General features: G+C 73.4%; 52 protein-coding genes and 1 pseudogene (1 of these 53 cut by a window edge). 30 read left to right on the top strand and 23 right to left on the bottom strand.

Annotation, left to right across the window (positions count from 1 at the left end):
• The first annotated feature begins 615 nt into the window (after positions 1–615).
• Positions 616–1587 (top strand): pirin family protein, encoded by a 972-nt coding sequence (locus FXF52_RS21285; protein ID WP_148799258.1) that lies wholly within the window; start codon positions 616–618, stop codon positions 1585–1587.
• Positions 1588–1618: 31 nt separating this feature from the next.
• On the top strand, positions 1619–2284 hold the full coding sequence (locus FXF52_RS21290; protein WP_148799260.1) for a hypothetical protein: 666 nt from the start codon (positions 1619–1621) through the stop codon (positions 2282–2284).
• 213 nt (positions 2285–2497) lie between these two features.
• Here the strand turns inward: FXF52_RS21290 and FXF52_RS21295 are convergent, their stop codons facing one another.
• Both FXF52_RS21295 and FXF52_RS21300 read right to left on the bottom strand, forming a co-directional pair.
• The gene (locus tag FXF52_RS21295) at positions 2498–3109 is read right to left on the bottom strand and encodes a DUF1345 domain-containing protein (protein ID WP_222870600.1); all 612 of its coding nucleotides are present in this window, start codon (positions 3107–3109) and stop codon (positions 2498–2500) included.
• A 56-nt stretch (positions 3110–3165) separates the two neighbouring features.
• Positions 3166–3435, bottom strand: coding sequence for a DUF2795 domain-containing protein (locus FXF52_RS21300; protein WP_148799262.1), 270 nt, complete (start codon positions 3433–3435; stop codon positions 3166–3168).
• A gap of 150 nt (positions 3436–3585) precedes the next feature.
• Here FXF52_RS21300 and FXF52_RS21305 point away from each other — a divergent pair, with 150 nt between their 5' ends.
• Entirely contained in the window at positions 3586–3993 is a 408-nt protein-coding gene (locus FXF52_RS21305) for a DUF2267 domain-containing protein (RefSeq protein ID WP_148799264.1), read from the top strand.
• 17 nt (positions 3994–4010) lie between these two features.
• Here FXF52_RS21305 and FXF52_RS21310 read toward each other — a convergent pair whose 3' ends face one another.
• Positions 4011–5192, bottom strand: a complete 1182-nt coding sequence (locus tag FXF52_RS21310) for a CaiB/BaiF CoA-transferase family protein (protein ID WP_148799266.1) — start codon at positions 5190–5192, stop codon at positions 4011–4013.
• A gap of 212 nt (positions 5193–5404) precedes the next feature.
• Between FXF52_RS21310 and FXF52_RS21315 the strand changes: the two genes are divergently transcribed.
• The 4 genes from FXF52_RS21315 (at position 5405) to FXF52_RS21330 (ending at position 8188) form a co-directional block, all read left to right on the top strand.
• The gene (locus tag FXF52_RS21315; protein ID WP_148799268.1) at positions 5405–6424 is read left to right on the top strand and encodes a TerC family protein; all 1020 of its coding nucleotides are present in this window, start codon (positions 5405–5407) and stop codon (positions 6422–6424) included.
• A 103-nt stretch (positions 6425–6527) separates the two neighbouring features.
• Entirely contained in the window at positions 6528–7118 is a 591-nt protein-coding gene (locus tag FXF52_RS21320; RefSeq protein WP_222870601.1) for a sulfite oxidase-like oxidoreductase, read from the top strand.
• Position 7119: 1 nt separating this feature from the next.
• A complete protein-coding gene (locus tag FXF52_RS21325; RefSeq protein ID WP_148799272.1) occupies positions 7120–7881 on the top strand; it encodes a ferredoxin reductase in 762 nt (253 codons plus the stop codon).
• 13 nt (positions 7882–7894) lie between these two features.
• Positions 7895–8188: a DUF6510 family protein gene (locus FXF52_RS21330; RefSeq protein WP_148799274.1), complete on the top strand. Its 294-nt coding sequence runs from the start codon at positions 7895–7897 to the stop codon at positions 8186–8188.
• Positions 8189–8298: 110 nt separating this feature from the next.
• Here the strand turns inward: FXF52_RS21330 and FXF52_RS21335 are convergent, their stop codons facing one another.
• Positions 8299–9522, bottom strand: a complete 1224-nt coding sequence (locus tag FXF52_RS21335) for an MFS transporter (protein WP_148799276.1) — start codon at positions 9520–9522, stop codon at positions 8299–8301.
• A gap of 359 nt (positions 9523–9881) precedes the next feature.
• On the opposite strand from FXF52_RS21335, the gene FXF52_RS21340 reads away from it, so the two are divergent.
• A complete protein-coding gene (locus tag FXF52_RS21340; protein ID WP_255472192.1) occupies positions 9882–10415 on the top strand; it encodes a GNAT family N-acetyltransferase in 534 nt (177 codons plus the stop codon).
• A gap of 150 nt (positions 10416–10565) precedes the next feature.
• Here the strand turns inward: FXF52_RS21340 and FXF52_RS41755 are convergent, their stop codons facing one another.
• The 4 genes from FXF52_RS41755 to FXF52_RS21355 form a co-directional block, all read right to left on the bottom strand.
• Entirely contained in the window at positions 10566–10724 is a 159-nt protein-coding gene (locus tag FXF52_RS41755; protein WP_187413614.1) for a hypothetical protein, read from the bottom strand.
• Positions 10721–11332, bottom strand: a complete 612-nt coding sequence (gene rpsD, locus FXF52_RS21345) for a 30S ribosomal protein S4 (protein WP_148799280.1) — start codon at positions 11330–11332, stop codon at positions 10721–10723. The genes FXF52_RS41755 and rpsD overlap by 4 nt, the downstream gene beginning before the upstream one ends.
• 82 nt (positions 11333–11414) lie before the next feature.
• Positions 11415–12866: a M20/M25/M40 family metallo-hydrolase gene (locus FXF52_RS21350; RefSeq protein ID WP_148799282.1), complete on the bottom strand. Its 1452-nt coding sequence runs from the start codon at positions 12864–12866 to the stop codon at positions 11415–11417.
• A 33-nt stretch (positions 12867–12899) separates the two neighbouring features.
• The gene (locus FXF52_RS21355; RefSeq protein ID WP_148799284.1) at positions 12900–14516 is read right to left on the bottom strand and encodes a hypothetical protein; all 1617 of its coding nucleotides are present in this window, start codon (positions 14514–14516) and stop codon (positions 12900–12902) included.
• A gap of 215 nt (positions 14517–14731) precedes the next feature.
• On the opposite strand from FXF52_RS21355, the gene FXF52_RS21360 reads away from it, so the two are divergent.
• Positions 14732–16030, top strand: a complete 1299-nt coding sequence (locus FXF52_RS21360; protein ID WP_148799286.1) for an NAD(P)/FAD-dependent oxidoreductase — start codon at positions 14732–14734, stop codon at positions 16028–16030.
• Positions 16031–16083: 53 nt separating this feature from the next.
• Here the strand turns inward: FXF52_RS21360 and FXF52_RS21365 are convergent, their stop codons facing one another.
• The 3 genes from FXF52_RS21365 to FXF52_RS21375 all read right to left on the bottom strand — a co-directional run bounded on the left by FXF52_RS21365 (position 16084) and on the right by FXF52_RS21375 (position 19137).
• Positions 16084–17259: an AI-2E family transporter gene (locus tag FXF52_RS21365; protein WP_148799288.1), complete on the bottom strand. Its 1176-nt coding sequence runs from the start codon at positions 17257–17259 to the stop codon at positions 16084–16086.
• 43 nt (positions 17260–17302) lie between these two features.
• On the bottom strand, positions 17303–18094 hold the full coding sequence (locus tag FXF52_RS21370; RefSeq protein ID WP_148799290.1) for a spermidine synthase: 792 nt from the start codon (positions 18092–18094) through the stop codon (positions 17303–17305).
• A gap of 65 nt (positions 18095–18159) precedes the next feature.
• A complete protein-coding gene (locus FXF52_RS21375; protein ID WP_148799292.1) occupies positions 18160–19137 on the bottom strand; it encodes a DUF2267 domain-containing protein in 978 nt (325 codons plus the stop codon).
• A gap of 203 nt (positions 19138–19340) precedes the next feature.
• Here FXF52_RS21375 and FXF52_RS21380 point away from each other — a divergent pair, with 203 nt between their 5' ends.
• The 4 genes from FXF52_RS21380 to FXF52_RS21395 all read left to right on the top strand — a co-directional run bounded on the left by FXF52_RS21380 (position 19341) and on the right by FXF52_RS21395 (position 21487).
• Positions 19341–19655 (top strand): hypothetical protein, encoded by a 315-nt coding sequence (locus tag FXF52_RS21380; RefSeq protein ID WP_148799293.1) that lies wholly within the window; start codon positions 19341–19343, stop codon positions 19653–19655.
• A gap of 341 nt (positions 19656–19996) precedes the next feature.
• Positions 19997–20344: an STAS domain-containing protein gene (locus tag FXF52_RS21385; protein ID WP_148799295.1), complete on the top strand. Its 348-nt coding sequence runs from the start codon at positions 19997–19999 to the stop codon at positions 20342–20344.
• Between the two features lie 70 nt (positions 20345–20414).
• The gene (locus tag FXF52_RS21390) at positions 20415–20861 is read left to right on the top strand and encodes a response regulator (RefSeq protein ID WP_148799297.1); all 447 of its coding nucleotides are present in this window, start codon (positions 20415–20417) and stop codon (positions 20859–20861) included.
• A gap of 104 nt (positions 20862–20965) precedes the next feature.
• Complete coding sequence (locus FXF52_RS21395) at positions 20966–21487, top strand: ATPase (protein ID WP_148799299.1); 522 nt, start codon at positions 20966–20968, stop codon at positions 21485–21487.
• Positions 21488–21494: 7 nt separating this feature from the next.
• On the opposite strand, the gene FXF52_RS21400 is transcribed toward FXF52_RS21395, so the two are convergent.
• Positions 21495–22328 carry a hypothetical protein gene (locus tag FXF52_RS21400; protein ID WP_255472194.1) on the bottom strand — a complete coding sequence of 278 codons (834 nt, stop codon included), beginning with the start codon at positions 22326–22328 and terminating at the stop codon, positions 21495–21497.
• Positions 22329–22659: 331 nt separating this feature from the next.
• Here FXF52_RS21400 and FXF52_RS21410 point away from each other — a divergent pair, with 331 nt between their 5' ends.
• Positions 22660–23610: an endonuclease/exonuclease/phosphatase family protein gene (locus tag FXF52_RS21410; protein ID WP_255472195.1), complete on the top strand. Its 951-nt coding sequence runs from the start codon at positions 22660–22662 to the stop codon at positions 23608–23610.
• 6 nt (positions 23611–23616) lie between these two features.
• On the opposite strand, the gene FXF52_RS21415 is transcribed toward FXF52_RS21410, so the two are convergent.
• Both FXF52_RS21415 and FXF52_RS21420 read right to left on the bottom strand, forming a co-directional pair.
• A complete protein-coding gene (locus FXF52_RS21415; protein ID WP_148799301.1) occupies positions 23617–24045 on the bottom strand; it encodes an OsmC family protein in 429 nt (142 codons plus the stop codon).
• An 84-nt stretch (positions 24046–24129) separates the two neighbouring features.
• Entirely contained in the window at positions 24130–25086 is a 957-nt protein-coding gene (locus FXF52_RS21420; protein ID WP_148799303.1) for a serine/threonine-protein kinase, read from the bottom strand.
• 165 nt (positions 25087–25251) lie between these two features.
• On the opposite strand from FXF52_RS21420, the gene FXF52_RS21425 reads away from it, so the two are divergent.
• Positions 25252–25485 (top strand): hypothetical protein, encoded by a 234-nt coding sequence (locus FXF52_RS21425; protein WP_148799305.1) that lies wholly within the window; start codon positions 25252–25254, stop codon positions 25483–25485.
• Positions 25486–25506: 21 nt separating this feature from the next.
• On the opposite strand, the gene FXF52_RS21430 is transcribed toward FXF52_RS21425, so the two are convergent.
• Entirely contained in the window at positions 25507–25701 is a 195-nt protein-coding gene (locus tag FXF52_RS21430; protein WP_148799307.1) for a hypothetical protein, read from the bottom strand.
• 166 nt (positions 25702–25867) lie between these two features.
• Here FXF52_RS21430 and FXF52_RS21435 point away from each other — a divergent pair, with 166 nt between their 5' ends.
• The 5 genes and pseudogenes from FXF52_RS21435 to FXF52_RS21455 all read left to right on the top strand — a co-directional run bounded on the left by FXF52_RS21435 (position 25868) and on the right by FXF52_RS21455 (position 31294).
• Complete coding sequence (locus FXF52_RS21435; RefSeq protein WP_370518007.1) at positions 25868–26614, top strand: response regulator transcription factor; 747 nt, start codon at positions 25868–25870, stop codon at positions 26612–26614.
• Positions 26592–28094: a HAMP domain-containing sensor histidine kinase gene (locus FXF52_RS21440; protein WP_148799309.1), complete on the top strand. Its 1503-nt coding sequence runs from the start codon at positions 26592–26594 to the stop codon at positions 28092–28094. The genes FXF52_RS21435 and FXF52_RS21440 overlap by 23 nt, the downstream gene beginning before the upstream one ends.
• A 460-nt stretch (positions 28095–28554) precedes the next feature.
• Positions 28555–29772: an RNA-guided endonuclease TnpB family protein gene (locus tag FXF52_RS21445; RefSeq protein ID WP_148799311.1), complete on the top strand. Its 1218-nt coding sequence runs from the start codon at positions 28555–28557 to the stop codon at positions 29770–29772.
• A 175-nt stretch (positions 29773–29947) separates the two neighbouring features.
• Positions 29948–30344, top strand: a pseudogene (locus FXF52_RS21450) (hypothetical protein); the annotation flags it as partial.
• Between the two features lie 98 nt (positions 30345–30442).
• Positions 30443–31294 (top strand): helix-turn-helix transcriptional regulator, encoded by an 852-nt coding sequence (locus FXF52_RS21455; RefSeq protein WP_148799313.1) that lies wholly within the window; start codon positions 30443–30445, stop codon positions 31292–31294.
• Between the two features lie 76 nt (positions 31295–31370).
• Here FXF52_RS21455 and FXF52_RS21460 read toward each other — a convergent pair whose 3' ends face one another.
• Positions 31371–31760 (bottom strand): VOC family protein, encoded by a 390-nt coding sequence (locus FXF52_RS21460; protein ID WP_148799315.1) that lies wholly within the window; start codon positions 31758–31760, stop codon positions 31371–31373.
• 180 nt (positions 31761–31940) lie between these two features.
• On the opposite strand from FXF52_RS21460, the gene FXF52_RS41760 reads away from it, so the two are divergent.
• The 4 genes from FXF52_RS41760 to FXF52_RS21475 all read left to right on the top strand — a co-directional run bounded on the left by FXF52_RS41760 (position 31941) and on the right by FXF52_RS21475 (position 37031).
• A complete protein-coding gene (locus FXF52_RS41760) occupies positions 31941–32090 on the top strand; it encodes a hypothetical protein (RefSeq protein ID WP_167402629.1) in 150 nt (49 codons plus the stop codon).
• A 5-nt stretch (positions 32091–32095) separates the two neighbouring features.
• Positions 32096–33511: a bifunctional 2-polyprenyl-6-hydroxyphenol methylase/3-demethylubiquinol 3-O-methyltransferase UbiG gene (locus FXF52_RS21465; RefSeq protein ID WP_148799317.1), complete on the top strand. Its 1416-nt coding sequence runs from the start codon at positions 32096–32098 to the stop codon at positions 33509–33511.
• On the top strand, positions 33504–35549 hold the full coding sequence (locus FXF52_RS21470; RefSeq protein ID WP_148799319.1) for a sulfatase-like hydrolase/transferase: 2046 nt from the start codon (positions 33504–33506) through the stop codon (positions 35547–35549). The genes FXF52_RS21465 and FXF52_RS21470 overlap by 8 nt, the downstream gene beginning before the upstream one ends.
• A 198-nt stretch (positions 35550–35747) precedes the next feature.
• On the top strand, positions 35748–37031 hold the full coding sequence (locus tag FXF52_RS21475) for a citrate synthase (RefSeq protein ID WP_148799321.1): 1284 nt from the start codon (positions 35748–35750) through the stop codon (positions 37029–37031).
• A gap of 69 nt (positions 37032–37100) precedes the next feature.
• Here the strand turns inward: FXF52_RS21475 and FXF52_RS21480 are convergent, their stop codons facing one another.
• From FXF52_RS21480 to FXF52_RS21500, 5 genes are all read right to left on the bottom strand, one after another.
• A complete protein-coding gene (locus FXF52_RS21480) occupies positions 37101–39923 on the bottom strand; it encodes a M14 family zinc carboxypeptidase (protein ID WP_148799323.1) in 2823 nt (940 codons plus the stop codon).
• Between the two features lie 95 nt (positions 39924–40018).
• Positions 40019–40726 carry a fasciclin domain-containing protein gene (locus tag FXF52_RS21485; protein ID WP_148799325.1) on the bottom strand — a complete coding sequence of 236 codons (708 nt, stop codon included), beginning with the start codon at positions 40724–40726 and terminating at the stop codon, positions 40019–40021.
• Between the two features lie 72 nt (positions 40727–40798).
• Positions 40799–42895, bottom strand: a complete 2097-nt coding sequence (locus FXF52_RS21490) for a M14 family zinc carboxypeptidase (RefSeq protein ID WP_148799327.1) — start codon at positions 42893–42895, stop codon at positions 40799–40801.
• A gap of 109 nt (positions 42896–43004) precedes the next feature.
• Entirely contained in the window at positions 43005–43661 is a 657-nt protein-coding gene (locus tag FXF52_RS21495) for a response regulator transcription factor (RefSeq protein ID WP_148799329.1), read from the bottom strand.
• Between the two features lie 171 nt (positions 43662–43832).
• Complete coding sequence (locus tag FXF52_RS21500) at positions 43833–45230, bottom strand: glycosyltransferase family 4 protein (protein WP_148799331.1); 1398 nt, start codon at positions 45228–45230, stop codon at positions 43833–43835.
• A gap of 319 nt (positions 45231–45549) precedes the next feature.
• Here FXF52_RS21500 and glgX point away from each other — a divergent pair, with 319 nt between their 5' ends.
• The 3 genes from glgX (at position 45550) to FXF52_RS21520 (ending at position 50398) form a co-directional block, all read left to right on the top strand.
• Positions 45550–47670, top strand: a complete 2121-nt coding sequence (gene glgX, locus FXF52_RS21505; RefSeq protein WP_148799333.1) for a glycogen debranching protein GlgX — start codon at positions 45550–45552, stop codon at positions 47668–47670.
• Between the two features lie 279 nt (positions 47671–47949).
• Complete coding sequence (gene treZ / locus FXF52_RS21515; protein WP_148799335.1) at positions 47950–49683, top strand: malto-oligosyltrehalose trehalohydrolase; 1734 nt, start codon at positions 47950–47952, stop codon at positions 49681–49683.
• 139 nt (positions 49684–49822) lie between these two features.
• Positions 49823–50398, top strand: coding sequence for a GNAT family N-acetyltransferase (locus FXF52_RS21520; RefSeq protein WP_148799337.1), 576 nt, complete (start codon positions 49823–49825; stop codon positions 50396–50398).
• A 266-nt stretch (positions 50399–50664) separates the two neighbouring features.
• Here FXF52_RS21520 and FXF52_RS21525 read toward each other — a convergent pair whose 3' ends face one another.
• Positions 50665–52143, bottom strand: a complete 1479-nt coding sequence (locus tag FXF52_RS21525; protein WP_148799339.1) for a glutamate--cysteine ligase — start codon at positions 52141–52143, stop codon at positions 50665–50667.
• A gap of 182 nt (positions 52144–52325) precedes the next feature.
• Between FXF52_RS21525 and FXF52_RS21530 the strand changes: the two genes are divergently transcribed.
• Positions 52326–52664 (top strand): DUF3817 domain-containing protein, encoded by a 339-nt coding sequence (locus FXF52_RS21530; protein ID WP_148799341.1) that lies wholly within the window; start codon positions 52326–52328, stop codon positions 52662–52664.
• Positions 52665–52732: 68 nt separating this feature from the next.
• On the opposite strand, the gene FXF52_RS21535 is transcribed toward FXF52_RS21530, so the two are convergent.
• A complete protein-coding gene (locus FXF52_RS21535; RefSeq protein WP_187413617.1) occupies positions 52733–53281 on the bottom strand; it encodes a hypothetical protein in 549 nt (182 codons plus the stop codon).
• Positions 53282–53423: 142 nt separating this feature from the next.
• Here FXF52_RS21535 and FXF52_RS21540 point away from each other — a divergent pair, with 142 nt between their 5' ends.
• Both FXF52_RS21540 and FXF52_RS21545 read left to right on the top strand, forming a co-directional pair.
• On the top strand, positions 53424–54548 hold the full coding sequence (locus FXF52_RS21540; RefSeq protein ID WP_148799345.1) for a Vms1/Ankzf1 family peptidyl-tRNA hydrolase: 1125 nt from the start codon (positions 53424–53426) through the stop codon (positions 54546–54548).
• Positions 54549–54842: 294 nt separating this feature from the next.
• A protein-coding gene (locus FXF52_RS21545) for a hypothetical protein (RefSeq protein ID WP_187413618.1) crosses the window boundary here: on the top strand, positions 54843–56164 show its 5' portion. It continues 31 nt past the right edge of the window; only the first 1322 of its 1353 coding nucleotides appear in the window; the start codon lies at positions 54843–54845; its stop codon lies beyond the right edge, outside the window.

The raw sequence follows: 56164 nt of genomic DNA on the forward strand, positions 1-56164 counted from the left end.
CACCCTGGCGTTCGAGAAGGGTCTGAAGCAGGTCGACGGCTGGCAGGACATGCCCCTGACCCAGGCGGCGCAGACGGTGCAGGTGTCGGCCTACCCGGACGCCTACGCCCAGTGGGAACAGCAGGCCGCCGACCTCGTCGCCCAGCACTGGAACAGCTGACCCAACAGCTGAGCACAGCACAACCGAGCACGCTGCTGGCCGGCACCCCAACCAAGGGTGCCGGCCAGCGCCGTCTCCAGAGAACGCCGTCTCCAGAGAGCGCCGTCTCCAGAGAGCGCCGTCTCCAGAGACCTTGGGCAAACCCGTCCGCCGTGAACGGCAACTGTCCAAGATCGGAAAACGGCACAGGTTGCACCAGAGGAAGAACCGTGACCGGCGGGCGGGCAAGGAGCACGACGGGGCTGGGGGCGAGGGTGACCGGCGCAGGGATCAAGCCTGACCGCCCGGAGCCGGTCACCCTCGCCCCCAGCCCCAAGCGCAACCACTGACCCACCGAGACGCAGTCCACAAGCGCAGCCAGAGACCGGGGCCAAGCCCACGAGCGCAACCCCCCCAGCGGCGACCCGGCCGTGAACCCGGCAACCGTCGCGGAGAGCTGAGCGTAGAGTCGGGCGGTGGACCGTACCGAATCACTGCCGGCGCAGACCGTCCCACCTGGCGCGGCGCCCGTCGACCCGGGCAGCGTGCTGCTGCCGGGCCACGACGTGCCGCTGGGCCGTTACACCACGGTGCGGCGGCTGTTGCCGCAGCGGCAGCGGCGGATGGTGGGCGCCTGGTGCTTCGTCGACCACTTCGGACCGGACGACGTCGCCGAGCGCCCCGGTATGGAGGTGCCACCGCACCCGCACACCGGGTTGCAGACCGTCACCTGGCTGCTCGATGGGGAGATCCTGCACCGGGACAGCCTGGGCAACGTGCAGCCGATCCGCCCGGGGCAGCTCAACGTGATGACCTCGGGGCACGGCATCGCCCACTCGGAGCGGTCGCCGGCGGCGCACCCGCCGGTCATGCACGGCGTCCAGCTCTGGGTGGCGCTGCCGGACCCGGCCCGGGCGGGCGGGGCGGACTTCGCCCACCACGCGGAGCTGCCGCGCTGGCGCGACGGCGACCTGGACGTGACGCTGCTGGTCGGCGAGGTGGGCGGCGAGCGTTCGCCGGCCGTGGTGCACACTCCGCTGGTGGGCGCGCAGCTCGAGGTCCGCGGTCCGGCGCCGGCCACCCTGCCGCTGCGCCGCGACTTCGAGTACGGCCTGCTGGCGATGTCCGGCTCCGCCGAGGTGGACGGGGTGCCGTTCGCGCCGGGAGCCCTGCTCTACCTGGGTTCCGGTCGGGCCACGCTGACCCTGCGCGCCGCCCCGGGCAGCCGGCTGCTGCTGCTCGGCGGTACGCCGTTCGAGGAGCCGCTGGTCATGTGGTGGAACTTCGTGGGCCGCTCGCACGAGGAGGTCGCCGCCGCTCGCGAGGACTGGATGGCGGGCCGACGGTTCGGCACGGTCGCCGACGATCCGGCGCCCCCGCTGCCCGCCCCGGCGCTGCCCACCACCCGGCTGAAGGCGCGGGACCGCAGCGGCGGTGTCCTCGGCTGAATGTCCGGCCCCGGCGCGGGTAGACGCGGGCATGCCGACCAGTGCGATTTCCAACATCGAGGACAAGAAGCGGCTGGTCCGCCGGCTCGCCGGGGACGGGCGGGGGTTCGCCGAACGGTATGGGTTCCGGGTCACCAACAACCCGGCCCAGCTGTTCCAGGTGCTCTACCTGTCCGTTCTGCTGGCCCGTCGGGGGGACTACCGCAAGGCCGTCGACAGCGCGGTGGCGCTGCGGGACAGCGGGTGGGAAAGCGCGGCCCGGCTGGCCCGGTCGCTGCACACCGACCGGGTACGCGTGCTGCGCGAGGCGGGGCAGCGCGGCGACGTGGACCAGTTGGCCACCGTGCTCGGTGACCTGGCCCGTGCCGTGGTGGACCGGTACCGGGGCGACCTGCGCCGGTTGCGGACGGCGGCGCAGCAGGATCCGGCCCGGGAACGGCGGCTGCTCGGCGACCTGCCCGGAGTGGACGACCAGGTGATCGACCTGTTTCTGCGCGAGGTCCAGGCGGTGTGGCAGGAGGTGGCGCCGGTGGCCGACAAGCGGGCGCTCGTCGCGGCGCGCCGGCTGGGGCTGGGCCGCTCCGCCGACGACCTGGCCGGGCTGGCCGGCGGCCGCGAGTCGGAGCGGCTGGCCTGGCTCGTGGGTGCACTGGCCCGGGTGGACCTGGAGAAGCGGTACGCCGAGCTGACCGGCTGACCGGCCCGTGTGGCGGGACACAATTCTGCGATAGTCACCCGTTCGGCTGACGTCGCGTTGTATGGTGATCGTGGCAGCGATGCCCGCCCGGTTCGGGCGAACATCCACCGCTTGGCGGTCGCGACCCGGTTCGGGCGTGGACCACCAGGGACAGGTGTTGCGTGGCGCCCCAGGTCGCGGTTCGTGACCCGGGGCGCCCGCCTGTCTTTCGCTTCACTTCGCCAGGCTGCCCACCAGGTTGACGGTCGCCGCGATGATGATCGCTCCGAAGAGGTACGCCAGTAGTGCGTGCCGCAGCACGCTGCGCCGCATCTCGGAGCTGGTCAGGTCGGTGTCGGAGACCTGGAACGTGGCCCCCACGGTGAACGCCAGGTAGGCGAAGTCCGCATAGCACGGCGGTTCCGTCTGGTGGAAGTTCACCCCGCCCGGCGTACCCGTGTAGAAGAGCCGGGCGTACCGGATGGTGAACACGGTGTGCACCACGAACCAGGAGACCACCACGCTGAGCACGGCCAGCCCGGCATACGCCTCCAGCCCGGGCTGCCGCTGGGCGTGCGCGCTGATCAGCACCACCCCCACGGCGAGCAGGCTGACCACGCAGGCGCCGAGCAGCAGCACGTCCCGCATGGCCCGGTTCGGGTCCTCGAACACCGCCAGCCGCGCGGTCTGGTCGGCATCCAGCCGCCCGAGGCGAGCCCACACCAGAGCCAGCCAGCTCAGCGCGGCGGCGTCCCAGCCCACCAGCGGGGCGAGCGCCGGGGTGAAGAGCGCCGCGCACAGTCCACCGCACACCACCCCGACCACTCCCATGAGGACGAGCTGCACGGAAGCCGGAATGTGCCCGTGCAGATGGGGGTGTGCGCTGCGCACCGCGGCGGGGGTCAGATGCCGCGTACGTGCTGCGAGACCCGCTGGTGCTTGTCCCGGGCCTGCGCCGCGCGCTGCGACCGGTCGACCTCGGGGGCGGCTTCGATGCCCGCCGAGCGGGCCACCTCGTTGCCGTTGGCGTAGTCCACCGGGGGCAGCGCCCGCAGCGCCTTCAACACGTCCGGCGGCGCGCCCTCCCGTTCGGCCTCCCGGATGACGTCGTCCTTCCCGGCCGGATAGTCCAGCGCCGACAGGTAGTCAAGGACGTCGGTGTAACTCGCCATGAGTCGGGCTCCTCGCGCCTCGGTTGCGGTCACGACCGGCGGCGGTTACCCACCGGGCCGCCGGTCACGCACGGGGCGGCGGAAAATCCGCGTCGTTTCCGCCGCCCGTTGGCGGGTAGGCGGGTTCGCGCACCGAAAGGGGTACCACCGATGCAATACCTCACCTTCGTCGACCGCGTGGCACGGCGTACCGGGGCGTCCGAGGAGCGGGCGGCGGAGCTGACCGGTGCCACGTTGGAGACCCTGGCCGAACGGTTGACCGGCGGCGAGGTGCTGGATCTCGCCGCGCAACTGCCGAAGGCGCTCCAGCGGATGCTCAAGCCTCACCCGCGTACCGAGGCGGCGGAACGGTTCGGGGCGGCCGAGTTCGTCGCCCGGGTCGCCCGCCGGGCCGACGTCGACGAGAACGCCGCGCGGGACACCATCCGGGCCGTGTTCACCACGCTGCGCGAGGCGATCAGCGGCGGGGAGTTCCAGGACGTGGCGGTGCAGTTGCCGCGCGACTACCGGGACATCGTGGAGCCGGCGCTCGCCCCGGCCCCGGCGCGGCGCGGCTGAGCCGGGCCGCGTGGCCGTCAGGCGACCGTGCCCTCGGCACGCAGGGCCGCGATCCGGTCGGGGTCGAAGCCGGCCTCCGTGAGCACTTCGTCCGTGTGCTCGCCGGGGTGTGGGGGCCTCCGGCGTACGGAGGTGGGGGTGGCGGAGAAGCGTGGCGCGGGCGCCGGCTGGGTGACCCCGTCGTGGTCGACGAAGACGCCCCGGGCCGCCAGGTGGGGGTGTTCCGGCGCCTCCGCCCAGTCCAGCACCGGCGCGACGCAGGCGTCCGACCCGGCGAGCAGCTCCGCCCACTCGTCCCGGGTCCGGGTGCGGAACAGCCGCGCCCACGCGGTACGCAACGCCGGCCAGTTCGCCGGGTCGATCCGGTCCGGGGCCTCGTCGCCGTCCAACGGGAAACCGGTGAGCCGGACCAGCTCGTCGTAGAACTGCGGTTCCAGCGCACCCACCGCGAGGTACCGCCCGTCGGCGCACTCGTACGTGTCGTAGAAGGGCGCGCCGCCGTCGAGCAGGTTCACCCCGCGTGGGTCCTGCCACCTGCCGGACCGCCGGAGGGCGTGGATCTGGGTGGCCAGCACCGACACGCCGTCCACGATGGCCGCGTCGACGACCTGGCCGGGCGCGCCGGCGCGGATCGCGTACAGGGCGGCGACGACGCCGAGGGCCAGCATCATCCCGCCGCCACCGAAGTCGCCGAGCAGGTTCATCGGCGGCACGGGGCGTTCGCCGGCGCGGCCGACGCCGTGCAGTGCGCCGGTCAGCGCCAGGTAGTCGATGTCGTGGCCGGCGGTGTGGGCGAGCGGCCCGTCCTGCCCCCAGCCGGTCATCCGCCCGTACACCAGTCGGGGGTTGACGGCGAGGCAGTCGTCGGGGCCGAGGCCGAGCCGCTCGGTGACGCCGGGCCGGAAGCCTTCCAGCAGCGCGTCCGCCCCGGCCACCAGGGCCAGCACCACCTCCCGCCCCGCCGCGGATTTGAGGTCGACGGCGAGCGAGCGGCGGTTGCGGGTGAGCAGGTCGCCGGGGATGCCGAGGCCGGCCGGGGTGGTGCGGTCGACGCGGACCACGTCCGCGCCGAGGTCGGCCAGCATCATCGCGGCGAACGGGCCGGGGCCGATGCCGGCCAGCTCGATCACCCGGACGCCGGTGAGCGGGCCCTCGTTGGTCACCGCGTCACCATAGGGCGCGGGCTCGCCGGACACCATGCCTCGCCGGCACACTCAGCGGTTGACCAGGGCAATCATCCGATTCCGGACTTGGCGGTCGAGCTGAGGTTGCCCTAACCTGGAGCGCGCGAGGGGAGTACTTCCCACGAACCATTCCGGTCAGTACGGCGTGCCCGGCGCGCCTCGGGTGGTTGCCCACGGAGGGTGGGTGAAGGAGACCTCGAACATGACAGGGTGTTCGAGGAGACTCCATGACCGAATTGTCGTACCTGTCCGCGGCCGAACTGTCGACGGTCGGCACCCCCGCCCTGTGGGCGGTGACCATCGCCGGCGTGCTCGCCCTGCTGGTGCTCGACTTCCTGGTCACCCGCCGCCCACACGAGGTGTCGCTCAAGGAGGCCCTGGGCTGGTCGGCCTTCTACGTCGCCCTGCCGCTGGCCTTCGGCGTCTGGGTCTGGTCCCGGTACGGCTCCGAACTGGGCGTCCAGTACCTGACCGGCTACCTGGTGGAGAAGTCGCTCTCGGTCGACAACCTGTTCGTCTTCATGTTGTTGCTGGCGGCGTTCGCGGTGCCCGCGGTGCTGGCCCAGCGCGTCCTGCTCTACGGCATCGCCGGCGCGCTGGTGCTGCGCGCGGTCTTCATCGCGCTCGGCGCCGCCGCCCTGCAGACCCTCGACTTCGCCTTCCTGCTCTTCGCGATCATCCTGATCGTCACCGCGGTCAAGCTGCTCCGCGACGCCCTCTCCGGGCACGAGCAGGAGGTCGACATCAACAAGATGCGGTCGGTGAAGGTGCTCCGCCGGGTCATGCCGGTGGTCGACGAGTACCAGGGCACCAGGATGACCGTGCGGCAGAACGGCCGCCGCGCGCTCACCCCGCTCGCCCTCGTGGTGGTCGCGGTGTTCGCCACCGACGTGGTCTTCGCCGTCGACTCGGTGCCGGCCGTCTACGGCATCACCGAGGACCCGTACCTGGTCTTCGCCACCAACGCGTTCGCCCTGCTCGGCCTGCGCGCGCTCTACTTCGTGCTGCATGCCGCGCTGAGCCGGCTGGTGCACCTCAGCTACGGCCTGGCCGTCATCCTCGCCTTCATCGGCGTCAAGCTCGGCCTGCACTGGGCACACGGCATCTGGCCGGGCGTGCCGCAGATCCCCACCCTCGCCTCGCTCGGCGTGATCATCGGCATCCTCGTGGTGGTCACCCTGACCAGCCTGCGCGCCACCCGCGACCGCGAACCGGGCGACACGGGGGTCGTCGCCGAGCGCCACTGAGCCCACCGGCCGGGCCGGCTGCGGTGGTCACCCACCGCGGCCCGTCCGGCCGAACCCCACGCCCGGTCCACCCCTCGGGTGGTACGACTGACGGGTGGGAATCGTGTCGCCGGGCTTCCAGGGCCGGCCCCGCTCGGCCGAGCCGGCCCTGCCGCCCGGGCAGTACCTCACCGAGGACTGGCCGGTGCTCTCCGCCGGCCCGACCCCGAAGGTGTCGCTGGACACCTGGGAGTTCGTGGTCACCACCGAGACCGGCGCCGAGTTCCGCTGGTCCTGGACCGAGCTGATGGGCCTACCGCAGGAGACGCCCACGGTGGACATCCACTGCGTCACCCGCTGGTCCAAGCTCGGCACCAACTGGCAGGCCGTCTCGCTGGACACTTTGCTCGAAGGCATCGACACCGACGCGCGGTACGCGCTGGCCCACTCGTACGGCGGGTACACCACGAACCTGCCGCTGGAGGACCTGCGCGGCGGGCGGGCCTGGGTGGCGCACGCGTACGAGGGCGGCCCGCTACCCGCCGAGCACGGCGGTCCGGCCCGGCTGCTCGTGCCGCACCTCTACTTCTGGAAGTCGGCGAAGTGGGTGCGGGGCATCCGGCTGCTCGTCGACGACCAGCCGGGCTTCTGGGAGACCGCGGGCTACCACGACTACGGCGACCCGTGGCGCGAGCAGCGCTACCAGGGCGACTGAGGTGTCCGCGCCCCCGGCCGGCAACCGGGTCGCCGTGCCGTTGACCTGGCGGGTGGCCCGTCTCGCCGAGCGCCGGACCGAGACGCCGACCGCGCAGACCCTGGTCCTGGACGTGCCCGACTGGCCGGGGCACCTGCCGGGGCAGCACGTCGACGTCCGGCTCACCGCCGCCGACGGCTACCAGGCGGCCCGGTCGTACTCGCTGGCGGAGCCCGCCGACGCCGGCCGGATCGCGCTGACCGTGCAGCGGGTGCCGGACGGGGAGGTGTCGCCGTACCTGATCGACGTGTGGGCCGAGGGCGACCCGGTGGAGGTGCGCGGGCCGGTCGGCGGCTGGTTCGTCTGGCGTACCGCGGAGACCGCGCCGGTGCTGCTGGTGGCCGGCGGGTCCGGGGTGGTGCCGCTGATGGCGATGGTCCGGGCCCGCCGGGCCGCCGGCAGCCGGACACCGTTCCGGCTGATCTACTCGGTCCGCACCCCCGACGACGTCTTCTACGCCGAGGAGTTGCGCCGGCGCGCCCGCGACGACCAGGGCCTGGACGTGGCGTACCTGTACACCCGCCAGGCGCCGGCGGACTGGCGGGGTGAACCGCACCGGATCAACCTGGCCGACGTCAACACCCACGGCTGGCCGCCCGACCTGGATCCGCTCTGCTACGTCTGCGGCCCGACCGGCTTCGTGGAGACCGTGGCGGACCTGCTGGTGGGGCTCGGCCACCCGACCCGGCGGGTGAAGACCGAACGCTTCGGCCCGACCGGGTGACCGAGGAGGACGCATGACCGACATGTCCTACCTGGACGGCAACATGCTGGACGGGCCGCTGCGGGAGATCTTCGCGGTGGACCTCAGCACGGCCACCGGGCGCTGCGCGTCCTGCGGCACGGCCGGCCCGATGGCCGGGCTGCACGTCTTCTCCCACGCCCCCGGCCTGGTGGGTCGCTGCCCGGTCTGTGGGCAGGTGATGCTGCGGCTGGTCCGGGCGCCCGAGCGCGCCTGGCTGGACCTGCGCGGGGCCACCGTCCTCGAGTTGCCGATGCCGCTCGACCAGCCCCACCCGGGCCCGCTGTAGCCCGGGACACGGCCGGATCGCCGAGGTGGCGCGATCACCTGGGGCTCGACCGGCCCACCTCGGCGACATGGCGTCCGGTTGTCGAGCCGGTCCGCGGACGGAGACGGGGCTCAGCCGGCCGTGTCCGACAGGCGCCGCCAGGCCAGCGCGGTGAGTGCCGCCAGCGCGGCCGCGGCCAGCCAGAACGGCGCCAGGATGCTTCCGGTCACCTGGGCGACGAGGCCGCCGGTCACCGTGCCCACGGCCGCCCCGCCCAGATCGGCGAGGGAGTAGACGCTGTTCACCCGGCCGCGCAGCCGGTCCGGCACGAGGCGCTGCCGTAGCGACACCACGAGCACCCCCCACACCATCGCGTGCACCCCCCACACCGCGAGGGCGGTCCCGGCCACCCAGGGCTGCCGGGTGGTGGCCAGCACGACCTGGAGCCCGATCTCGACCAGCAGTCCGGCCCGCAGCAGCGTCGGGGTGCCGAACCGGGCCCGCAGCCGGGTCGCCAGGGTGCTCCCGGCGAGCCCGCCGAGCGCGGCGGCGGTCAGCAGCACCCCGTAGCCGACCTCGGCGAGGCCGAGCCGCTGGCGGGCGTACAGCACGAACGCGGCGAACGCCGCGCAGAACGCCACGTTCATCACCGCGATGCAGCCGGCGAGGGCCCGCAGCACCGGCACGCCCCACAGGGCGCGTACCCCGGCGGCGATGTCCGCCCGCAGCGAGCGTCTCGGGCCGGCGTCCGGGGCGGCCGCGGGTGGGACCGGTCGCCAGCGCAGCAGGGCCAGCAGCAGCCCGGCCAGTCCGAAGGTGGCCGCGTCGAAGCCGAACGGCAGCGCCGCCGCGACCACGAAGAGGTACGCCCCGAACGGCTTCGCGGCGAACTGGTTGCCGATCACGAAGGTGGCGAAGAGGCGGCTGTTGGCCTGCTCCAGCCTCTCCGGCGGGACCACCGAGGGCAGCAGCGCCCCGGCGGCCGTGTCGGCCAGGGTCTCCCCGACGCCGGCGAGGAAGAACGCCAGGCAGATCAGCGGCACGGTGGCCACCCCGGCGAGCACCGCCCCGGCCAGGGCGGCGAGGACCAGGCCCCGGCCGAGGTTGACCCCGATGATCAGTCGGCGCCGGTCCAGCCGGTCCACGAGCGCCCCGCTGACCAGGGCGAACAGCAGCCAGGGCAGCTGCGGGGCGAGGGCCGCGGCGGCCACCGCGGCCGGGTCCGGGGTGAGCGAGGCGACCAGCAGCGGGCCGGCGACCAGGGTGACGCCGTCACCAAGGTTGGAGACCGCGGTGGCGGTCCAGAGGCGGCGGAAGTCCCGGCCGAGCCGGCCGGTGGGAACGGTGGCCGTCATGCCGGCCACCGGGCAGGGATACGCGGTCCGGGCACGACGGGGCACCCGGACGGGCCGTCCGGAAACACGAGGAATCTCCCTCGGAAGCGATGTGTGGCGTACGCACGCCAGGACGGGGGACCCGCGCAAGGGTCACCTGATCGCTTCGCGGCGAGAGGGTGGTGTCGAGGGGGCGGCCCGGGGAACCCGGGCTCGGGTCAGGACACGGTCCCCAGCGGCGAAGCGGAAACCAGCACCGTGCCGACCAGAACCTTCGCCATGACCGACCTCCCGTCGTCGGGCCCCACGCTAGGCGATCTCGATCCGCCGCGCGACCCCTGTTGGACAGCGGGTCGGCCGGTGGCCGAGAGTGGGGCACCGTGAGATACCTGCGTACCGACGGCCGGGTGGGCATCCGGCGACCCCGGCCGGCCGACGAGGCCGAGTTCATCGCGGCGGCCCGGCGCAGCCGCGAGCTGCACCACCCGTGGCTGTCCGCCGCCGACGACCCCGAGGGGTACGCCGCGTACCTGCGCAAGATCCGGGGGCGGGACAGCTCGGGTTACCTGTTCTGCGACGTGGCCACCGGGGAGATCGCCGGGTACGCCACCATCAGCGGCATCGTCATGGGCGCGCTGCGCGGCGGCTACCTGGGCTACGCCGCCTTCCTGCCGTACGCCGGCACCGGGCACGCCTCGGCCGGGATCCGCCTGGTCATCGGGCACGCCTTCACCGCGCTCGGGCTGCACCGGCTGGAGGCGAACATCCAGCCCGGCAACGAGCCGTCGAAGCGGCTGGCCCGCCGCCTCGGCTTCCGGTTGGAGGGCTTCTCCCCGGACTACCTCTTCATCGACGGAGCCTGGCGGGACCACGAGCGGTGGGCGATCACCGCACCGGAGCCTGGGCACGCCTGACGGCCCGGCGCGGGCTGGCGGCCGGCCCGGACTGGACCAGCTCCCGCGGCAGCGTGAGGCCGTGGGCTCTAGCCCGGGCAGCAACCACCTGAGCCCGCCAGCCACGAGGGGCGGCCGCCGTCCCGGCGACCGCCACCGTTGTTGCTCGACTCAGCGCCCCGGGCCCCGCGCCTGGGGGCGCTGCCCGGTCAACCGCTCCAACTTCGCCTGCTTGTGGTCCACGCGCCGGCGCTGCCGCGCCGTGAGCCGCGGGCGGCCACTCTGCCGCTGGTAGTTGGACACGCGCCGGTCGGTCGGCAGGATACTCACAGCGGGCTCCCTCCGATGGACTTGACGGCGAGGGGGACGTCCCGCAGCGCCGGCACCTCCTGGCGCTGCGGCTCCCGGGTCAGGGTCGCGGTGCCCCGGTCCGCCCGTACGTCCAGGTAGGGCGGGCTGTCGCCCGCGGCTTGGCCGGCCACCGCGACGGCGACCGGGGCACGGCACTGCCGGTCCGGCCGGACCTGGATGGTCTGCCCGGGGCGGAGCAGGTACGAGGCCCGGTTGACCTTGCCGCCGTCGACGGTGAACGTGTTGTGTGCGACCAGGTCGCGGGCCTCGTTGATGGAGCGGGCGAAGCCCGCGCGGTGCACCAGCGCGTCCATCCGCTGCTCCAGCTCGCCGACCAGGTTCTCCGCCGAGTCACCGGGTTGGCTGACGGCCGCCACCAGGGCCCGGGCGAGTTGCCGGTCCCGCAGTTCGTAGCGGGCGCGTACCTGGTGGCGCGCGATGTCGTCCAACCAGGGTCCCCCGGGTGCGGGCCGCGGCCCGCCGCGTACGCCCACCGGATGCCGTTGCCGCCGCATCCGGTAGCCGTACGCGGGGTGGATCGGGAACACGTCCTCGGGCGAGGGACGTACCGTGGTCCGGACCGCCATGTCGTTTCCTCCCTCGGCTCTCGCGGTCCGTCCACCCTCCGTCGCCACCGGGTGAGGCCGCCCCACCCGATCCGGGTGACCCTCAGCTGCCCGGCTTCGGGAAGGCGACCGGGCTGCGGTGCCCGTCCCGGTCCACCGCCCGGACACCGAAGAAGACGTTGTCCTTGGACAGGTCGACGGTCACCTCGGTGACGTCACCGACCGGGAGCACCTTCTGCCACTCGGCCGCGGTGGTCTCCCGCCACACCACCTCGTAGCCGGCGAGGTCCGGCTCGGCGCCCCGCTGCCAGCGCAGGGTGGTGTCGTTGGTCAGGTTGGTGGTGACGATGGTGACCCCCTTCGGGGTGCCCGGCGCCTGGGCCAGCGACCAGAGCGTGGCGCCGTTCACCCGGGCCACCCGGGTGATGTAGTCGAAGTCGCAGAACTCCGGCAGGTCCCCGTACTGGACCCCGTCCACGACCCGGACGTCCTGGTGCTGGTGGGCGAAGTCCTCGTTCGGCTCGGTGAACCGGCCGGCCGGCCAGCCCTCGCGCAGGAACGAGATGTGGTCGCTGCCGCGCAGGTAGCGGTCCCGCCGATAGACCACCCGGACCTGCATCCCGGTGGCCCCGTTCTCCGCCACGTCGCTGACGAACCGGGCGAGCTGCCGGGACGGGGAGTCGTTCTCGCCGCCGACGGACTGCCGGGTGCTCGCCTCGGCCGGGGTCTCCGCGGTCGGCACCCCCTCGGCGAAGAGCCGGACAACTCGCGGGTCGCGGGTGCCGTCGTCGGCGGTGCTGCTGCCGACGATGTCGTTGCTGAACATGCCCTGGCAGTCCACGCCCGCCGCCTTGAGCTGCTTCGCCAGGTAGGTCGAGCCGTACAGGTTCTGCTCCTCGCCGGCGACCGCGGCGAACACGATGGTCGCCTCGGTGCGCCGGGTGGCCATCACCCGGGCCAGCTCCATCACCACCGCCACGCCGGAGGCGTCGTCGTCGGCGCCCGGCGCGTCGCTCACCGCGTCCATCACGTCGGTGCAGCGGGAGTCGTAGTGGCCGGTGATCACGTAGACCCGGTTCGGCGTGACGTCGCCGCGTAGGGTGGCCACCACGTTGGTGATCCGGGTGGGGGTGGGGATCCGGGAGGCGGGCTGCTGGACGTACGACTGCAGCTCGACGGTCATCCGGCCGTCCGACGCGGCGGCGTATCCGGAGAGCTGCTGGTGGATCCAGTCCCGGGCCGCGCCGATGCCCCGGACCGGGTCGTCCTGGCTGGAGAGGGTGTGCCGGGTGCCGAAGGCGGCGAGCCGGCGTACGGTGGCCTCGATCCGGTCCCGGTCGACCTCGCGCAGCAGCGCGGACAGCTCCCGGCCCGGCGGCTGGGGCAGGACCGGGTGGCCGGGGCCGGGCGGCGCGACCGCCTCCCCGGCGGCGGCCGGCGTGGCGGCGGCGAACGGTGCGGCGACGGTGGCGGCGGTGGCCGCGGCGGATGCGGTCAGGAAGGTGCGCCGGGTCGACCTCCTGGGCCGGTCGTCGGCGGTCTCGTGCGATCCCATCCGCGCATCCTCGCCGTTGACCGCGAGGTTTGTCTATATCGTCTGGAGTGGATGCGCTGCGGTGCGGATCCCCTCCGGGTCGCCGCTTGCCGGCCCGCCGTCGGCACCGACGGGCTGTCGGTCGCCGTCCCCGGGGAGCGGTCCGCTGCCCGTCGGCGCGTCGCCCGCCTCGCCCGGATCGCCGTCCGTGGGGGGCCGGTCCGTGGTGGCGGGTGCGGCGGTCGCCGTGGCATGGCCTCGGCGGCGGAGCGCGGCGACCCGGTCGGCGAGCCAGGCCAGCACGGCCTCGACCGTGGCGGCCGCCAGGATGACCAGACCGACCCGCAGCAGGACGGCCTCCTGGATCCCGAAGCGGGTGTACTCGCCGGCGGAGTACATCATGCCGGCCACCGCGCTCGCCGTGCTCGCCAACGCGACAACCGCACCGGCCGCCGCCAGCCAGCGGGCCCGCTTGAACGCCCTGGCCAGCAGGCCGACGCCGAGCGCCATCAGGAAGACCAGGCTCGCCTGGGGCAGCACCCGGTGCCGGTCCGGGAAGAAGAGCTTCTCCGGGACGGCGGGTACGCCCGGCACGGCGGCGGCGTACCGTCCCTCGGTGCCGGCCAGCGAGATCGGCAGTACGGAGAGCACCTGCTCGGTGTATTCGCTCGGGTGGGCCCGCGCGTACCGGTAGCCGACGGACCCCTGCTCCCGCGCCGCCCACGCCCTGAGCGCCGGGCAGTCCCGGTAGGCCTCGATGAACGGGCCCATCGACCAGGTCGAGCCCGCTGCCACCTGCTCCGCCCCGGCGCACCCGGGCATCCCGAACTCCTCCTGGTACGCCGCCTTGACCTGCGGGTTGTTCAACACCTGGAACCGCAGGCGGTAGACGAACGTCGCCTCGGAGAGGCTCAGGCCGCTGCCCCAGGAGCGGTAGCTGTGGTCGACGACCGGCACGATGGCGGCCTGCCAGCCGAGCGCGCCGAGCAGCACCACGGTGGCGAGCAGCGCGTGCCACCGGTACCGCCGCAGCACCGCATGGCCGGCCAGCACGACGACGAGCAGCAGAAGGTACGGCAGCACGTCCTGCCGGGTGAACGTCCACCAGAACGCGACCAGCGCCAGCGCGCCGAGCGCCACCCGGGAGCGGGTCGTGACCCAGATGGTGAGCAGCGCCAGCGCGGCGATGCCGAGGCTGATGGACAGCGACTCGGAGAGCAGGGCGTGGTCCCATGAGTAGACCGACCGGCTCAGGGCCAGGCAGAGCAGCGCGGTGACGGCCAGGATCCGCGCCGGCAGTGACCGCAGCCGCGCCCAGCAGGCACCGGCCAGCAGGCACCAGGCCAGGGTGCTGATCGTCCACTGCAGGGCCACCCGGGCCGAGTCGCTGCCGACCAGCGCGTAGAGCAGCGGCACCCCCCACGGGCGCGGTGCGTGGCCGGTGAACGACAACGTGTCGATCGGCACCTCGCCGGGGCGGGGGGCGTACGAGCGGGTGTCGGGCGCGGTGAAGAGGGTGTAACCGGTCAGGATCCGCACCCGGGCGGACAGGTAGCCGGCGAGCAGGACCACGAGCGGCAGATGCCGCCAGGGCAGGCGCCGCGACGACCAGCGGGGCGCCCGGGCCCAGCTACCCCGATCGTCCGCGGCTTCGGGCGCCTCGATGGCCATGCGAAGTTCCTCACGTCCGTCGCATTGATCATCGGAACCGTAGCGACGGGGCCTCGATCCTGGGTACCCCGGAGCGCCCCGGCGACCGAGAATGAGTCGCTTGGGCCGCCCTGACACGCCGTACGGGCGAGTGCGCCACTCCTCCGTACGGTGTTCGGCCTTCGCGGACCGGATGCCCACGTTTGTCGGGCGTGTCGACGGGAACGGCAATGGGCATGACGAAACCTCGTGTGGTGATCGTGGGGGCCGGTTTCGCCGGTTACCACGCGGCGAAGACGTTGAGCCGGCTGGCCAGCAAGCGGGCGGAGATCGTCCTGCTGAACACGACCGATTACTTCCTCTATCTGCCGCTGCTGCCCGAGGTCGCCGCCGGGGTGGTCGAACCGACCCGGATCTCCGTGCCGCTCGCCGGGACCCTCGACGGCGTCCGGGTGGTGATCGGCGAGGCGAACCGGGTCGACCTGCACAACCGGTGGGTCGGCTACCGGTCGCCGGAGGGCGACGAGGGCCAGCTGGCGTACGACCGGCTGGTGCTCTCCGTGGGCAGCGTTAACAAGCTGCTGCCGATCCCGGGGGTGACCGAGTACGCGCACGGCTTCCGCGGCCTGCCCGAGGCGCTCTACCTGCACGACCACGTGGTCCGGCAGATCGAGCTGGCCGAGGTGACCGACGACCCCGCCGAGCAGCGGGCCCGGACCACCTTCGTGGTGGTGGGCGCCGGCTACACCGGCACCGAGGTCGCGGCGCACGGGCAGCTCTTCACCGACCGGCTCATCGCCCAGCGACCGCACCTGAAGGTACGTCCGCGCTGGATGCTGCTCGACGTGGCGCCCAAGGTGCTGCCCGAGCTGGACCAGCGGATGTCGATCACCGCCGACCGGGTGCTGCGCCGCCGCGGCGTTGACGTCCGGATGGGCACCTCGGTCTCCGAGGCCACCCCGGACGGCGTCATGCTCACCGACGGCGAGTACGTCCCGACCTGCAGCCTGGTCTGGTGCGTCGGGGTACGCCCCGACCCGTTCGTCGCCGAGCTGGGCCTGCGTACCGAGCGGGGGCGCCTGGTGGTGGACGAGTACCTCAACGTCCCCGGCTATCCGGAGGTGTTCGCCTGCGGTGACGCGGCCGCGGTGCCCGACCCCAGCCGCCCCGGGCAGATCTGCGCCATGACCGCGCAGCACGCGCAGCGGCAGGGCAAGCTGGCGGCGCGCAACATCGCCGCCTCGTACGGCCAGGGCACCCGCAAGCCGTACAAGCACCACGAACTGGGCTGGGTGGTGGACCTGGGCGGCAAGGACGCCGCGGCGAACCCGCTGAACGTGTCGATGTCCGGCCTGCCGGCGAAGGCGGTCACCCGCGGCTACCACCTGTTCGCCATGCCGGGCAACCGGGCCCGGGTCGGCGCGGACTGGCTGCTCGACGCCACGCTGCCCCGGCCGGCGGTGCAGCTCGGGTTGGTCCCGGCGAACGCCGTACCGCTGGAGAGCGAGTCGCCCGAGGTGGTCCGCCGCCGGTGACACTCACTGGGCGGGCCGGGCGGCCGGCGACCTCAGCCCGCGTGGCGGGTGGGTCAATCCGGTCGGTCCTTGCCCGCGTCCTGCCCGCCGGGCGGCCGCCCGGTTGTGCCGTCCGTTCCGGCGGTTCGGCGGCCCGCCGACCCCGAGGCCCCGGGCGGGGCCGAGTCGGTGCCGTTGGCCGGCGCGGGCAGCGTACGCCGGCCGGCGGGAACGAACTCGCGGAGCAGGATCTGCACGATCCCGGCCACCGGGATGGCCAGCAGGGCGCCCAGCAGGCCGGCCAGTTCGGCGGCGAGCAGTCCGCTGACCAGCACGGTGAGCGGGTTGAGCCGGACCGCGCGGGCCATGATCACCGGTGCCAGGAAATGGTTCTCCGCCTGCTGATAGAGGATGAAGAAGACCAGCACCACCACGCCGGTGGTGGGCGATTTCAGGAACCCGGCGCCGATGGCGAGAATGGCGCCGATCGTCGCCCCGACCAGCGGGATCAGGTCCGCGAGGGCGACCAGTAGGGCGATCACCGCGGCGAACGGCACCCCGGTGAGCAGGAGCAGCACGAACGTCATCCCGCCGAGGAGCACGCTGATCAGCAGATTCCCGCTGATGTAGCCGGTGATGGTGCGGGAGGACTCGCGGCCGATCCGGCGCAGCCGCTCCGCGTGGCGGTCGCCGGCGAGGGCCAGTGTCGCCCTGATGATCTTCGGAGCCTCCAGCACCATCAGGTACGCGAGCACCACCACGAGGGCGACCCCGGCGAAGGTCTCGACCACCCCCCGGAGCACCCCGAGGACCGGTTGGCCCAGCCGGGAGGCGTACTGCTCGAGCTGCCCGGCGTGGGAGGTGACGTACTGGAGGACGTGGAACCGGTTCAGCAGCTTGCCGACCGGTCCCTGGCCGGCCTTGGTCTCCCGCAGCAGCTCGGGCGCCCGTTCGGCGAACCGGCTCACCTCCTGCACGAGCGGCAGCACGATTGCCGCGAGCAGCGCGGCGAGCAGCACGAAGGCGGCCACGAAGACCAGCAGGGTGGCCAGTGCGCGGCGCCGGACGAACCGGCGTTCCAGCCGGTCGACCAGGGGCTTCAGGGCCACCGCGAAGAACGCCGCGACGGCGATCAGGATCAGCACCTGCCGGGTCGCCCGAATCAGCGCCAGCGCGGCCAGGGTGGCGAGCACCAGCCCGATGACGATCAGTGTGCGCCGGGCCGTCGACCGATCGTCGGCGTTGCTCATCCGGCGCGCCTACCCGGCCTGGTCGCGGCGAAACCCCGGCGCGTCAGTCCTCGGTGAGGTCGGCGTCGGTGGCCGGGCGGGCGCCGGCGACGAACGCGTCGAGCGCCGCCCGGTGCAGCACGCTGCCGGGCACCGGGTCCCCCGCGGCGCGGGCCACGAGCCGGCGTACCGGCAGCCCGTCGGGGCGCGGGGCGGCGGCGAGCACCAGGTTGCCGTACCGCCGGCCGCGCAGCATCCGCCGGTCGGCGATCAGGCACACGTCGGCGAAGACGGCGCGCAGATTGGCCACCTGCGTGCGGGAGAAGACCAGCGGCGGCAGGTCGGTGACGTTCACCAGGTAGATGCCGCCCGGGCGCAGCACCCGAGCCACCTCGGCGACGAACTCGACGCTGGTCACGTGCCGGGGCATCCGGGCCGCCCGGTAGACGTCGGCGAGCACCAGGTCGTACGCCTCGGCCGGCGCGGCGGCCACCGCCTCCCGGGCGTCCCCGATCTCCACGACGACCTCGGGCGGCACCGGGGGCAGCTCTCGGCGGACCAGTTCGATCACGGCCGGCTCCCGCTCGACGACCCGCTGCGCGGAGCCGGGGCGGGTGGCGGCCAGCCAGCGCGGCAGGGTGAGCGCGCCCCCGCCCAGGTGCAGGGCGGTCAACGGACGTCTGGCCGGGGCGGCCAGGTCGACCACCGCGGCCATCCGCCGGACGTACTCGAAATGCAGGTGACGCGGGTCGGCGACGTCGACGTAGGACTGCTCGACTCCGGCCGCGAGCAGGGTACGCCCGCTCGGCCGGGTCCGGTCCACGACGATCTCCAGGCCCTCCGCGCCGCTGCCCACGGCGGGCAACGGTACCCGTACGGAGTGGGGCCGGCGGGCGCGGTGCCCGCCGGCCCTGCGGCGGCTCAACCGGCGTTCATGCCGGCGCCCGCCTCGTCGATCGCGGCGTCGACCCGCCGGGCCAGGTCCACGTCCTGCGCCGTCACCCCGTCGACCGGTCGGCTCCGTACGGTGATCATGGCGCTGTCCGGTTCCGGTCGGCCGATCTGCGGGCCGCGCCCGGTCTCGACGCGGAGCTGGTCGAGCTGGTCGAGCACCCGGTCCAGGTTGCCGGCCGGCAGCTCGATGGTGCGCACCAGCGACTGTCGGTCGCTGGACCAGTACGGCAGGCTGGCGAGCGCGTCGCGCAGCTCCTGCTCGTTCAGCGGCGCGGTGGCGGACGTCGGGCCCACCAGGCCGCCGCCGGGCTCCGGCGGTGCGAGCAGATCCCGCAACCCGTCCGGTACGCGCAGCGACTCGACCAGGTCGCCGTCGGCGTCGGCCAACGCGGCCAGGGTCGCCTCGGCCTGGTAGCGCGCCTGCTCCGGGCTGAGCCGGCTGCGCCGGCCCACCTCGGCCAGGAAGCCGGGCAGGTCCCGGTGTCGGCCGATGCCGTCCACCGGCACCACGTCGTGCAGCTTCACCGGCACCGCCGCGAGCAGCCGTTCCCGCTCGGCCTCGTCGAGCGCCCAGGCCAGCGCGAGCACGGTCGCCTCCGCCGCGACCTTGGCGGTGGAGAAGTCCACCCCCGCGCGCCGGCTGACGTTGTCGACCAGATCCCGGTAGCCCACCGTGGTGACCCCCGGGGCCTCCGGGGTCCGCTCGGGCAGGGGCCGGGGACGCTCCGGCACGCCGCCCGGCGGGGGCGCGGGGCCGCCCCGCGTGGTGTCCGGCTTGTGGCGCCCGGCCGGCGCCGGCCCGGACCGTTCGCGCTGGTCCAGCGAGGTGATCTGCTTGGACGCGCTCAGGCTGGCGCCGGTCTGGCTCGGCCGCCGGCCGCGTTCCCGGGCCTCCCGGGCCAGGGTCCGGCGGCGCTGGTTGTCGCCCTCCATCTGCTTGCGCATCGTCGCACCTCGTTCCTCTTCGGGTTGCGCCTTCCGCCGCCCGCCTTCCCGGTGCTCCCAGGAAGGAAACGGGGGGCGTTCCGGCGGCCGGCCGGGCTGGCCGACGAGCTTCATTCGCTGGGGGTGAGGGTCGCTCACCCGGTGCGGTTCCACGATCGGGATGGACCGAAAGACTTCCGACGCACGCGGAAGGGAAGGTCGCCATGAAGAGGATCGCCGAGATCGTTCCCGCCCGACCCGGCTGGTACGCCCGGTGGCAGGTCAGCCCGGAAACCACCCGCTGTTACCCGGTCACCCTGTGGGCGCTCCTTGAGGAGGCCGACGGCACCGGCCGCGAGGTCGTCGGCGTCGACTGTGTGGGGCAGTGGCCCGGTGCGGACGACAACGACGCGGCTGGGACATTCGTCCGCTATCTCTTCCAGACGCCCGACACCGGCGCACCCGAGGACGCCGAGTCCCCCACGCTCGGCGAGCTGCGGGAAGCCGGTCCGCGGCTGCAACCGGTCACCGCGGCCTGAGCCACCCTCCCCGGCCCCCGGCCCCTGGTCCCAGGGTCGGGGGCCACCCCTGTCTCCGGGCGGCCACTCAACCCGCGTCGCGGGTCTCGGGTCACCGGGGCCGCCGCCGCCCGACCCAGCTCGCCCGAGCCGGCCGGTGCGGTCGGCCGCACCCTCGGCCACTATGGACGGCGGCGCCGCGACGGTCCCCGGACGGCGCGCTGCCTCGACCGGCCCCGGGTGGTCGACGAGCTGGCGGCGCGGCCGAAGCGGTGACCGGTCGGATGCGGGCGCCGGCGGGGAACCTGCGTACACTTGCTGCACTGCAAACGTCCGCCGTTGGTTGAGCGAGAGGGGCCCCGGTGACGTTCACCGTCACGTACGCCCAGCGGGACGGGGGTGCGGCCCACCTCCGGCTCGCCGGCGAGCTCGACCTGAGCACCGCTCCGGAGCTCAACGCCGCCATCGACCGGCTGGCCGCCGACGGGCAGCGGGAGCTGCTGGTGGACCTCAGCGAGCTGACCTTCTGCGACTCGTCGGGCATCGCGGCCTTCGTGCGCGGCGACAACCGTGCCGCGGCCGAGGGTGGCTGGTTGCGCATCACCGGGGCGACCGGCCGGGTGGCCCGGGTGCTCCAGGTGACCGGGGTGGCCGAGCTGCTGCGGTACGAGGCGGATGTCTCCGGCCCGGCCTCGTCGTCCGGCCCGTGATCGGATAGATTTCCCCGCCATGGGTGACCCGCGCGGTCCCGTTCCGCAGTCGAGACGAAGCAGGTAGGTAATGGGTCCAGGCACCTCGAACCCTGTTCGCATTCTCGTGGTGGACGACGACCCGGGTGACGTCCTGATGATCGAGGAAGCCCTGGTGGACTCGGACGTCGACAAGGTCATCGACGTGGTCAACGACGGCCAGGAGGCGATGGAGTTCCTCCGGCGCGAGGGCCGGCACACCGAGGCCCGGCGTCCGGACATGATCCTGCTCGACCTCAACATGCCCCGGATGGACGGGCGGCAGGTGCTCGGCGCGGTCAAGGGGGACGAGGACCTCCGAACCATCCCGATCGTCGTGCTGACCACCTCCAACGCCGACACCGACATCCTCGGCAGCTACACCCTCCAGGCCAACGCGTACGTGACGAAGCCGATGGACCTGGACGCCTTCAACGACGTGGTGCACCGCATCGACGAGTTCTTCGGCCGGGTGGTCGTCCTCCCCAAGCGCCCCTGAGCGCGCGGATACTGAACATTTTTTCGGAACCGCCGCGGCGGCGGCCGGGAGCCCGCAGGATCGGCAGGTGGGGACGTGACACCAGCTGCCTGGGGGGCGACAGAATGAGGTTCTCGGTCGTTGAGGCCGGCTACGACCAGCGGCAGGTGGACGCCTGCCTGGACGAGCTGGCGATCCGGTTGGTCCGGCTCGCGGCGCGCGCGGAGAGCGCGGGCGGCGCCGGCCGCGAGTGGGACCAGATCCGGCAGGAGGCGACGCAGCTCTGCGATTTCCTGCACCGGCGCACCGCGCCGGTCGAGGTCGACGTGGCCGCCGTGCGGGCCGGGGCGTCGGCGGTGGAGCGGGAGGCGGCGGAGCTGCTGGCCGAGGCCCGCAGCGAGCTGGAGGCCGCCCGGCAGGAGGCCCGCCAGGTGCGCGAGCAGGCGTACGCCGAGGCGGTGCGGGCGCGCCGGGACTTCGAGGCGGCGCTGCTGGCCCGCCGGCGGCGCGCGGCCCAGGTGGAGGAGATGCTGGCCGGGGCACCCGGCGACGTGGTGCCGGCGGACACCCCGACCGCCGCCGCCGGGGTGCCGGCGACCCGGGTCGGCGCTGGCGGTCCCGGGCCGGCCGAGCGGAGCGCCGCCTGAGCGCTGCTCAGACCAGGGCCGCGACCACCGTGGTGGCCCGCTCCTCGTGCTGGGCATACGCGTCGGGGAAGGCGGACACCTGCACGGCCTGGGCGGCCTGGGTGAGGCTCAGGTCTGCCCAGCCGGGCACCTCGTTGAGCGCGGTGAAGAAGGCGCGGGCCGCGTACGCCGGCCGCATCAGCTCGGCGACCGTGCCCCAGCCGCTGCTCGGCCGCTGCTGGAACAGCCCGACCGAGTCGTGGTCGGACCCGCTGCCCTGGTGCGGGTAGTCGTAGGACTCGGGCAGCACGTCGCTCGCGAGGTTGTAGAGGTTGCTCTCCTGCATGGCCGTGGCGACGGCGATGACGAGCGCCCGGCGCGGCAGCTTCATGGCCCGGCCGACGTCGACGATCACCTTGGCGTTGTCCATCTGGAGCTGGTCGAGTCCGGCGACCGGGCGGGGGCGCTTGGGCTTGGTCGGCTTCTTCGGCGTCTTCTTCTTCGTCGGGGTCGGGCTGGGCGTGGCGACCGGGACCGGGGTGACCGGCACGGCGACGGGCGGCGCCGTCCGGGTGAAGTCCCGGGAGGCGCGCTGCTCCGTGGCGGCGCGGTCGGCCAGCACCTGCCGGACGGGCTCGTGCCGCTGGCCGGTGTCCTGGACGCCGACGAAGCCGATCAGGCCGAGACAGCAGGTCACGCCGGCGGCCAGCGCGACCCGGGCGGGCGTCGACCGGGCCGGGCCGCGGCGGCGCGGCGCGGCCCGATGCCGTCCGCTCCTCCGTTCGGCCGATGCGCTGTCGGTCGTCAGGCCACAGACGCACGTCTCGGTCAGGTTCTGCTGCGAGGGGTCGTCGGGGTGCACCCGGAGAGGCTAGAGACCTTCGCGCCGGTTGCCACCGGGGTGATTGGTGGCATGCGCCACAATTTGCCATGATCCACGGGCCCATTACGCTCGGTGAATCACGAAAGCCGCCCTTCTTTCCTTTCGCATTTGTCGGTAATAACGGAAAGACCAGGACGAGGCCGGCAGATGATCATCTTTGCGATGGTTCGACCGCGCCTCCTCCGTTCGGCCCATGCCAAGCCCGGCCGCCTGCGGCTCGTGTTTCAGCCGGGAGGCCCAACCGGGCCGTGGCCGCGGTATGCCGGGATCGCGCCCACCTGGCGTGGGCCGGCTCGATACGATGCGGACGGTGACGGAGCAGATGGTGGATGAGCGTGCCGCCGGTGACCCCACCGGTCGTCCCGGCCGGCGGGGACTGCTGGTCAGCCTCCTCGCCGTGCTGCTCGCCGTGCTGCTCGCCGGCCACCGGGCGGTGCCCAACGTACGCGGCCTGGGCAGCCTCGTCGACAGCGTCACCCCGCTGCTCGGTCTGGGCGTACCGCCGCTCGCGCTGGCGGCGCTGCTGCGCCGGTCCCGGCGGGCGCTGCTCGCCGTGCTCCTTCCGGCGGTCGTCTGGGCCGCGCTCTTCGGCAGCGCCTGGCTGCCGTCGGCGGCCAGCGCCGGGCCGACCTCGGTCCGGGTGGCCAGCCAGAACCTGCGCTCCGGCAACCCCGACCCGGCGGCCACGGTCGGCGCGCTCGCCGGCGCCGAGGCGGACCTGATCGGGCTCCAGGAGGTCGACGACGACGACCGCGTCGACGCGGCGCTGCGGGAGCGGTACCCGCACCGGGCCGCCGTGTCGACGGTGGCGCTGTGGAGCCGGTGGCCGATCCGCGACTCGGTCGGCGTGGACACCGGCCTGGGCTGGGACCGGGCGCTACGGGCCGTGGTCGCCGCCCCGCAGGGCGACCTGGCGGTGTACGTGGTCCACCTGGGCTCCGCCCGGGCCGGGCACACCGCCACCCGCGACGAGACCCTCGCCGCACTGGCCGCCACGGTGCGGACCGACCCGGCCCCCCGGCTGGTGGTGCTCGGCGACCTGAACACCGCCACCACCGACCGGGTCTTCGCGCCGCTCACCCGGCTGCTGCACGACGCGCAGGCCGACGCCGGTCAGGGCTTCGGGTTCACCTGGCCGGCTGAGCTGCCGGTGACCCGCCCCGACCACGTGCTCTACCGGGGATTGACCCCCACCGCGGCCGGGGTGCTGCAGACCCCGGACAGCGACCACCGGGCGGTGACCGCCGGCTTCCGCTGGTGAGAGCGGTCAGTGCCGGCCGCCGTCCGCCGGCGTGACGGTCAGCCGGTGCCGGCTGTTGTCGCCGCTGGAGAACGGCCACAGCCGGTCGGCGTGCACCACCAGGTCGGCCAACTGCTCACGGGTCAGGCCGGCGGAGGAGATCTCGGCGTGCACGTCGGCCCGGTACCGGCCGTCGTCGTCGCGGCCGAGCCTCGCCTCCGCGGTCACCTCGACGGTGTGCGCCTCGTCGGTGATCTCGGCGGCCGCCTCCACCGCCGCGTGGTGCAGGCAGGACGCGAACGCGGCGGCGAGCAGCTGTTCCGGCGTCAGCCCGGTGCAGTGCGGCGCCAGCGGGGACGCCAGGGCCGTGGAGAGCCCGCCGTCGTCGGTGCGTACGTGACCGCCCGCGGCGGTCGCCGTGGCCTTCTCGTGCAGCCCGGAACTCGGATCCGACATCGCGTTCCTCCCGTCGCTCACCCGCCCGGCTACCCGGCCCCCGCCCGGCGAAACCGGCCCGGAACGCGCCGCCGAGCGGCGGCGTCAACAGGGCGTACGGCTCGTCCAGGTCAACTCGTCGAGGCCCACCGCCTCGGTCGACGCGGCGGCGGCCTGCTCGGTCCACGGGGACACCGGGGCGGGCCGCTGCCGGGGCGCGGCCGGCTGCATCATCGGCACGTACACCCGGGCGTCGACCGCCTCCGCCAGCAGCAGCGCGGCCATCAGGCTGGTCGGGCGCCGGGCCGGATCCTCCGACAGGCACCGGCGGCAGAGGTCGGCGACCTCCGGCGGCAGGCCCTCGATCTCCGGCAGCGGCTCCGGCGCCTGCCGCCGGCGGCTGCCCAGGTACTCGGTGGTGCTGCTCGCGGCGTATGGCAGCCGGCCGGTCAGGCAGTAGTAGAGGAGCACGCCGAGGGCGTACATGTCGGCCGCGGGGGTGGCCGGCTGCCGGTCCAACTGCTCGGGCGCCAGGTACGCGGGCGTGCCGATCACGATGCCGTCCGGGGTCTCGTCCGGGGTGCCGGCCGGAGTGGCGATCCCGAAGTCCAGCACCTTCGCCCCCGCCGGAGTGAGGATCACGTTCGCCGGCTTCACGTCCCGGTGCACGACGCCCTGCGCGTGCGCGGCGGCCAGCGCGGCGCTCACCTCGGCGCACACCCGGACCCCGATCCGCCAGTCCAACGGGCCGCCGCGCAGGTGCGCCGCGAGCGTCTCGCCCTCGGCCAGCTCCATCACGATGTACGGCAGCTCGCACCCGCCCGGGGCGTCGGCGGTGCCGAAGTCGTGCACGCTGGCCACGTTCGGGTGGACGAGGCGGGCCGCGGAGCGCGCCTCGGCCCGGATCCGCTCGACCGACGTGGCCTCGTCGTCCAGCCCTGGAGAGATCAGCTTCACCGCCACGGTCCGGTCCAGCACCAGGTCGTGCGCCCGCCAGACCTCCGACATGCCGCCGACGCCGACGCGCTGTTCGAGCTCGTACCGCCCGCCCAGCGTCCGCATCGGCCTCTCCTCGCCCTCGTCCGGCCCCGGGCACCGCCCCGGGTCCTGCGGGTCGCGGTACCCGGGGCCCGAGCAGGGCAAACCGCCGGGGTTCGCGCGCCGGGCCGGGCGGCGCGGGTAGCGTCCCCGGCAGAGGGTCGGGCCGGCGGGAAACGGAGGGGCGCGGTGGCTCTGGTGCGCGTGCGGTTCGTCGGCGGGCCCGCCCACGACCTGGTCCGGGAGCTGCCGGCCGAGCCGGACGGGGAGCCGCCGCGGCGGTGGATTATGCGGCACCCCGGCGAGGCGAGCGCCCCGCCCGGCGACGAGACCGACCACCTCTACGAGCGGGACCACCGGGACGGCTGGGGCACCTGGACGATGCGGTACGTGCGTACCGAGCCGTTCGGCGCCACCGAGTGAGCGGCCTCGGGCCGGGTGCCGTCACCACCGGGCAGCCGGCTGGGGAAGAGCCGCCGGCCGGGCCCGCGGCCAGGCGGGTACGCCCTGGCCGGCGAGCCATTCCGGGCCGTCCGCGCCGTGCACCAGCGCCGCCACCGCCAGCATCGCCGCCCGCGCCGCGTCGGCCGCCCGGGCCCGCCACCACCAGCGCACCTCGAAGGTCCCGTTCCCGCCCATGGGGGCAGCGTGCCGGCACCGCCTGGAGACGACGTGGGGCACACCTGTCGCCCCGCTGTGCGTCCCGGCCGCCCTCGCGCCCGCGCGGTGACGCCGTGGCCGGCCCCACAGCTGGTACACAGGATCGGGACAGGCGCGGCACAGCGGGGCGGCCCACGATGGGGGCATGGGGATGGACGGGCAGACCATGCGGGGCCGGATCGAGCTGCGCCGACCGGACGGCGAACCGGTGCGCGTACTGGTGGTCGACGATGAGCCGACGCTGACCGACCTGCTCACGATGGCCCTGCGCTACGAGGGCTGGGAGGTGGCCACCGCCGGCAACGGGACGGCCGCGATCAGCACCGCCCGGCAGGTCAAGCCCGACGTGGTGGTGCTCGACGTCATGCTCCCCGACCTGGACGGCTTCCAGGTGCTGCGCCGGCTGCGCGAGGAGAGCCCGAGCGTGCCGGTGCTCTTCCTCACCGCCCGCGACGCGGTGGAGGAGCGGATCGCCGGGCTCACCGTCGGCGGGGACGACTACGTCACCAAGCCGTTCAGCCTGGAGGAGGTGATCGCCCGGCTGCGTGCCCTGCTGCGCCGCTCCGGGTTCGCGGTCGCCGCCCGCGAGGAGGCCGTGCTCACCGTCGGCGACCTCAGCCTCGACGAGGACAGCCACGAGGTACGCCGCAGCGGCGACCTGATCACCCTCACCGCCACCGAGTTCGAGCTGCTGCGCTACCTGATGCGCAACCCGCGCCGGGTGCTGAGCAAGGCGCAGATCCTCGACCGGGTCTGGAACTACGACTTCGGCGGCCAGGCCAACGTGGTCGAGCTGTACATCTCGTACCTGCGCAAGAAGATCGACGCGGGCCGCGAGCCGATGATCCACACGCTGCGAGGCGCCGGCTATGTCCTCAAGCCGGCGGAGTGACCTGGCCGGGCGGCTGCGTCGCTGGTTCGCCGGCTGGTCGCTGCGCCGCCGCCTGGTGCTCTCCGTGGTGGCGCTGCTCGCGCTGGTCAGTGTCGGCATCGGCGGGCTGACCACGGTCGCCCTGCGGCACTTCCTCGTCGGTCAGGTCGACGACCAGCTCACCATGAACGACCGGCGCTCCGGCGACCTGCCGCCCTGGTTCCGGCAGTCCGGCGATTCGCGGCGACCCGGCCCTGGCGCCCAGCGGCCGGAGCCGCCGCCCGGCTTTCCATCCGGCTCGATCGCGATGCGGATCACCGACGGCGTGCCGATCGCGAACGCCCGAGCCGAGTCGGGGGGCGTGGAGCCCCTTTCCGCCACCGACGTCGCCGCACTCGTCGCGCTGCCGACAGACGCCCAGCCGCGCACTGTCGAGCTCGGCGACCGAGGTGACTATCGCGCGGCGGCGCACCGGATGGCCAACGGCGACGTGCAGGCCGTCGCCATCCCGCTCGCCGAGGTCGAGGAGACGGTCATGTGGATGGCCATCGCCCAGGCCGGCGTGATCGGCGCGGGTCTGATCATCGCCGGGGGCCTCGGCGCGCTGATCGTCCGGGCCACGCTGCGCCCGCTGAACCGGGTCGCCGCCACCGCCACCCGGGTCACCGAGCTGCCGCTGGATCGCGGCGAGGTGGCGCTGTCGGTCCGGGTACCGGCGGCCGACACCGACCCGCGGACCGAGGTGGGGCAGGTGGGCGGCGCGCTCAACCGGATGCTCGGCCACGTCGCCGCCGCGCTCGCCGCCCGCCAGGCCAGCGAGACCCGGGTACGCCAGTTCGTCGCCGACGCCAGCCACGAGCTGCGCACCCCCCTGGCGGCGATCCGGGGGTACGCGGAGGTGGCCCGACGCGGCCGGGACGAGGTGCCGCCGGACGTGGCGCACGCGCTGCGCCGGGTGGAGTCGGAGAGCACACGGATGACCAGCCTCGTCGACGACCTGCTGCTGCTCGCCAGGCTGGACTCCGGCCGGCCCCTCGCGGCCGAGCCGGTGGACCTCACCGCGCTCGTGGTGAACGCGGTCAGCGACGCGCACGTGGCCGGCCCCGACCACCGCTGGCAGCTCGACCTGCCGGACGAGCCGGTGACCGTCACCGGGGACGCCCACCGGCTGCACCAGGTGGTGGCCAACCTGCTCGCCAACGCGCGGGTGCACACCCCGCCGGGCAGCACCGTGACCGTCCGCCTCACGGCGGTCGCCGACGGTGTCGAACTCAGCGTCACCGACGACGGCCCCGGCATCCCCGCCGACCTCCAGCCGGAGGTATTCGAGCGCTTCGCCCGCGGCGACAGCTCCCGCTCCCGGGCGCACGGCAGCACCGGTCTCGGCCTGGCCATCGTGGCCGCCGTGGTGGAGGCCCACCATGGCCGGGTCGACGTGAGCAGCCGTCCCGGCCGTACCGCCTTCACGGTGCGGCTGCCGGATTCCACAGCCGACGCATAGGTCGTTCATGGGGCCGGACCAGCGGCCCGCCGGAGGCTGGCCGGCATGGACAGAACAGAGAGCCTGCTGACCGCGCCCGCGGCCGGGTCGTCGACGAGACCTGGCCCCGCGCCCGCCCCGCGGACCCCGGCGCCGTCCCGCGGCCCGCGCTGGGCAGACCGGCCTTGGTCGGCCTGCTGCTGGCCACCGCTCTGGTCCATTGGTTAGCGCGCACACCGCGGGCTATTGCCGTCGGGTTGGCGCGTCAACTCGTCACAGGCCCTCGGTAGCGTGGCGACGTGTCCCGTCTGAGTGTCCGTCGTGGTGTGGTCGAGCAGCAGGTCTCTAGTGTTGCGGGAGGAGTTTTCGTCAGCCGTTTGCGGCTGGCCGCCTTGGGGACGAACGCGCATTTCGCGGCGATCGCCGCAAGCATTCCATTGGCGGCTATGACAGGTACATCGAGCAGCAGAAGCCTACTTGAATGCTGACCGGCCGTCGCTATCTGCTCGCGTTCAGCGATGAGCAGGCCGCCTACGCCGAGCAGGTGGGTGCGGTGTGTCGGGCGGTGTGGAACACGGGCCTGGAGCAGCGCCGTGAATACCGCCGCCGTGGCGCGTTCATCGGCTACAACGAGCAGGCCCGGCAGCTGGCTGAGGCGAAGAAGGACCCGGCTTGCGGGTGGCTGGCTGACGCGCCGTCGCACACGTTGCAGCAGACCCTGCGGGACCTGGACCGGGCGTGCAAGGCGCATGGCACGTGGAAGGTGCGCTGGCGGTCCAAGACGCGCACCGCGCCGTCGTTCCGGTTTCCCGACCCCGTCCAGATTGCGGTGCGGCGGCTGAACCGTCGGTGGGGTGAGGTGCGGCTGCCGAAGTTCGGGCCGGTCAGGTTCCGGTGGACCCGTCCGCTCGGCGGCGTCATCCGTAACGCCACGGTCTCCCGTGACGGCGGACGCTGGTACATCTCGTTCTGCGTCGAGGACGGCGTTGCCGAGGCGGCCCCGAACGGCAAACCATCGGTCGGCGTGGACCGAGGTGTGGCCGTGGCTGTGGCCACCTCTGATGGGGGTCTGGACGATCGGGAGTTCGTCACCCCCGGCGAGGCGGCTCGGCTCAAGCGGTTGCAGCAGCGCCTGTCGCGGTCGCTGCGGGTCCATGGCCGTAACCGTGGGTCGAAACGTCGGGATGCTACCCGCGCGCAACTCGGCCGGCTGTACGCGCGGATACGGGCCCGGCGGGCTGACTTTGCTGCGCAGACCGCCGTGCGGCTGGTCCGCGAGCACGGCCTGGTCGTTGTCGAGGGCCTGCGGATCAAGAACATGACCGCGAGCGCGAAGGGCACCGTTGAGCAGCCCGGCCGTAACGTCCGCCAGAAAGCGGGCCTGAATCGGGCCATCCTGTCCAAGGGTTGGGGCGGGTTCCTGCTCAAGCTGGAACATGCCGCCCGTTACCACGGAGCAAAGATCGAGAAGGTCAAGCCCGCGTACACGTCGCAGACCTGCAACGCCTGCAAGCATGTCGCCCCGGAGTCCCGCGAGAGCCAAGCGGTCTTCCGGTGCGTCGCCTGCGGGCATCAGGACCATGCCGACGTGAACGCGGCCAAGAAAATACTCGCCGCCGGGCTGGCGGTAACAGGGCGTGGAGACCTCGGGGTTGCCCGGTCTGCGAAGCGCCAACCATCCCGAAGGCCTGCGGCATGAAGACTCCACAGCCTCGGGAAACTCCCACCATCACTGGCGGGGAGGAAGTCAAGTTTCGGTTCAACAATCCCCTGCTGCTCCACACGGGTGCAGCCGGGCGTGTGAACGGAAGGGACACGAGCAGAGCCACGGTCTGGCCTCCGCGAACGGCAGCGTACGGTTATGGACAAGTCCGGCCTCAAGGGCGGGTATCTCCCGCGGCTACACCCTTCTGCTGCGGGGCACCCTCGCGGTGCAGTTCTCCGACGCCCAGTGCGGGTTCAAGGCGATCTGCGCCGACGTGGCGGCCGAGCTGCTGCCCCTCGTCCAGGGCACCGGCTGGTTTTTCGACACCGAGCTGCTGGTCCTGGCCCAGCGGGCCGGGCTGCGCCGGAACGCCGGCCGGCACCACCTCCAAGGGCTGCTCGCCTTCGCCCTCGGCCTGACCTGACCAGCGGCTCCCTGACTCTCCTGCATGCCGCCTCGAGCACCCCACCCGGGCGCTGGAACTGACCGTGCTGGTCGCCGCGAACCTCGCCGCCACCGTCTTCCACTTCACCCTCCTCCACCTCGCCATGCAACACCACCGCTGACCCGCCTGTACGGCCGCTGTGGATCTTGGACAGTCTCCGTTCCCCGCGTACGGGAACTGTCCAAGATCTCGGTGGAGACGTCGTGGCAGGGTGGGCGGATGTACCGGGAACGGGCGGCCAGCGGGATCGCGGGGGCGGTGCTGTGGGAGAGCGTGTCCCGCGGCGACGCGCCCACGCGGGTGCTGCCGGACGGGTGCCTGGACCTGCTCTGGTCCAGCCGGGCCGGGTTGCTGGTCGCCGGGCCGGACCGCACCGCCCACCTGTCGGCCGGCGCACCGGGGGAATGCTGGGTCGGGCTGCGCCTCCCGCCGGGCGTCGGACCGGCGGTCTTCGGGGTGCCCGCCCACGAGCTTCGGGACCGCCGGGTATCCCTCGCCGACCTGTGGGGCCGGCCAGCCGGCGAGCTGGCCGACCGAATCGAGGAGGCCAGCTCGGCTGCGGAAGCCGGCCGGTTCCGCCCGGCCGGTCAACCTACGCCGTTGGCCGCCCCCGGCCACCTCAGGGCGTCCGTGGGCCGCGGTCGCGTTGGACCGTCCGCCCAGCTCGGCCGCGTCGCATCGCCGGCTGGGTTCGACCACGTCGCGCCGGTCGCCGTCGTGCTGGAGGCGGTCGCGGTGGCGCGGCTGCGCGCCGCCGGCGGGCCGGACCCGCTCGGCGCACGGGTCGCCGCCCGCCTCGCGGCCGGCGCCACGGTGGCGGCCACCGCCGCCGAGGTCGGCCTCGGCGCGCGGGCGCTGCACCGGCGCAGCCAGGCCCTCTTCGGGTACGGCCCGAAGACCCTCGCCCGCATCATGCGGATGCGCCGGGCCCTCGACCTGGCCCGGGCCGGCACGCCGCTGGCCGAGGTCGCCGCCCGGGCCGGGTACGCCGACCAGGCCCACCTCACCCGCGAGGTGAAGGACCTGGCCGGGGTGCCGCCGACCCACCTGCTGCCGGGCCACCGCGTCTGACCAGCTCCCCGCGTTGGTGCCCCTCGGGGTCAGGAGGGGGTCTGCCATCCCGCAGGCGTCAACCAGGGGCCCCTGCTCACAGCGGGGCGAACAGGTCGACGCCGTTGCCGTCCGGGTCGTGCAGCACCGCGTACCGCTGGCCCCAGAAGGCGTCCCACGGCGGCAGGTGGCCGTGGTGGCCGGCGGCGGTCAGCTCCGCGTACCAGCGGTCGACCTCGGCCGGATCGGCGCAGCGGAAGGCCAGGGCCATCCGGGGACTCCCGGTGGCCGGGGTGAAGCCCGGGTCGAAGGTGCGCACCGTGTCGACCGCGTCCCAGGCCAGCCGGACCCCGTTGTCGAGGGTGATCTCCACGTGCGGTTCCCGTTCCGCGCCGGGCGGGATCGCCAGCCCCAGCCGGCGGTAGAAGTCCAGCGTGCGGCCCATGTCGGTGACGACCATGCCGATCAGATCGAAATGCGGTGTCATGGCCGCCACGGTAGGGGCCGGCGGGCCGGGATGTCTTGAACGGAACGGACGTGGGCGGAGTGGCGGGTGTGCCCGACACGGATCGCCTCGGCGGCGTACGGTGAAGGACAAGTCCGGCTAAAAGGCCTAAAGCCCCTTTATCGGGCTGGCCTCCATCAACGGCGAGGGAAGGGGGCAGCCGTGACGCACCTGGCCTACCTGGATGCGGGATCCGGCAGCCTGATCGTGCAGGCGGTGGTCGGTGGGGTGGCCGGCGCGGCGGTTGCCGCCAAGCTCTACTGGCGCCGGTTGGTGGCCCGGTTCCGCCGGCAGCCCACCGACCGGGGCTGACCGGCGTGGCCTTCTCCGACACCGGCGTCCAGGCCGAGCCGGGGTCTTTCCGCGACCCCGGCAACCGAGTCTTCCACCGCAACGGCGAGGTGCTGCGCGGGCTCGACGAAGGCTCCGCCGGCGACTGGCGGGCGCTGGCCGCCGCCGACTTCTTCCGCGACCTGCTCGCCGCGGGCAAGGTCTGCGGCACCGAGGAGCTGACCCCGACCCCGGCGGACCTGCCCTGGGCGGCGGTGCTCCGGCACGAGCGCATCCCGTTCGTCTCCCACCCGTACGAGTGGACGTACGGCATGCTGCGTGACGCCGCCCTGCTGCATCTGGACGTCCTGCGGATGGCGTTGGCCGACGGCTTCACCACCAAGGACGGCTCGGCGTACAACCTCCAGTGGCGAGGCGCCACGCCGGTCTTCATCGACGTCGGCTCGTTCGAGCCGGCCCGCGACGGAGAGCCCTGGGCCGGGTACCGGCAGTTCTGCCAGACCCTGCTCTACCCCCTGCTGCTCCAGGCCCACCTCGGGATCGATTTCCAGCCCTGGCTGCGGGCCCGGATCGACGGCATCGAGCCGGACCAGATGCGGCGGCTCTTCGGCGGGACGCGGCGCTGGCGGCCCGGCGTGCTCACCCACGTCCACCTGCACGGCGCGATGCAGGCCCGCAACGCCCGCGCCAGCACCGCCGAGGTCCGCGCCCAGCTGCGGGCCGCCGGCTACTCCCGGGAGCTGGCCCTGGCCACCGTACGCGGACTGGAGAAGCTGGTCCGCCGGCTGGACCACCGGCCGGGGGAGAGCTACTGGTCGGACTACCAGCGCACCTGCGCGTACTCGGTGCCGGACCGGCAGGCCAAGGAGCAGTTCGTCGACCGGGCGGTGGCCGCCGCCGCGCCCGAGCTCGTCCTCGACCTGGGCGCCAACGACGGCCGGTACGCCCGGATCGCCGCCCGGCAGGCCGGCTACGTGGTCGCGGTCGAGCAGGACCCGGTGGTGGCCGACGCGCTTTACCGCGCCCTGCGGGCCGCCGGGGAGCGGCGCATCGTGCCGCTGGTGATGGACCTGGCCGACCCGTCGCCCGGCGGGGGCTGGCGCGGCGTCGAGCGGGCGGCCTTCGGCGACCGGGCACGCGCCGACCTGGTGCTCGCGCTGGCGGTGGTGCACCACCTGGCGATCGGCCGGAACGTGCCGCTGGCCGAGGTGCTGGACCAGTTCGTGGCGCTGACCGCGCCCGGCGGCAGCCTGGTCGTGGAGTTCGTCCACCCCGAGGACCCGATGGCCCGCCGGCTGCTGGCCAACAAGCCGGACGGGCTCTTTCCCGACTACCGGCGGGCGGCGTTCGAGCCGCTGCTCGCGGCGCGCGGGCGGATCGTCCGCCAGGTCGAGCTGCCGTCCGGCACCCGCACGCTCTACCAGGTGGTGGTGCATGGCTGAGCAGACCCTCGTACCACCCGAGGTGCGCCCGGTCGCCCCGGCGCCGACCGGGGGCCGGGGGGTGTGGCGGGGCGAGCTGGGCCGGCTGCTGGAGGTGGCGGCGCTGGTCGGGCTGGTGGTCACCCAGCCGCTGCTGGACGTGCTGGGGCGCAGCCCCGACTTCTTCCTCTTCCACCGCGCTTCCCCGGCGGACGTCCTGCTCCTGGTGGGCCTGATCGCGATCGCGCCGACCGTGCCGCTCGCCCTGCTCGGCACGGTCAGCCTGTGCGCCGGGCGGGTCACCCGGGCGGTCGTGCACACCCTCGTGGTGGGGCTGCTGCTGGCCGCCCTCGCGGTCCAGGTCGGGCGGCACACCACGCCGCTGCGCGGCGTACCGCTGCTGCTGGCGGCGGTCGTGGCCGGCGCGGCCGGGGCGGCCGCGCACCGCCGGTGGCGGGCGCCGGCGCGGGTGCTGCGGGTGGCCGCCGTCGGGCCGGCGGTCTTCGTCGGTCTCTTCCTCTTCGCCTCGCCGGCCTCGGCGGTGGTGCTGCCCCGCGGCCACACGGGTGCCACCGGGGTGGCCGGCGCGGGCGTCCACCCGCCGGTGGTCATGATCGTCCTGGACGAGTTGCCCCTGGTCTCGCTGCTCGGACCGGACGGGCGGATCGACGCCACCCGCTATCCGAACTTCGCCGCGCTGGCCGCCGGCTCCACCTGGTACCGCAACGCCACCGGGGTCAGCGGCTGGACGCCGTACGCGCTGCCGGCCATGCTGACCGGCCGCTACCCGGCCCAGTCGGTCGCCCCGCACTACTCGCAGTACCCGGACAACCTGTTCACCGCCCTCGGCGGGCTGTACGAGATCAAGGCGGAGGAGAGCATCACCCGGCTCTGCCCGCCCAGTCGCTGCGAGCAGCCGGCCACTCCGCCGCAGGGCCTGGGCGTGCTGGTCCGGGAGAGCGGCAAGCTGCTGCGGCAGGTCACCGCGCCGGTGGACATCCGGGTCGACCCCGAGACGTCGTACCGGGAGCTGACCCGGGCCGAGGCGGGGCTGGACGCCGCCGAGCCGGTCCCGGCCGACCCGAAGTTCCGCTGGGACGCGCTCAACGCCAACCAACCGGCCCGGTTCACCAGCTTCCTCGCCGGGCTGCACCCCTCGTCCCGGCCCACCCTGCACTTCCTGCACCTGCTGATGCCGCACGCCCCGTGGGCGTACCTGCCGTCCGGGGCCCGGTACGCCGCGCCGGAGGACCTGCCCAACGACGGCGCCGGCTGGGTGGACCTGGCCCGCCAGCGTCACCTGGCCCAGCTCGGCTACACCGACCGGCTGATCGGCGAGACGCTGCGGACGCTGCGGGCCACCGGCCTCTACGACAAGGCCCTTATCCTGGTCACCGCCGACCACGGGGTGAGCTTCCTGCGTGACTGGCAGGGCCGGGGGATGGACGCCATCAACCACGCCGCCGACCAGGTCGCCTGGGTGCCGATGTTCCTCAAGGAGCCCGGCCAGCGGGACGGCCGGATCGACGACCGGAACTGGCAGCACGTCGACCTGCTGCCCACCATCGCCGACGAGACCCACGTGCGGATCCCCTGGCGGATGGACGGCCGCTCGGCGAAGCAGGCCGCTCGGACGGGAGCCGACAAGCGCTTCTACGACCGGCCCGGGGAACCGGTGCCGATCACCGGCGGGGTGCCCGCGCCGCCCGCCACGCCGGCCCCGGACCGGCTGGTGGGCACCCGGCCCGGCAACAAGCCCGCCGGCGGTACGGCCACGGTGGCGAACCTCGCCGCGTTCCGCGCCGTCGACCCGGCGACCGGCGACCTGCCCGCCCTGGTGTGGGGCACCCTGCCCGCCTCGGCGCCGGACGGGACGAAGCTCGCGGTGGCGGTCAACGGCACCATCGGCGCCGTGGTGCCGGTCGTCCCACCGGACAAGGGCGGCCGGCGGTTCGCGGCGCTGCTGCCCGACGACCGGCTCTTCGCCGCCGGGGCCAACCGCCTGGACATCTACCGGGTGGGCACGGACGGCTCGCTGCGCCGGCTCACCCTGTCCTGACCGCCACCATGACCCGCCCGACCGCCCCGGCCCACGGCCGGGGTGGTCGCGCTTCCATGGGGTTTCCCAGCCGGCAAGTCGGGAATCGCGTGACGCATACCTCACCGAAGAACCACGGCGAGCGGTGTCCCCCGCACCGCGATTACGGTAAAAGCGAAGGCAATTCAACGAAGATCTTGCCGGCGAAGCGAGGAACAGATGACGGAAGTCAAGCTCGACCACCCCGGTGGGCAGCTGTCGATGCCGGTGCAGTCCGCGGTCGAGGGCCCCGCCGGCATCCGGGTGGGTAACCTGCTCAAGGAAACCGGGATGACCACCTACGATCCCGGGTTCGTCAACACCGCGTCCTGCTCGTCCGCGATCACCTACATCGACGGTGACGCGGGCATCCTGCGCTACCGGGGCTACCCGATCGAGCAGCTGGCCGAGAACTCCTCCTTCCTGGAGGTCTCGTACCTGCTGATCTACGGCGAGCTGCCGACCCCGCAGCAGCTCACCGAGTTCAGCGAGCGGATCCGGCGGCACTCGCTGCTGCACGAGGAGATGCGCCGCTTCTTCGACGGCTTCCCGCGCGACGCGCACCCGATGGCCGTGCTCTCCTCGGCGGTCAGCGCCATCTCGACCTTCTACCAGGACAGCCTGGACCCGTTCGACTCCGAGCACGTGGAGATGTCCACGGTGCGGCTGATGGCGAAGGTCCCCACCATCGCCTCGTACGCGTACAAGAAGTCGATCGGCCAGCCGCTGCTGTACCCGGACAACTCGCTGGGCTACGTCGAGAACTTCCTGCGGATGACCTTCGGCGTGCCGGCCGAGTCGTACGAGGTCGACCCGGTGGTGGCCCGGGTGCTGGACATGCTCTTCATCCTGCACGCCGACCACGAGCAGAACTGCTCCACCTCGACCGTGCGGCTGGTCGGCTCCAGCAACGCCAACCTCTTCGCCTCGGTCTCGGCCGGCGTGAACGCCCTCTTCGGCCCGCTGCACGGCGGCGCCAACCAGGCCGTGCTGGAGATGCTCCAGCGGATCCAGGCCGACGGCGGCGACGTCCGCTCCTTCGTGCAGAAGGTGAAGGACAAGCAGGACGGCGTGAAGCTGATGGGCTTCGGCCACCGGGTCTACAAGAACTACGACCCGCGCGCCGCGATCGTGAAGAAGGCCGCCCAGGACGTGCTCGGCCGGATGGCCAAGCCGGACCCGCTGCTGGACCTCGCGGTGCAGCTGGAGGAGATCGCCCTGGCGGACGACTTCTTCGTCTCCCGCCGGCTCTACCCGAACGTGGACTTCTACACCGGCCTGATCTACAAGGCCATGGGCTTCCCGACCAAGATGTTCACGGTGCTCTTCGCCCTGGGCCGGCTGCCCGGCTGGATCGCCCAGTGGCGCGAGATGATCAACGACCCGGAGACCAAGATCGGCCGCCCGCGCCAGATCTACACCGGCTACCCGAAGCGGGACTACGTACCCGTCGCGGAGCGCTGAGCCCGGTCCTGACGGCGAAGGCCGCCGACCCCGTGGGGGTCGGCGGCCTTCGCCGTATCGGCTGGTGCGTCAGGCCACCAGGGAGCGCAGCGGGATCTGCGCGTCCCGCAGGGCCTGCACCATGTCCCGCAGGAACGGGTGCTCGTCGGCCTGCAGGCCGTCCCGGTTCGGGATCACCAGGTAGGCCGACCCGTCCACCACGGAGACCCGGGCGGTGTCGGTGTACCGGGCGATGACCGCCGCGGCGCGGTCGCGGTCACCGGCCGCCACCTCGACGCTGATCGGCCGCCACTCGCCACCCAGGTCATCCGCCACCGGCGCCGCCGCGGCGGCCGCCCGGGCCGGGTCGATCCCGGTCGTGCGGCTCAGGGCGGCGCGGTTCGGCGCCGCGCCCGCGCCCGACGGGTAGAGCAGCGCGTTGGCCACCAGGTGCAGCCCGTTCTCGTTGTACGCCCGGAACAGCGGGTTGAACGCGAACAGCACCGCCCGGCCGGACCCGGTGGGCTCGTCCACCAGCGCCACCGTCCCCTTGAGCGCGTCCGCGCGCACCGTGTAGCCGTTGGCCCAGAAGGTGTCGTCGGACGGGTAGGTGAGGACGTTGGTGCCGGTGGTGCTCGGCGTCAGGATCGAGTCGCTGTTGTTGAACTCGAAGTCCTCGGCCGGGCGGCCCAGCGCGACCGGGCTGCTGCCGTCGACGTCGACCCGCAGGTGCGAGCCGATCATCCGGTAGTCCGCCGGCTTCGTCTTCTCGGTGGTGGAGGTGAGGCCGGCGGCCCGGGCCATCCGGGTGCCCTCGTTGCGCAGACCGAGGTAGGTGTGGCCCTGGGCGACCCAGTTCCGCAGGTTGGCCTGCCCGGCGGCGGTGAGCCCGCCGGTCGCGTTGCTGCCGTCCGGCACGAGCAGCACGGTGCGCTCGGTGAACGCCGGGGTGTTGTCGTTGATGTCGGCGGTGGTCACCGGCTTGAGGTCGAGGCCCCACCGCTTGCCCAGCACGTACCGGGCCTCGCCGTGCGAGCCGGAGGTGGTGGAGATGCCGGTGCCCTGGAACAGCCCGACGTCCGGCAGGTCGACCGCGGTCCCGCTGGCCGCCGCGTCGTGCGGGTTCAGGGTCACCCCGAGCGACCGGGCCAGCTGGTCGATCTCCGGGGTCAGGCTCTTCGCCGGGAAGCCGACCACGCTGGTCTCGAGGTCACGGACCAGCGGCACCCCCTGGCCGAGCAGCCGGAAGGTGAGCTCGGCCGCCGCCGCGGAGTCCAGCGGGTACGCGTACGAACCCTTCGCCCCGGCGGCAAAGGGCTTGCCGCCGGAGATCTGCCGGACCAGCTGGGCCGGGGGCCGGACGTCGTCGCCGGTGTAGAGGGCGTTGACCCCCATCAGCAGCGGGTTGCTCCAGGACGACACGTCGTAGAAGTACGGGAACGGGACGTACGGGTCCTCGCCCATGATCCCCTGGATCCAGTGCTTCTGCGGCTGGTCCATCGGGATCCAGTACGCGCCCACCGGCACCGTCACGTCGGTCGCGGAACGCCCACCGAAGATCCGGGCCGTGGGCACCTTCGTCGGCTTGGTGACCTCGTAGACCTCGACGTCCATCCGGCGCAGCCGCTCGACCAGCTGGCGCACGTCGGCGAGCTGGCGGTCGGGCAGCAGGAAGTACGACCGGATCTTGACGTCCGGCACCGGGAACTGAACGGTGTTGGTCGGCTGGACCACCTCGTTCGGCTCCAGCGTGCCGGCCTTGCCCTCGGCGAGCGCGTCCGTCCAGATCTTGAAGTAGCTGCTCAGCACCTCGTGCTTGTTCGCGGCGGCCCAGCCGAGGGTCGACCACTGGGTGTGGAACTGCTGCTGGACCCGGTCGGCCACGGCCGACGCGCTGCCCTTCTCGAAGGTCATGCCGGCGGCGCCGAAGCCGGCGGCCGGGACCGTGTCGCCGTAACCCATGAAGAACAGGTCGTACGTCGAGTAGTTGAAGTAGCACTCGGTGGTGACGGCCCCGCCACAGGCGCCGTTGAAGCCGAAGCCCGCCTTGTTGGCCTCGCCGATCCGGTTGATCCAGTCGACGTTCTCGCTGGAGATCTCGTGGTGGATCGGGTCGGCGTTCGGCGGGAAGAAGTACTGCCGGCCACCCATCTCGTGGGCGTCGATGAAGACCTGCGGCGGGTACTGCCGCAGGAGCTCGATCTTGCCGTCGGTCTCCTGCTGGGTCCGGGCGAACCAGTCCCGGTTCATGTCGAAGCCGTACTCGTTCTGCCGGCGGCTGGCGTCGCGGCCGTCCGGGTTCTGCGTCGGCACGATGACGGTGACCAGGTTGTCGTTCCGCTCCGCGACCGCGCAGGACAGGCCGGAGGCCAGCTCGTACAGGGTCTTCAGGGCGGCGTCGGTGCCGCTCTTCTCCCCACCGTGCACGTTCGCGGTCACCCAGACGATGGCCGGGCGGTCGGTCGCGGTCTCGGCGGCCTGCTTCGCCGTGATCCCGCGCGGATCCCGCAGGTCGCGGATGTCCCGGGCGATCTGCTGCAGGGCGCCCGGCTGGACGTGCCGCTCGTTCGAGACGATGGCGTACGGCAGCGGCTGGCCGAGCACGCTCGTCGCCATGACGCCGGTGACCACCCGGTCGGAGGCGTCGTCGACGGCCTTCAGGTAGCTACGGACCTCGTCGTTGGTGACGACGCGTTCCTGGCCGGTGCCGAGCGGGAAGCCCAGCGCCGACTCCGGGCTGGGCACGGTGGACAGCCGGGCGGTCGGGTCGGTGCTGCAGTTGGGGGGCGTGGGGGCGGCGCCGGCCGGGACGCCACCGAGCAACGGCGTCAGGCCGGCCAGCAGCAGCGCCGTGGCGACGCCGGCCGTTCTTCTCGTGGGGACCGCCCCGGGCGGACGCTTCGACAGGCGCATCGGAATGCCTCTCTTCGCTGATTGGGGGAGATCAACTGAGTGGATCGAAACCCTATGATCGGGTTTTCCTGCGGTCAAGGTGCAGCTCGTGCCGGTCAGTGCGCGCGGTGCCCGCCCTCGGTGGCGGTGGTGGGCAGGTTGCCGAGCACGCGGTTGATGATGTGGATCCGGGCGTTGGCCGCCTGGTAGTCGGCACAGACCGTGTCGGCCTGGCCGGCCAGGCGGGCCGTTTCCCCACCCCCGCTGACCGTCAGTTTGGTGCCGGCCAGGGTGGTGACCCCGCCGGCGGCCACCATGTCGGACAGCGTGAGCGAGCCGGCGACGAGGTGTTCGCGGAGCAGGCCGCGGAGCTTGTCCTTGTCGGTGAGGAACAGCTGGTCCAGGTTGTCCTCGGAGAACTTGGCCGCGAAGGCGTCGTCGGTCGGGGCCAGGATGGTCAGCCCCGACCCCTCGTGCAGGTCGGCGGCCATCCCGGACGCCCGCACCGCCGCCTCGAACGTGGTGAGGACGGGAAGCCACTGCAGCGCCGCCTCGGGCGGCTGGCCGGTGAGGGCGGTGGGGTTGCCCGGATCGCTGCCGGAGGGCAGCAGGTCGCACAGGGGGCCGCGCACGACGGGCGCCGCCTTCGGTGCGGCGGCTCCGTCGGCGGCCGCCGGTGAACCGGTGCCGGCACCGGAGCAACCCGTGCCGGCGAGCACCAGGGACAGGGCGGCCGCGGCGAGCGCGGCCCTCCGTCGCCGGGCGGCCGGCCACCGGAGCCGGGGAAGGGATCGGGATCGCGGGCGGATGACGGGCTGGTCCACGACGTTCTCCGGGGAATCGGGTCGTACCGGCAGACCCGGGAGGCCGGGCCTGCCGGTACGACGATCAACGGGTCAGAGGCTCGCGCACTGGCCGCTCTTCGGGCCCTCCACGGAGTTGCTCAGCCCGAGGTTGACCGGTGCCTGGGTGTTGCCGCCGCAGCTCAGCGGGCCGGTCACGGTGTTGGCCGCCACCAGGGGCGCCTCGCCGCGGTTGCCCGACACCTCGACCGGGCCGGTGACCTTGGTGTCGACGACCACCACCGGGCCGTCGGTCTGGGTGACCCGGACCGGACCCGCCACGGCGGTGTCGGTCAGGAAGACCCCGGCCGCGCCGCTGGCGTCCACCGGGCCGGTGATCGACGAGCCGGTCGCGATCAGCGTCCCGCCCGGCCGGACCCGGACCGGGCCGGTCACCGTGGCGTCCCGCAGGCAGGCCACCCCGGAGACCACCAGCTGGCCGCTGTGCTTGCCGGTCAGGGTCGGGTACACCCGCTCGCCGTCCACCAGCTTCTCCACCGCCTGCCCGTCGAGCAGCAGCGGGATCAGCCCCCGCTCCGGCTGGGCCAGCGGGACCACGTACCCGTCGGCGACCTTGACCACCTTGTGGCCGTGCGCGGCGAGGCGCTGGGCCACGGTGGTGCGCTGGCCGGCCGGACCGTCGGTGCGCTCCCCGTGGTACTGCTCCTCGGTGAGCTTGTACGCGCATGGCACGTTGTCGAGGATCTGGCCGTCGCGCGGCGCGTCGAGCGGCGGCGGGGCCTCACCCGGGTGCGGCGCCGGGTGCGCCGGGATCGGGCGGGAACCCCGGAAGACGATCCGGCCGGTGTTCGAGACCTGGAAGGTGATCGCGTCGGCCCGCGCCGTGGTGATCTCCTTCAGGTTCGCCCGGTGGTAGTCGAGGAACTGGTTGAAGGTCCACATCGCGGAGTAGGTCTTGCGGCGCCGGTTGTTCGCCGTGTTGCCCTCGTCCGGCCGGGTGGTGCCGCCGGAGCTGCGCAGCTCGAGCAGGGAGTTGACGACGTTCTTGAGGCCCAGCGTGTTGCGCAGGATCGTCTCCTCGCTCAGGCCCACGTTGCCGCCGCCGTTACACCCGTACGGGCACGGCCACCAGCCGTCCTTGGCGCCCTGGGTGTACATGTGGCCCTCGATCATGTGCTGCGACTCGTCGAAGATCGACTGGGGCACGTTCTGGTGCCGCGGCGGCAGCATCGGCAGGTCGCCGGCGCTGGAGTTGCCGAACTCGTGCCCGTCGTAGCCGGCGATCGGGCGGTACTGGCGCAGCATGTTGACCAGCGCGAACGTCTCCGGCTGGCGGATCAGCGAGTAGTCGCGGTTCAGGTCCTGCCCGGTGGAGTTGCCCCGGGTGTTCGCCGCCCGGCCGTCGCCGTTGATGGTCGGGACGATGAGGACGGTGGTGTGCGACAGCAGGTCGATCGTCCGGGCGTCGTTGCTGAAGGCCAGCTTCCGCGCCATGATCAGGCAGCCCTCACGGTCGCCGGGCTCGTTGCCGTGCACGTTGCAGTTGACCATCAGCGGCGAGGTGGCCGCCACCGCCTCCGGGGTGGCCGGCGGCGTGGGGTAGCCGATGACGAACATGTTGATCGGCCGGCCGAGGGCGGTCTTGCCGATCTCGGTCACCCGGACGCGGTCGCTCAGCTCGTCGATCGCCGCGGTGTAGGCGTACTCGTTGACGTCGCTGGTGTACTGCGCCGCGAGCGTGGTCTCCCACTGGGTCCGCAGGTTTTCGCCCGGCACGTTCGGGTCGCCCCACGGCGCCGAGGTGGTGCCGGCCACCGGCGCCGAGTACGGCTGCGCTTCGGTCCCGAAGCGGGCGCGTACCCGCCACTGGAACCGGGTGCCCGGGTTGAACCCCGCGTCGGCGAAGGTCGGCGAGGAATTGTTGATCTGGCGGTTCGGCCGCCACACGCCGGTGACCACGGCGGGGCCGGTGGCCGTGTCGTCAGCGGCGACCGGGGTGCGCTCGATCTGGTAGTCGGTGGCGCCCTCGACCGGCGTCCAGGCGAGGGTGGCGTAGCCGTCGCCCTGCGCGACGGTGAGGCCTTGAACCTGGTTGGGTTCGGCGGCATATGCGGGCGTGGGCCCGGTGATCGCCGCGAGGCTCGCGGCGAGCAGGACGGAGAGAATCGCCGTCGTCCGTCTGTCTCTCATGGAAGCTCCAGAACAGGTGGGATGACACGGTCGGCACAGCACACGCCAACCACGCCGGTCGCGGTAGACGGCGCGGGAATTCTTGAGGATGATCTGAGGAATGGTCGAGCTAACCTGACCGGAGCCGGTAGCCCACTCCCCGGACGGTCTCCACCAGGCCGGCGTCGTCGAGCTTGCCGCGCAGGGCCGCGACGTGGACGTCGAGGGTGTGTCCGGAGTTCCAGGTGGTCTGCCAGACGTCCATCAGCAGCCGGTCCCGGGGCACCACCGTGCCCGCCTGCCGGGCCAGCGCCATCAGTAGCTCGAACTCCTTGCGGGTCAGGCTGACCTCCCGGTCGGAGAGCCAGACCCGCCGGGCGTTCAGGTCGACCCGCAGGTCGCCCACCTCCAGCGTCGTCTCCACCCGGGTGGCGCGGGCCGTCCGGCGCATCACCGCCTCGATCCGGGCCTGCAGCTCCGCCATCGAGAACGGCTTCACGACGTAGTCGTCGGCACCCGCCCGCAGCCCCGCCACCCGGTCCCGCTCCTCGGAGCGGGCGGTCACTGCGATGAGGGCGACGTCCTCGTTGCGCCGGCGGATCTGCCGGCACAACTCCAGGCCGTCGCGGTCGGGCAGGTTGAGGTCGAGCAGGATGAGATCGACCGGCCCGGCCGCGGCGGCTTCCGCCGCGGTGGTGGCCGTGATGACCGTGTAACCCCGCCGGCGCAGCGCCGCGGCCAGCGCGGACGCGACTCGCAGGTCGTCTTCGACCAGAAGCACCCGCACCGCGTCTCCTCGGACCTCGTCCCGACAGGTCCACGCGAGTCTGTCCGATGGGCACCGGCCGTGACCAGCCCGGACGGAAGATCGTGACCGCATGATGACGTGCCTCGACCCATCCCGGTGATCCTCGCCGTCGGGCGGGCGACCCACGGTCGCCCGCCCACGGGGTACGCCTCAGCGCAGCCCGGCGGCGGCCAGCAGGTTGCCGTCCGGCAGCGGCGGCAGCGCCCGGCCGCGGGCCATCCGCTGCTCGGCCCGTTCGGCGGTGAACGCGGCGTCGCCCGCGATGGCGGCCGCGTACGTGGCGGCGGTGCGGGACGCGATGGCCGACCAGCCGTACTGCTCGTGGACCATGGCGCGGGCGCGGCGGGCGAGGGCCCGGGCGTGCTCCGGGTCGGCGAGCAGCGCGTGCACCGCCTCGGTCAGCCCGTCCGGGTCCTGCGGGGCGAAGGTCATCCCGGTCACGCCCGGTTCGACGATCTCGGCCAGCCCGCCGGTCCGCGACACCGCGAGGGGCGCGCCGGCCGCCGCCCCCTCCAGCGCGACCATGCCGAACGGCTCGTAGATGCTCGGCACCGCGAAGCAGTCCGCGGCGGCCATCACCGCGGGCAGGTCGGCGCCGCCGAGGAAGCCCGGCATGCTCACCGTGTCACCCAGGTCGAGCCGCTGCACCTCGGCCGCCAGGGTGGCCCGGTAGGGCCCGTCGCCGACGATGACCGCGCGGAGCCCGGGGTGCCGCTCGCGCAGCCGGGGCAGCCCCGCGAGCAGGTGCTGCACCCCCTTCTCGTAGACCAGCCGGCCGGCGAAGGTGACCAGGGGGCCGTCCCCGGCGAAGCGGGCCCGGGCGGCGGCGACCGCGGCCGCCGGAACGTGCCAGCGGTGCGGCTCGACGCCGTTGGGCACCACGTCGACCCGCCCGGTCGGCACGCCGAACAGGGTGCCCACCTCGTCGCGCATGTAGCCGGAGCAGACGATCACCCGGCCCGATTCGGCGGCCAGCCAGTGCTCGACACCGTGGATGGTGCGGTTCATCTCCTCGGGCAGCCAGCCCTGGTGCCGGCCGGCCTCGGTGGCGTGGATGGTGGTGACCAGGGGTACGTCGAGGTGCTCGGCCAGGGTCATCGCGGTGTGTGCGACGAGCCAGTCGTGGGCGTGGATGACGTCGTATCCGCCGGATTCGGTGGCGCGCAGCGCGGTGCGGGTGAGGGTGTGGTTGAACGCCATGGTCCAGGCCAGCAGGGAGTTGGTGGCGAGGGGGAAGGTGACGGGGTCTTCGGCGGCGCGCAGGATCCGTACGCCGTCGGCGTACTCCTCCAGGGGTGCGCCTTCGGCGTGGCGGGTGACGACGGTGACCTCGTGGCCGGCGGCGGCCAGGGCGATCGAGAGGGCGTGCACGTGGCGGCCGAGGCCACCGACCAGCACGGGCGGATACTCCCACGACAGCATCAGGATGCGGCGGGTCCGGGGCGGGACGCCGGGCTGCGGCGGGATGGTGGGGCGGGCGGTGCGGGTGGGTAGGTGGGTCCGGTCCGTCGCGGTGGCGGGCTGCTCGCCGACCCGCAGGATGGTCACATCAATCTCCGTCCATGCATGCTGGGACGCGCCGGCGGCTCTGGCGGCGTGGAAGCGTGGTGAGGGTGGCCGAGAGGCCGAGTGGACCCGCGCAGGCGCGCACGTCCGCATACCAGGAAAAGGCATCCCGCGCGAAGTCGCACCTCAAAAAGGGCGATCGTGACGGACGACACCCGAGGGTTCGGTCGATATCAGGTGGATGGATTTCGGTTACCGTCCGAACGGGTGGGTTGGCGGAACGTGCGAGCGGGCACTAGCGAGGCGCGCATCGGCGGCCCGCCCGTCCGGTGCGCTCATGATCATGGGCCGAAGGAGCGACATGCAGGTCTGGCCGGGCGAGAGCTACCCCCTCGGCGCCACCTACGACGGGATGGGCACGAACTTCGCGATCTTCTCCGAGGTGGCGGAGAAGATCGAGCTCTGCCTGTTCGACGAGGGGGACGGCGGCGCCGAGCGCCGGGTCGAACTGCGTGAGGTCGACGCGTACGTCTGGCACGCGTACCTGCCGGGGATCGGGCCGGGGCAGCGCTACGGCTACCGGGTGCACGGGCCGTGGGACCCGGCCAACGGGATCCGCTGCAACCCGCACAAGCTGCTCCTCGACCCGTACGCCAAGGCAATCGACGGGGGGGTCACCTGGGACGCGGCCGGCTACGACCACGAGGTGGGCGGCGACCCGGACCGGATGTCGGAGACCGACTCGGCGCCCTTCATGCCCCGGTCGGTGGTGGTGAACCCGTACTTCGACTGGGGCAACGACCGGCCGCCGCGCACCCCGTACCACCACTCGGTGATCTACGAGGCGCACGTGCGCGGGCTGACCATGCGCCACCCCGACATCCCTGAGGAGTTGCGCGGCACGTACGCGGCGCTCGCCTCCCCGGTGATGATCGACTACTTCAAGCGGCTCGGGGTGACCGCGGTCGAGTTGATGCCGGTGCACGAGTTCGTGCACGACCACCGCCTGGCCGACCTGGGCCTGCGCAACTACTGGGGCTACAACACCATCGGCTTCTTCGCCCCGCACCACGGCTACTCCGCGCTCGGTGGCCGCGGCCAGCAGGTGCAGGAGTTCCGCGGCATGGTCAAGGCGCTGCACGCGGCCGGCATCGAGGTCATCCTCGACGTGGTCTACAACCACACCGCCGAGGGCAACCACCTCGGCCCCACCCTCAGCTTCAAGGGCGTCGACTGCCCCAGCTACTACCGGTTGAGCGAGGACGACCGGCGGCGCTTCGTCGACTACACCGGCACCGGGAACAGCCTCAACGTCCGCAGCCCGCACTCGTTGCAGCTGATCATGGACTCGCTGCGCTACTGGGTGACCGAGATGCACGTCGACGGCTTCCGGTTCGACCTGGCCGCCACCCTGGCCCGGGAGTTCTACGAGGTCGACCGCCTCTCCACCTTCTTCGAGGTGGTGCAGCAGGACCCGGTGGTGAGCCGGGTGAAGCTGATCGCCGAGCCGTGGGACGTCGGCCCCGGCGGCTACCAGGTGGGCAACTTCCCGCCGCAGTGGACCGAGTGGAACGGCAAGTACCGGGACACGGTGCGGGACTTCTGGCGCGGCGAGCCGGCCACCCTGGCCGAGTTCGCCTCCCGGATCTCCGGCTCCGCCGACCTCTACCAGGACGACGGCCGCCGGCCCTTCCACAGCATCAACTTCGTCACCTGCCACGACGGGTTCACCCTCAACGACCTGGTCGCGTACAACGACAAGCACAACGAGGCCAACGGCGAGGAGAACCGGGACGGCGAGAGCCACAACCGCTCCTGGAACTGTGGCGTCGAGGGGGAGACCGACGACCCGGCGGTGCTCGCCCTGCGGGCCCGGCAGCGGCGCAACTTCCTGGCCACCCTGATGCTCTCCCAGGGCGTGCCCATGATCGGCCACGGCGACGAGCTGGGCCGCACCCAGCACGGCAACAACAACGCCTACTGCCAGGACAGCGAGCTGGCCTGGGTGGACTGGGCGCGGGCCGACGAGGACCTGCTCGACTTCGTCCGGCGGCTCACCGACTTCCGCAACCGGCACCAGGTGTTCCGCCGGCGCCGGTTCTTCACCGGGCTGCCGGTGGGTGGTCGGGCCGCTGGCTCCGCCCTGCCCGACCTGGCCTGGTACACCCCTGACGGCCGGGAGATGACCGGCGAGGACTGGGGCAACGACTTCGGCCGCGCGGTGGCCCTCTTCGTCAACGGCGACGGCATCCCGGAACGCGGCCAGTACGGCCAGCGCCACCGGGACGATTCCTTCCTGCTGCTGTTCAACGCGCACGACGCGCTGCTGGACTTCACGCTGCCCGGGGCCGAGTTCGGGTCGCGGTGGGAACTGGTCATCAGCACCGCGGACCCGGAACCGGAGAAGACCCTGCTGGTCGAGGCGGGCGGCAGGCTCTGCGTGCCCGACCGCTCGTTGCTGGTCCTGGCGAGGGCGGCCTGACCCGTGCCCGACACCCCTCGATCCGACGGCACGACGACGGGGGTGGGGTTCACCTACCGCGTCCAGGTACGCCCCGGCTGCGACCTCGACGCCACCGCCGGCCCTGCGGCAGGCCCGGACCGCCGGCTGGCGGGACACGGCGCTGTCGATTTCCGTTCATCGTGTTACGGACATGTTCACCGGTCGGGTCTACAGTGGGTCTGAGCTGCTCCTTCATGATCTGTTGAGCACCTATCCCGTCGCCCTCCTCGCTCCCACCGACTCTGTGGAGGCCGCCGCATGACCGAGTTCACGGTGTGGGCGCCCGAAGCCGCCCGGGTCCGGCTGCGCCTGCCCGGCCGGGCCGACCACGACATGCGCCCCGGCCCCGGCGGCTGGTGGCGGGTCGAGGTGCCCGGCGCCGGACCGGGCACCGACTACGCGTTCCTGCTCGACGACGACGAGCGGGCCCTGCCCGACCCGCGGTCGGCCTGGCAGCCGGCGGGGGTGCACGGGCCGAGCCGGCGTTACGACCACGCGGCGTTCCACTGGACCGACCAGAGGTGGACCGGCCGGCAGTTGCCCGGCAGCGTCCTGTACGAGCTGCACGTCGGCACCTTCACCCCGGAGGGCACCTTCGACGCGGCCATCGGCCGCCTCGACCACCTCGTCGACCTCGGCGTCGACCTGGTCGAGCTGCTGCCGGTCAACGCCTTCGACGGCGAGCACAGCTGGGGCTACGACGGGGTCTGCTGGTACGCCCCGCACCAGCCGTACGGCGGGCCGGACGGGCTCAAGCGGCTGGTCGACGCCGCCCACGCCAGGGGGCTGGGGGTGATCCTCGACGTCGTCTACAACCATTTCGGGCCCTCCGGGGCCTATGCGCCGATGTTCGCGCCGTACCTGTCCGGGCAGAGCAACCCCTGGGGCCGCACCGTCAACCTGGACGGGCCACACTCCGACGGGGTACGCCGCTACATCATCGACAGCGTGCTGATGTGGCTGCGTGACTACCACGTCGACGGCCTGCGGTTGGACGCCGTGCACGCCATGCCCGACTCGCGGGGCACCCACTTCCTGGAGGAGTTGGCGGTCGAGGTCGAGTCGCTCTCCACCCACCTGGGTCGGCCGCTGTCGCTGATCGCCGAGTCCGACCTCAACGACCCGAGGCTGATCATCCCGCGGGAGGCCGGCGGCTACGGCCTGCACGCCCAGTGGAACGACGACGCCCACCACGCCCTGCACACCCTGCTCACCGGGGAACGGCAGGGCTGCTACGGCGACTTCGGCTCGTTGGAATGCCTGACCGACGTGCTGACCGGGGCGTTCTTCCACGCCGGCACCTGGTCCAGCTTCCGCAACCGCAGCCACGGGCGTCCGGTCGATCGGCAGCGCACGCCCGGGCACCGGTTCGTGGCGTACCTGCAGAACCACGACCAGATCGGCAACCGGGCCACCGGCGACCGGATCTCCCAGACGCTCTCGACCGGGCTGCTCCGCGTCGGCGCCACCCTGCTGATGACCGCGCCGTTCACCCCGATGCTGTTCATGGGCGAGGAGTGGGCGGCGAGCACCCCGTGGCAGTTCTTCACCAGCCACCCGGAGCCGGAGCTGGCCACGGCGGTGGCGGCCGGCCGCCGCCGGGAGTTCGCCGCCCACGGCTGGCCGGCGGGGGAGGTGCCCGACCCGCAGGACCCGCAGACCTTCGTCCGGTCCCGGCTGGACTGGGCCGAGCTGGACAAGCCCGAGCACCGCGAGATGTACGACTTCCACCGGCGGCTGATCGCCCTGCGCAAGAGCCGCCCCGACCTGTCCGACCCGCGGCTGAACCGGGTCGAGGTCCGGCACGGCGACCAGTTCCTGCTGATGCGCCGGGGCGAGTGCCTGGTGGTGGCGAACCTGGCCGGCAAGCCGCAGCGGATCAACCTGCCCGGGGTGGTCCGCCGGGTGCTCCTGGCCACGGAGAGCGGGGTCACCGTGATGCGCGACGGCATCGAGCTGCCACCGGAGTCGGCCGCGATCGTCGCCCTCTGATTCCCGGACCCCCGCGTGGGTGACATGCGGCAGGTCCCCCTGTCCTCGGCTCGGGACACCCTGACGTGCCGCAATTCGTCGCGGCCCCGGCCGGTCGGCGGGGCGGCCGCAGGCGCGTCCCGCCGCTAGCGTGTCGGGCATGGCAGAAGCAGGACCACCGGTGTCGCTCGCCGGCATCGCGCACGAGGCCGGCGGCTCCACCGTCCGGCTGCGCCCGGTCGCCGAGCCCGACCTCGCGATGTTCCGCCGGTTCCTCACCGAGCCGGGGCTGATCGGGTTGGACTGGTCCGGCTTCCGGGACGCGGGCGCTCCGGCCCGCCGCTACGCCGAGGACGGGTACCTGGGCGAGCGGGACGGCCGGCTGATCGTGCAGGTGGATCCGGAGGAGGCCGCCGCCGGCTTCGTCAGCTACCTGTCCGGCAGCTACGGCGGACGCGCGCCGTACTGGGAGATCGCCATTGCCCTGCTGCCGGAGTGGCGGGGCCGGGGCATCGGCTGGCGGGCCCAGGCGCTGCTCTGCGACTACCTGTTCGCGCACAGCCCGGCGCAGCGGATCCAGGCCGGCACCCACCCGGAGAACCTCGCCGAGCAGCGGTCGCTGGAGAAGGCCGGCTTCCAGTTGGAGGGGGTGGTTCGGGCCTGCGAGTTCCGAGCCGGCGCGTGGCGCGACGGGTACCTCTACAGCCGGCTGCGCGACGATCCGTCCCCGCTCTGACCGCCGCCGGGGGCGGCGAGGGCCGGGAGGGCACGCCGGACCTCGGCGAGGAACACGGGCACGTCCTTCGCGTACGGCGTCGCCCCGCCCAGATTGCCTCCAGCGCCGCCCGCAGCGGATCGGGCGACGCGGCGGCGGGCAGCGCCGGCAGCGCCATCGCCACCGGCTCGACGGGACCGCTGGTCCGCGGGCGGCTGCCCGAGGTAGCGGCGTGATCGCGCGGCCGACGCTAGCATCGACGCCCTTGCGGCGTGGGCCCGTAGCGGTCAGGGGATCGGCCACTCGTGGACCGGCCGGTTGCTGTGCATCAGGTCCACGTAGTGGCGGACCACCTCGCGCAGCGCCTCCGGCCGGTCCAGGTGGTCGGCGGACTCCAGCCGGTGCAGCGTCGCCACCTGCCAGGTCGCGCCGTTACGGCCGGTCAGGCAGCGCTGCTCGATGATGCCGAGCAGCCGGTCCCGCTCGTCCGGGTCGAGCCCCCACCGGTCCAACCCGTGGTACGCCAGCGGCAGCAGCCGGCGCAGCACCAGCTCGGTCACCGGCAGGTAGCCCAGCCCGGGCCAGAACACCTGGGCGTCGATGCCGTGCCGGCTGCAGGTGGTGAAGTTCTCCTCGGCGGCGCTGAACGACATCTGCGACCACAGCGGCCGGTCCGACTCGGCGAGCGCCCGGACCAGGCCGAAGTAGAAGGCACCGTTGGCGATGGTGTCCAGCACGGTCGGGCCGGCGGGCAGCACGCGGTTCTCCACCCGCAGGTGCGGGCGCCCCTTGAGCACGTCGTAGACCGGGCGGTTCCACCGGTAGATGGTGCCGTTGTGCAACCGCAGCTCGGCCAGGCCGGGGACGTCGCCGCTGGCCAGGGCCTCGGCCGGGTCCTCCGGGTCGCAGACCGGCAGCAACGCCGGGAAGTAGCGCACGTTCTCCTCGAACAGGTCGAAGACGCTGGTGATCCACCGCTCGCCGAACCAGACCCGGGGGCGTACCCCCTGGGCCTTGATCTCCTCGGCGCGGGTGTCGGTGGCCTGCTGGAACAGCGGCACGCGGGTCTCCCGCCACAGCTCCCGGCCGAAGAACAGCGGCGAGTTGGCGCCGAGCGCGACCTGGACGCCGGCGACCGCCTGGGCGGCGTTCCAGTAGTCGGCGAACTGGGGCGGGCTGACCTGGAGGTGGAACTGGGTGCTGGTGCAGGCGGCCTCCGGGGTGATGGTGTCCGCGGTGACCACCAGCCGTTCCACGCCGCTGATCGAGATCCGCAGGTCCTCGCCGCGGGCGGCGAAGATCTGCTCGTTCAGCAGCCGGTAGCGGGGGCTCGCCGAGAGGCTGGCGGCGGTCAGGTGTTCCGGGCGCAGGGTCGGCAGGATGCCGATCATCACCATGTGCGCCCCGACCGTACGGGCCTTCTCCTCGGCCGCGTTGAGGCTGGCCCGGACGTGCTCCTCGAACTGCGCGGTGCCGGTGCCGCCGAGCCGGCGGGGCGTCACGTTGATCTCCACGTTGAACTGGCCCAGCTCGGTCTGGAAGCTGGGATCGGCGACCGCCGCCAGCACGTCGGCGTTGCGCATCGTCGGCTGCGAGTCGTCGTCGACCAGGTTGAGCTCGATCTCCAGCCCGGTCATCGGCCGCTCGACGTCGAAGCGGGACTCCCGCAGCATCTCGGCGAAGACGTCCAGGCAGCGCCGTACCTTTTCCCGGTAGCGGGCCCGGTCCTCGCGGCTGAAGGTGCGTACGCCGACGTCTTCGCCCATGGTCACCACCCTGTCACCGTTGGTCCCCCTAACCTCGCACGCCACGGCGGGGCGGGGAAGACCTGAAGGACCCTTTACTACCCACCCACGGCCCCGGTGATCCCCGTCGCGTCGGACCGCGAACCACCCGGTCCGTACGGGTCGGCTGGATAGCATGGCCGAACCGATCGGGGGGAGTGCGGATGCGCGAGAAGACGACCAGGCTGTTCGTGGCGGCGGCGATCGCCGAGGCGTGCTCCTGGGCGGGCCTGCTGGCCGGCATGGCGGTCAAGTACGGCCCACCGCGCAACGAGCTCGGGGTGCAGGTGTTCGGCCCGATCCACGGCGCCCTCTTCGTGGTGTACGGCCTGCTCGTCCTCGCGGTGGCCCGGCAGCGCCGCTGGTCGCTGTGGCACACCGCCGTCGCCCTGGCCTGCGCGGTGCCCCCGTTCGCCACCGTGCTGTTCGAGCGGTGGGCCCGCCGGCGCGGCCTGCTCGGCGAGCCGGCACCGGTCGAACGTCCGCTCACCCCGGTGGGCTGACCGCGCGCCGGCCGGGAGCAGTCCCGGGAACCGGCCGCAGGCTGGCCGTGGGCGGGGCGGCGGGAACCTCAGGTGACCACCGAGCAGGCGGCGACGCCCAGCATCAGCAGCGCGCCGAGCGCCGCCTGGAGCAGCAGCGGCGGACCCAGGTGGGACCAGACCGTGGCGGTACGCGGGGTCAGCAACTGCCCGGTGGTGAGGTTGACGATCCGTTCGATCCGCGGCGGCAGTTCGTCGTCGCGCTGCGGCCGCAGGGTGAGCTGCACGTGGTCACCGGGGTGCAGCGCGCTCTGCGGCAGGTGGCCGTGCAGCTCCACCTCCAGCAGCCGGTTCGCGGCATCGCGCAGCCGGACCGGCGTGACCAGGAACTCCGGCCCCTTCTTCAGCTCCTTGAAGCGGCGCCGGGCGCCTCCGCCGCCGACGCTGAGCAGTGCCCGCGCCAGCCGCACCGGCAGCCCCACCACACCCGCCGCGGTCAGCACCGCGACGAGCACCGGCTGCCCCACCCGGACCTCACGCGCGTAGCCCTCCATGAGCCGGACCAGCCGGGCGGTGACGATCCGCTCCGTCGGGTGGACGACGCGCCGGATGTGGAGGTCAGTGTCCATGGTCACCACCGAGAGTCCGGTTCCGTTCACCTATGGTATCGAGTCTCAAGATTGAACGACGTGAATGAATGGCGGTCACGGGGCCGGCCCTGCCAGGTGACATCCCCGGTGGCGCGGGTATGCGTGCGGCCGAGCTGGAAAGGGGTCGAGCATGCAGCTGTCCTTCCTGCGTCCGCTCTACGACCGTCCCGGGCCGTGGTGCTCGGTGTACCTGGACGCCTCCCGGGACACCCACGACTCCCGTCCCGCGGTCGACCTGCGCTGGCGCTCCCTGAAGGGGAGCCTGCTGGAGCAGGGCGCCGACCAGGTGACCGTCGACGCGGTCGAGGAGGTGGTCCGCCGGCACGACCCGATGCCCGGCGACTACGGCGTGGCCATCTTCGCCACCCGCGGCCGGGTGGTGCTCACCGAGTACCTCTCCGCGCCGCCGCTGCGGGACCTGGCCAGCTGGTCCGCCCTGCCGCACACCATGCCGCTGGTCGCCCAGCGGGGCGAGCAGATCGCCTGGGTGCGTGTGCTGGCCGACCGGATCGGCGCGGACGCCATCGCGGTCAGCGCGGGCGGGGTGCCGCGTAAGTCGCACATCGTCGGACGGGAGAGCTACCAGCTACGCCAGGTCAATCCGGGCGGGTGGTCCCAGTCCCGCTACCAGCGCGCCGCCATGGAGGCGTGGCACCACAACGCCGGCGACGCCGCCGCAGCCACCGCCGAGCTGGCCGACAAGGTCGGGGCGGACGTGGTGGTGGTGGCCGGCGACGTCCGGGCCACCGGCATGATCGCCGCCCAGCTCCCGGAGCGCTGGCAGGACGTGCTGGTCCGCACCGACGCCGGCTCCCGCGCCCGGGGCGCCGATCCCATGCTCATGGACGACGTGACCGTGCAGACCATCGCCGAGATCGCCGACCAGCGGATCACCACCGCGCTGGACAGGTTCGGCACCCAGGAGGACGTCGGTGCCGGGCTGGACGCGGTGGTCTCCGCCCTGCAACGCAACCAGGTCGACACCATGCTGATCGTGGACGACCCGTCCGCCACCGGTGAGCTCTGGGTCGGCCCCGAGCCGACCGAGATCGCCACCGATCCGCGCCAGCTGGAGGCCATGTCGGTGGCCGACCCGCAGCGGGTACGCGCCGACGCCGCGCTGTTGCGCGCACTGGTCGGCACCGACGCCGACCTGACGGTGCTCGCGCCGGAGGAGGCGCCCGAACTCACCGACGGGGTCGGTGCGGTACTGCGCTACGTCGACGCCAGCACCCCCGGCCGAGGCAACGCCTGACCGTACGGGGACGCCGTCACGACATCGGGGAAGTTGCTGCCTCCGCGCGCCGCGAGGCAGCAACTTCCCCGTTCCTGTGCGGATCTCGGGTGAGTCGCCGCGCCTGGGCCCGGTGCGTGGCAAGCGCCGTGGAGACGGACACCCGAGGATTGGTCCGGCCCGTGGGGGGATGCCCCGTTTAGACCCCATCGGGACGGGAAGCCGGGCCGCGTGGTGAGCGAACGAGGCAAGGTGGGCTCGGTACGGAAGGTGCCCGTGGGGTCCGACGGCACCGGACTGAGCGGGGACCGGATCATGGCCGCGGGCAGCACGGCGCGGGTGCTGGTGGCCGCGACGGCGCGGGCGCTGCGCGGCGACGACTGCGCCGACCTCGGCCACTCCACCCCGTTCGCCCGGTTCGCCGGCGCCCCCGAGCCGGTGCGGCGGGCCGCCGCGGCGCGTGCCGCCGGCCGCATCGCGCTGGCCCCCGAGCAGATCGCCGAGGTGGACGCGGAGCGGGTGGCGGCCTGGATCGTCGACCAGTACCCGGCCGGTCGCTGGCCCGGACTGGTGCTCGGCTCACCGCACGGCGCGGCGGCTCACCTGGCGGTGGCTCTCGGCGTGCCCTGGCTGCCCGCCGCCTTCGAGATGACCGTGCACTGGACCCGCGGGGCGGTGGACCGGCCGCGCGCCGCCCTCGACCACGGCGCCGCGCTCGCCGGCCGGCTGCTCGCCGGCAACCGGGACGTGCACGTCCGCCAGGTGCACTGCCCGGCCAGCCGGGGCGCGTCGGCGGGGGCCACGGTGACCCTCGCGGTGCGCTGGCGGGCCCTGCCCGGGGCGTACGCCCGGTTCCTGGCCGACCGGCTGGAACCCGCTGCGCCGGTGCTGCTGCTGCACGACGCGCGCACCTGGCCGGTGCTCGACGAGGGGGTCGGGCACAGCTTCCAGGTGGGCTCCCCGGCCAGCGGCCTCGACCCGGTCGATTTCCACCCGGACGCGCACGCGCTGCGTCAGGTGCTCCGCTCCGCCGGCGGGGACGGCGCGCACTGGGAGCCGCCGGACGTCTCCTGCCCGGCGGCGTACGCGGAGAACGGCGTGGAGTCCGGCTTCGAGCACAGCGCCCGGGAGTGGACCGGCCGGCACGGTCATCCGCTGCACCGGGTGCTGGTCCCGCAGCCGGACGCGCTGAGCGCCGCCACCGCCGACCTGTACCGGCGCTGGCTGCGTCGGGCCGGCAAGACCGGCGACCGGCTGGTGGTCGAGTGCGGCCGGCTGCTCGACCCGTGGCAGGTGGTCCGGGCCGGGCTGGTGCCGTACTGGTGCGAGAACGCGACCCGGCGCCGGGTGCAGGGGGCCGAATGGTGGCTCGCCGGCAGCGAGCCGTTCAGCTCGGTGGACGTGCTGCCCGAGCCGCCCGGGGTCCGGTCGCCCGCCCTGGCCGGCCTGCCGCAGTGGCTCGCCGTGGCCGGCTTCGGGCGCCGGCGGCGGGCGCTGGACCGGGGGGCGGCCCGCGGCTACCCGGTCGGCTCGGTGCCGACCCGGCGTGCCACCGAGGTGTTGCGCAACCAGCCGTACGACCTGCCGACCCCGCCGCCGCTGCGGATGGCCGAGGCCCTCGCGGCGCTCCGGGACGC

Source organism: Micromonospora sp. MP36 (assembly GCF_008119785.1).
In the GTDB taxonomy this organism is placed as follows: domain Bacteria; phylum Actinomycetota; class Actinomycetes; order Mycobacteriales; family Micromonosporaceae; genus Micromonospora.

Excerpts from the sequence above, each read along its gene's own strand:
- FXF52_RS21290 (WP_148799260.1), top strand. The coding sequence starts at position 1,619 with ATGCCGACCAGTGCGATTTCCAACATCGAGGACAAGAAGCGGCTGGTC.
- FXF52_RS21300 (WP_148799262.1), bottom strand. The coding sequence starts at position 3,435 with ATGGCGAGTTACACCGACGTCCTTGACTACCTGTCGGCGCTGGACTAT.
- FXF52_RS21305 (WP_148799264.1), top strand. The coding sequence starts at position 3,586 with ATGCAATACCTCACCTTCGTCGACCGCGTGGCACGGCGTACCGGGGCG.
- FXF52_RS21310 (WP_148799266.1), bottom strand. The coding sequence starts at position 5,192 with ATGGTGTCCGGCGAGCCCGCGCCCTATGGTGACGCGGTGACCAACGAG.
- FXF52_RS21315 (WP_148799268.1), top strand. The coding sequence starts at position 5,405 with ATGACCGAATTGTCGTACCTGTCCGCGGCCGAACTGTCGACGGTCGGC.
- FXF52_RS21330 (WP_148799274.1), top strand. The coding sequence starts at position 7,895 with ATGACCGACATGTCCTACCTGGACGGCAACATGCTGGACGGGCCGCTG.
- FXF52_RS21335 (WP_148799276.1), bottom strand. The coding sequence starts at position 9,522 with ATGACGGCCACCGTTCCCACCGGCCGGCTCGGCCGGGACTTCCGCCGC.
- rpsD (WP_148799280.1), bottom strand. The coding sequence starts at position 11,332 with ATGGCGGTCCGGACCACGGTACGTCCCTCGCCCGAGGACGTGTTCCCG.
- FXF52_RS21350 (WP_148799282.1), bottom strand. The coding sequence starts at position 12,866 with ATGGGATCGCACGAGACCGCCGACGACCGGCCCAGGAGGTCGACCCGG.
- FXF52_RS21355 (WP_148799284.1), bottom strand. The coding sequence starts at position 14,516 with ATGGCCATCGAGGCGCCCGAAGCCGCGGACGATCGGGGTAGCTGGGCC.
- FXF52_RS21360 (WP_148799286.1), top strand. The coding sequence starts at position 14,732 with ATGACGAAACCTCGTGTGGTGATCGTGGGGGCCGGTTTCGCCGGTTAC.
- FXF52_RS21365 (WP_148799288.1), bottom strand. The coding sequence starts at position 17,259 with ATGAGCAACGCCGACGATCGGTCGACGGCCCGGCGCACACTGATCGTC.
- FXF52_RS21375 (WP_148799292.1), bottom strand. The coding sequence starts at position 19,137 with ATGCGCAAGCAGATGGAGGGCGACAACCAGCGCCGCCGGACCCTGGCC.
- FXF52_RS21380 (WP_148799293.1), top strand. The coding sequence starts at position 19,341 with ATGAAGAGGATCGCCGAGATCGTTCCCGCCCGACCCGGCTGGTACGCC.
- FXF52_RS21390 (WP_148799297.1), top strand. The coding sequence starts at position 20,415 with ATGGGTCCAGGCACCTCGAACCCTGTTCGCATTCTCGTGGTGGACGAC.
- FXF52_RS21395 (WP_148799299.1), top strand. The coding sequence starts at position 20,966 with ATGAGGTTCTCGGTCGTTGAGGCCGGCTACGACCAGCGGCAGGTGGAC.
- FXF52_RS21415 (WP_148799301.1), bottom strand. The coding sequence starts at position 24,045 with ATGTCGGATCCGAGTTCCGGGCTGCACGAGAAGGCCACGGCGACCGCC.
- FXF52_RS21420 (WP_148799303.1), bottom strand. The coding sequence starts at position 25,086 with ATGCGGACGCTGGGCGGGCGGTACGAGCTCGAACAGCGCGTCGGCGTC.
- FXF52_RS21430 (WP_148799307.1), bottom strand. The coding sequence starts at position 25,701 with ATGGGCGGGAACGGGACCTTCGAGGTGCGCTGGTGGTGGCGGGCCCGG.
- FXF52_RS21435 (WP_370518007.1), top strand. The coding sequence starts at position 25,868 with ATGGGGATGGACGGGCAGACCATGCGGGGCCGGATCGAGCTGCGCCGA.
- FXF52_RS21440 (WP_148799309.1), top strand. The coding sequence starts at position 26,592 with ATGTCCTCAAGCCGGCGGAGTGACCTGGCCGGGCGGCTGCGTCGCTGG.
- FXF52_RS21445 (WP_148799311.1), top strand. The coding sequence starts at position 28,555 with ATGCTGACCGGCCGTCGCTATCTGCTCGCGTTCAGCGATGAGCAGGCC.
- FXF52_RS21455 (WP_148799313.1), top strand. The coding sequence starts at position 30,443 with ATGTACCGGGAACGGGCGGCCAGCGGGATCGCGGGGGCGGTGCTGTGG.
- FXF52_RS21460 (WP_148799315.1), bottom strand. The coding sequence starts at position 31,760 with ATGACACCGCATTTCGATCTGATCGGCATGGTCGTCACCGACATGGGC.
- FXF52_RS21470 (WP_148799319.1), top strand. The coding sequence starts at position 33,504 with ATGGCTGAGCAGACCCTCGTACCACCCGAGGTGCGCCCGGTCGCCCCG.
- FXF52_RS21475 (WP_148799321.1), top strand. The coding sequence starts at position 35,748 with ATGACGGAAGTCAAGCTCGACCACCCCGGTGGGCAGCTGTCGATGCCG.
- FXF52_RS21480 (WP_148799323.1), bottom strand. The coding sequence starts at position 39,923 with ATGCGCCTGTCGAAGCGTCCGCCCGGGGCGGTCCCCACGAGAAGAACG.
- FXF52_RS21490 (WP_148799327.1), bottom strand. The coding sequence starts at position 42,895 with ATGAGAGACAGACGGACGACGGCGATTCTCTCCGTCCTGCTCGCCGCG.
- glgX (WP_148799333.1), top strand. The coding sequence starts at position 45,550 with ATGCAGGTCTGGCCGGGCGAGAGCTACCCCCTCGGCGCCACCTACGAC.
- treZ (WP_148799335.1), top strand. The coding sequence starts at position 47,950 with ATGACCGAGTTCACGGTGTGGGCGCCCGAAGCCGCCCGGGTCCGGCTG.
- FXF52_RS21520 (WP_148799337.1), top strand. The coding sequence starts at position 49,823 with ATGGCAGAAGCAGGACCACCGGTGTCGCTCGCCGGCATCGCGCACGAG.
- FXF52_RS21525 (WP_148799339.1), bottom strand. The coding sequence starts at position 52,143 with ATGGGCGAAGACGTCGGCGTACGCACCTTCAGCCGCGAGGACCGGGCC.
- FXF52_RS21530 (WP_148799341.1), top strand. The coding sequence starts at position 52,326 with ATGCGCGAGAAGACGACCAGGCTGTTCGTGGCGGCGGCGATCGCCGAG.
- FXF52_RS21540 (WP_148799345.1), top strand. The coding sequence starts at position 53,424 with ATGCAGCTGTCCTTCCTGCGTCCGCTCTACGACCGTCCCGGGCCGTGG.